Origin of the sequence: Pseudomonas brassicacearum subsp. neoaurantiaca (assembly GCF_013608025.1) — a bacterium.
In the GTDB taxonomy this organism is placed as follows: Bacteria; Pseudomonadota; Gammaproteobacteria; order Pseudomonadales; family Pseudomonadaceae; genus Aquipseudomonas.
This window is the reverse complement of the sequence record NZ_VDLV01000014.1, coordinates 1-47,357: the sequence shown is the minus strand read 5'-3', so window position 1 is coordinate 47,357 and position 47,357 is coordinate 1. Positions and strand designations below refer to the sequence as shown.

Annotated in this window: 39 protein-coding genes and 2 pseudogenes; 22 read left to right on the top strand and 19 right to left on the bottom strand. The window is 60.5% G+C overall.

The annotated features are described in order from the left end of the window. Positions 1 to 298: 298 nt before the first annotated feature. The 3 genes from FHK92_RS12355 to FHK92_RS12345 all read right to left on the bottom strand — a co-directional run bounded on the left by FHK92_RS12355 (position 299) and on the right by FHK92_RS12345 (position 2,107). A complete protein-coding gene (locus FHK92_RS12355) occupies positions 299 to 574 on the bottom strand; it encodes an HU family DNA-binding protein (protein ID WP_003213368.1) in 276 nt (91 codons plus the stop codon). Positions 575 to 765: 191 nt separating this feature from the next. Continuing rightward, positions 766 to 1,914: an NAD(P)/FAD-dependent oxidoreductase gene (locus FHK92_RS12350; RefSeq protein ID WP_181288314.1), complete on the bottom strand. Its 1,149-nt coding sequence runs from the start codon at positions 1,912 to 1,914 to the stop codon at positions 766 to 768. Between the two features lie 25 nt (positions 1,915 to 1,939). After that, entirely contained in the window at positions 1,940 to 2,107 is a 168-nt protein-coding gene (locus FHK92_RS12345) for a rubredoxin (protein ID WP_181288313.1), read from the bottom strand. Between the two features lie 176 nt (positions 2,108 to 2,283). On the opposite strand from FHK92_RS12345, the gene FHK92_RS12340 reads away from it, so the two are divergent. Beyond that, a complete protein-coding gene (locus FHK92_RS12340) occupies positions 2,284 to 2,847 on the top strand; it encodes a chorismate--pyruvate lyase family protein (protein WP_309109604.1) in 564 nt (187 codons plus the stop codon). Then, positions 2,847 to 3,737, top strand: a complete 891-nt coding sequence (ubiA, locus tag FHK92_RS12335; RefSeq protein ID WP_181288311.1) for a 4-hydroxybenzoate octaprenyltransferase — start codon at positions 2,847 to 2,849, stop codon at positions 3,735 to 3,737. The genes FHK92_RS12340 and ubiA overlap by 1 nt, the downstream gene beginning before the upstream one ends. Before the next feature lie 171 nt (positions 3,738 to 3,908). Here ubiA and FHK92_RS12330 read toward each other — a convergent pair whose 3' ends face one another. Beyond that, the gene (locus FHK92_RS12330; protein ID WP_181288310.1) at positions 3,909 to 4,292 is read right to left on the bottom strand and encodes a COG4315 family predicted lipoprotein; all 384 of its coding nucleotides are present in this window, start codon (positions 4,290 to 4,292) and stop codon (positions 3,909 to 3,911) included. 153 nt (positions 4,293 to 4,445) lie between these two features. Here FHK92_RS12330 and phoB point away from each other — a divergent pair, with 153 nt between their 5' ends. From phoB to FHK92_RS12315, 3 genes are all read left to right on the top strand, one after another. Continuing rightward, positions 4,446 to 5,135: a phosphate regulon transcriptional regulator PhoB gene (gene phoB / locus FHK92_RS12325; protein WP_003177195.1), complete on the top strand. Its 690-nt coding sequence runs from the start codon at positions 4,446 to 4,448 to the stop codon at positions 5,133 to 5,135. A 44-nt stretch (positions 5,136 to 5,179) separates the two neighbouring features. After that, positions 5,180 to 6,502: a phosphate regulon sensor histidine kinase PhoR gene (phoR, locus tag FHK92_RS12320; RefSeq protein WP_181288309.1), complete on the top strand. Its 1,323-nt coding sequence runs from the start codon at positions 5,180 to 5,182 to the stop codon at positions 6,500 to 6,502. Positions 6,503 to 6,624: 122 nt separating this feature from the next. Continuing rightward, positions 6,625 to 7,965 (top strand): hemolysin family protein, encoded by a 1,341-nt coding sequence (locus FHK92_RS12315; RefSeq protein WP_181288308.1) that lies wholly within the window; start codon positions 6,625 to 6,627, stop codon positions 7,963 to 7,965. Positions 7,966 to 8,117: 152 nt separating this feature from the next. On the opposite strand, the gene FHK92_RS12310 is transcribed toward FHK92_RS12315, so the two are convergent. The 8 genes from FHK92_RS12310 to FHK92_RS12275 all read right to left on the bottom strand — a co-directional run bounded on the left by FHK92_RS12310 (position 8,118) and on the right by FHK92_RS12275 (position 18,883). Beyond that, positions 8,118 to 9,014 (bottom strand): peptidoglycan DD-metalloendopeptidase family protein, encoded by an 897-nt coding sequence (locus FHK92_RS12310; RefSeq protein WP_181288307.1) that lies wholly within the window; start codon positions 9,012 to 9,014, stop codon positions 8,118 to 8,120. A 235-nt stretch (positions 9,015 to 9,249) separates the two neighbouring features. Next, positions 9,250 to 10,200: a response regulator gene (locus tag FHK92_RS12305; protein ID WP_181288306.1), complete on the bottom strand. Its 951-nt coding sequence runs from the start codon at positions 10,198 to 10,200 to the stop codon at positions 9,250 to 9,252. Positions 10,201 to 10,366: 166 nt separating this feature from the next. Beyond that, positions 10,367 to 11,128: a phosphate signaling complex protein PhoU gene (gene phoU, locus FHK92_RS12300; protein ID WP_030139132.1), complete on the bottom strand. Its 762-nt coding sequence runs from the start codon at positions 11,126 to 11,128 to the stop codon at positions 10,367 to 10,369. A gap of 74 nt (positions 11,129 to 11,202) precedes the next feature. Next, a complete protein-coding gene (gene pstB, locus FHK92_RS12295; protein ID WP_030139131.1) occupies positions 11,203 to 12,036 on the bottom strand; it encodes a phosphate ABC transporter ATP-binding protein PstB in 834 nt (277 codons plus the stop codon). Between the two features lie 142 nt (positions 12,037 to 12,178). After that, entirely contained in the window at positions 12,179 to 13,849 is a 1,671-nt protein-coding gene (pstA, locus tag FHK92_RS12290) for a phosphate ABC transporter permease PstA (RefSeq protein WP_181288305.1), read from the bottom strand. A 15-nt stretch (positions 13,850 to 13,864) separates the two neighbouring features. Then, positions 13,865 to 15,898 (bottom strand): ABC transporter permease subunit, encoded by a 2,034-nt coding sequence (locus FHK92_RS12285; RefSeq protein WP_181288350.1) that lies wholly within the window; start codon positions 15,896 to 15,898, stop codon positions 13,865 to 13,867. 406 nt (positions 15,899 to 16,304) lie between these two features. Continuing rightward, positions 16,305 to 17,303, bottom strand: a complete 999-nt coding sequence (locus FHK92_RS12280) for a phosphate ABC transporter substrate-binding protein PstS (protein WP_181288304.1) — start codon at positions 17,301 to 17,303, stop codon at positions 16,305 to 16,307. A gap of 281 nt (positions 17,304 to 17,584) precedes the next feature. After that, the gene (locus FHK92_RS12275) at positions 17,585 to 18,883 is read right to left on the bottom strand and encodes an MFS transporter (RefSeq protein WP_181288303.1); all 1,299 of its coding nucleotides are present in this window, start codon (positions 18,881 to 18,883) and stop codon (positions 17,585 to 17,587) included. Positions 18,884 to 19,256: 373 nt separating this feature from the next. Between FHK92_RS12275 and FHK92_RS12270 the strand changes: the two genes are divergently transcribed. Continuing rightward, positions 19,257 to 19,661, top strand: a complete 405-nt coding sequence (locus FHK92_RS12270) for an acyl-CoA thioesterase (RefSeq protein ID WP_030139126.1) — start codon at positions 19,257 to 19,259, stop codon at positions 19,659 to 19,661. Positions 19,662 to 19,718: 57 nt separating this feature from the next. Beyond that, positions 19,719 to 20,618 carry a D-hexose-6-phosphate mutarotase gene (locus FHK92_RS12265; RefSeq protein WP_181288302.1) on the top strand — a complete coding sequence of 300 codons (900 nt, stop codon included), beginning with the start codon at positions 19,719 to 19,721 and terminating at the stop codon, positions 20,616 to 20,618. Between the two features lie 134 nt (positions 20,619 to 20,752). Here the strand turns inward: FHK92_RS12265 and FHK92_RS12260 are convergent, their stop codons facing one another. From FHK92_RS12260 to FHK92_RS12240, 5 genes are all read right to left on the bottom strand, one after another. Further along, a complete protein-coding gene (locus tag FHK92_RS12260) occupies positions 20,753 to 21,289 on the bottom strand; it encodes a DUF3299 domain-containing protein (protein WP_058544177.1) in 537 nt (178 codons plus the stop codon). Between the two features lie 87 nt (positions 21,290 to 21,376). After that, entirely contained in the window at positions 21,377 to 21,622 is a 246-nt protein-coding gene (locus FHK92_RS12255) for a GlsB/YeaQ/YmgE family stress response membrane protein (protein ID WP_003187057.1), read from the bottom strand. A gap of 101 nt (positions 21,623 to 21,723) precedes the next feature. Then, positions 21,724 to 22,809: a 5-(carboxyamino)imidazole ribonucleotide synthase gene (locus FHK92_RS12250; RefSeq protein ID WP_181288301.1), complete on the bottom strand. Its 1,086-nt coding sequence runs from the start codon at positions 22,807 to 22,809 to the stop codon at positions 21,724 to 21,726. A gap of 12 nt (positions 22,810 to 22,821) precedes the next feature. Continuing rightward, positions 22,822 to 23,313 carry a 5-(carboxyamino)imidazole ribonucleotide mutase gene (purE, locus tag FHK92_RS12245; protein WP_003196369.1) on the bottom strand — a complete coding sequence of 164 codons (492 nt, stop codon included), beginning with the start codon at positions 23,311 to 23,313 and terminating at the stop codon, positions 22,822 to 22,824. Positions 23,314 to 23,645: 332 nt separating this feature from the next. Then, positions 23,646 to 24,563: a LysR substrate-binding domain-containing protein gene (locus tag FHK92_RS12240; RefSeq protein WP_181288300.1), complete on the bottom strand. Its 918-nt coding sequence runs from the start codon at positions 24,561 to 24,563 to the stop codon at positions 23,646 to 23,648. 182 nt (positions 24,564 to 24,745) lie between these two features. Here FHK92_RS12240 and aspA point away from each other — a divergent pair, with 182 nt between their 5' ends. From aspA to FHK92_RS12195, 9 genes and pseudogenes are all read left to right on the top strand, one after another. Further along, a complete protein-coding gene (aspA, locus tag FHK92_RS12235) occupies positions 24,746 to 26,170 on the top strand; it encodes an aspartate ammonia-lyase (protein WP_030139110.1) in 1,425 nt (474 codons plus the stop codon). Between the two features lie 485 nt (positions 26,171 to 26,655). Continuing rightward, positions 26,656 to 28,107 carry an alanine/glycine:cation symporter family protein gene (locus FHK92_RS12230; protein ID WP_181288299.1) on the top strand — a complete coding sequence of 484 codons (1,452 nt, stop codon included), beginning with the start codon at positions 26,656 to 26,658 and terminating at the stop codon, positions 28,105 to 28,107. A gap of 132 nt (positions 28,108 to 28,239) precedes the next feature. Beyond that, complete coding sequence (locus tag FHK92_RS12225; protein WP_181288298.1) at positions 28,240 to 29,244, top strand: asparaginase; 1,005 nt, start codon at positions 28,240 to 28,242, stop codon at positions 29,242 to 29,244. A gap of 185 nt (positions 29,245 to 29,429) precedes the next feature. Then, positions 29,430 to 30,422, top strand: a complete 993-nt coding sequence (locus FHK92_RS12220) for an AraC family transcriptional regulator (protein WP_181288297.1) — start codon at positions 29,430 to 29,432, stop codon at positions 30,420 to 30,422. A 518-nt stretch (positions 30,423 to 30,940) separates the two neighbouring features. Further along, positions 30,941 to 31,312: a DUF6124 family protein gene (locus tag FHK92_RS12215; protein WP_181288296.1), complete on the top strand. Its 372-nt coding sequence runs from the start codon at positions 30,941 to 30,943 to the stop codon at positions 31,310 to 31,312. Positions 31,313 to 31,617: 305 nt separating this feature from the next. Continuing rightward, positions 31,618 to 32,172 (top strand): hypothetical protein, encoded by a 555-nt coding sequence (locus FHK92_RS12210; RefSeq protein WP_181288295.1) that lies wholly within the window; start codon positions 31,618 to 31,620, stop codon positions 32,170 to 32,172. Positions 32,173 to 32,719: 547 nt separating this feature from the next. Then, positions 32,720 to 33,751: a histone deacetylase family protein gene (locus FHK92_RS12205; protein WP_181288294.1), complete on the top strand. Its 1,032-nt coding sequence runs from the start codon at positions 32,720 to 32,722 to the stop codon at positions 33,749 to 33,751. A gap of 11 nt (positions 33,752 to 33,762) precedes the next feature. Then, positions 33,763 to 34,862 (top strand): annotated as a pseudogene (locus tag FHK92_RS12200) (polyamine ABC transporter substrate-binding protein). Between the two features lie 147 nt (positions 34,863 to 35,009). After that, entirely contained in the window at positions 35,010 to 39,620 is a 4,611-nt protein-coding gene (locus FHK92_RS12195; protein WP_181288293.1) for a dermonecrotic toxin domain-containing protein, read from the top strand. 43 nt (positions 39,621 to 39,663) lie between these two features. On the opposite strand, the gene pdxR is transcribed toward FHK92_RS12195, so the two are convergent. After that, positions 39,664 to 41,211 (bottom strand): MocR-like pyridoxine biosynthesis transcription factor PdxR, encoded by a 1,548-nt coding sequence (gene pdxR, locus FHK92_RS12190; protein WP_181288292.1) that lies wholly within the window; start codon positions 41,209 to 41,211, stop codon positions 39,664 to 39,666. A gap of 101 nt (positions 41,212 to 41,312) precedes the next feature. Between pdxR and FHK92_RS12185 the strand changes: the two genes are divergently transcribed. The 3 genes from FHK92_RS12185 to FHK92_RS12175 are packed head-to-tail and all read left to right on the top strand — an operon-like array spanning position 41,313 to position 43,100. After that, a complete protein-coding gene (locus FHK92_RS12185) occupies positions 41,313 to 41,954 on the top strand; it encodes an FMN-binding negative transcriptional regulator (protein ID WP_181288291.1) in 642 nt (213 codons plus the stop codon). A 2-nt stretch (positions 41,955 to 41,956) separates the two neighbouring features. Beyond that, positions 41,957 to 42,403 (top strand): GNAT family N-acetyltransferase, encoded by a 447-nt coding sequence (locus FHK92_RS12180; protein WP_181288290.1) that lies wholly within the window; start codon positions 41,957 to 41,959, stop codon positions 42,401 to 42,403. A 10-nt stretch (positions 42,404 to 42,413) separates the two neighbouring features. Then, positions 42,414 to 43,100, top strand: a complete 687-nt coding sequence (locus FHK92_RS12175) for a GNAT family N-acetyltransferase (protein ID WP_181288289.1) — start codon at positions 42,414 to 42,416, stop codon at positions 43,098 to 43,100. A 75-nt stretch (positions 43,101 to 43,175) separates the two neighbouring features. Here the strand turns inward: FHK92_RS12175 and FHK92_RS12170 are convergent, their stop codons facing one another. Then, positions 43,176 to 44,072 (bottom strand): homocysteine S-methyltransferase family protein, encoded by an 897-nt coding sequence (locus FHK92_RS12170; RefSeq protein WP_181288288.1) that lies wholly within the window; start codon positions 44,070 to 44,072, stop codon positions 43,176 to 43,178. Positions 44,073 to 44,185: 113 nt separating this feature from the next. Between FHK92_RS12170 and FHK92_RS12165 the strand changes: the two genes are divergently transcribed. From FHK92_RS12165 to FHK92_RS12155, 3 genes and pseudogenes are all read left to right on the top strand, one after another. Continuing rightward, positions 44,186 to 45,007, top strand: a complete 822-nt coding sequence (locus tag FHK92_RS12165; RefSeq protein WP_181288287.1) for an ABC transporter substrate-binding protein — start codon at positions 44,186 to 44,188, stop codon at positions 45,005 to 45,007. Continuing rightward, entirely contained in the window at positions 45,004 to 45,837 is an 834-nt protein-coding gene (locus FHK92_RS12160; protein ID WP_181288286.1) for an amino acid ABC transporter permease, read from the top strand. The genes FHK92_RS12165 and FHK92_RS12160 overlap by 4 nt, the downstream gene beginning before the upstream one ends. A gap of 288 nt (positions 45,838 to 46,125) precedes the next feature. Next, positions 46,126 to 47,357: pseudogene (locus tag FHK92_RS12155) on the top strand (autotransporter outer membrane beta-barrel domain-containing protein); the annotation flags it as partial.

Sequence of the window (47,357 nt, the reverse complement as noted above, 5' to 3'; positions counted from 1 at the left end):
CTTGCTCCCGCTCGGTTGCGCAGCGACCGCAAGATTTTGGGGCCGCTTCGCAGCCCAGCGGGGATAAATCCCCTCGCCACAAAACGCGACCTTACATTGCCAAGTGAATCTGGAGCGAAAGCTCGCAGGCTTCGCCAGCTCCTACAGAGCCCAGCGGGAGCAAGTTCCCTCGCCACGGGGCTTGTGGTGGATTAACAGATGGTTGCTATCCAACGGCCACAAAAAAAGGCATGCCGATCACCCTCGGTATGCCTTTTTTGTTGCCGCTTCCTTCCCTCGATCGAGGTACTCGCCGCAATTATGGGTTGACGCTGTCCTTTAAGGACTTGCCCGGCTTGAATGCAACGGTGTTGCTGGCCTTGATCTTCACCGGCTCGCCGGTCTGTGGGTTCTTGCCGGTGCGGGCGCCGCGGTGGCGTTGCAGGAAGGTGCCGAAGCCGACCAGGGTGACGCTGTCCTTGCGGTGCAGGGCGCCGGTGATTTCTTCGAGGACGGCGTTGAGGACGCGGTTGGCTTGTTCTTTGGTGAGGTCCGCTTTTTCCGCGATGGCGGCGGCGAGTTCTGGTTTACGCATGAATGAAGCCCCTTTGACGGTTTTTTTGTTGTTATGTCCGTGCTGTTCTCTTCGGAACAACCCCTAAGGCGCCGCAGGCTCTACTCTGCGGCAGACGGGAGTGAGGATGGCACGGGGCCGCAACCGGCGCCAGTGGCCGGCGGGCGTTTGTGGCTTCAAAAGCAGGGTATATGCGACAGAACGACCGGCATTTACGCCAGTAGCGCCGGAAGCTGCTTGTTCAGCGCCAGTTTCTCCATCACCGCCGCGCCGGTCAGCGCGTAACCCAGCAGGTTGCCTTGGGCGTCGCGGCACAGGGCCTTGATGTCGGCGCCCTGCCCTTCGACGGTCCATACACCCTCGCTGCCTCGCGGAGGTGGCGAAACCACCAGCGGGCACACCGGGGTTTTCACGGTGATCGGCATAGCGCCATAACCGACGGCGGTCGGGTTGCCGGCCAGGGTTTGGGCCAAGGCGCGGGCGCAGCTCATCAGCGGCATGACGTAGAGCAGGTTCAAGCCATCGACCTCGGCGCAATCGCCCAGGGCGTAGATGTTGGCGTGGGAAGTCTTCAGGTGACGATCGACCACCACGCCGCGATTGACCAGCAGGCCGGCAGCTGCCGCCAGGTCGATGCGCGGGCGCAGGCCGATGGCCGAGACCACCAGGTCGCAGGCAATCACTTGGCCGTCCGACAGGTGCGCTTCCAATCCGTCGGCCACCCGTTGCAGGCGATTGAGCACCGGACCGAGGTGGAAACGTGCGCCGAGGCTTTCCAGCCCGGCCTGTACCGCCGCGGCGGCAGCCGGGTGCAGCAGCGTCGGCATGACTTGCTCGCACGGCGCCACCAGTTCTACTTCGTAGCCGCCGAGGATCAGGTCGTTGGCGAATTCGCAGCCGATCAGGCCGGCGCCAAGCAGCAACACCCGGCGCTTGCCTGCGGCAGCGGCCCGGAAGCGCGCGTAGTCTTCAAGGTCGTTGATGGGGAAGATCAGGTCTGCTGCATCGCCCTGCACCGGCACGCGCACGGTTTCAGCGCCCCAGGCGAGGATCAGGTCGCGATAGTTCACCGCCTCTTCGCCGATCCACAGGCGCTTGTGGCCCGGATCGATGCCGCTGATGCGCGTGTGGGTGCGCACTTCGGCGTTCAACTGCTCGGCCATGGCGCCCGGCTCGGCCATGCTCAGGCCATCGGCGTCCTTGTTTTTGCCAAAACCCGTGGAGAGCATGGGCTTGGAGTAGGAGCGGCCATCGTCCGCGGTAATCAGCAGCAACGGGGTTTCGCTGTCGAGCTTGCGAAATTCCCGGGCCAGGTTGTAACCGGCCAGGCCAGTACCGACGATAACGACAGGTGCGCTCATGTTGCTCTCCATGTAGGGGAAATAATCAGCCGATTGCGATCATTTCAAAATCCATTTTGCCGACGCCGCAGTCCGGGCACAGCCAGTCTTCCGGCACATCTTCCCAACGGGTGCCAGGTTCGATGCCATCGTCAGGCCAACCCATGGCTTCGTCATAGATCAGGCCACAGACGATACATTGCCACTTCTTCATTCCAATACTTCCTCAAGATGTCAGGCCTTGACCGGTATTTTCCGGCTCAGGGCGGTTTTGTACTGATCGATCGCGACAGATGCAAGCGGCATCGGCGTGACGGCGGGTTGGCTCGGCCAAAATCGCCGACCGGCATGGTAAGCTCGCGACCTCATTTGCTGCCATTCAAGACCCCTGTGCCGCCGACAAATTCGATATTTCCTACACTTCAATGGCTGCCCCAACACCTGCTGTCGCCGCGCCCGGATGCGTGCGTCATGGACTGGTTGTTTGACGAAGGTTCCCTGACCCGGCGTCTGACAGGCCTGTCGAACGATCACTTCAGCGTGACGCCGCTGTTCGAAGGCTGGCAGCCGTTGCGCGCCGACGAGTGTGCCGCGCTGGACCTGGCCGCGGGCAGCGAGGGATGGGTGCGCGAAGTGTACTTGCGCGGCCACGGCGAGCCTTGGGTATTCGCCCGCAGTGTGGCGGCGCGCAGCGCGTTGCAGGGCGACGGCTTGCACATGGACGAATTGGGCAGCCGCTCGTTGGGCGAGCTGCTGTTTTGTGACCAGGCGTTCCAACGCCGGGCAATCGAGGTCTGCCATTACCCGAGCGAATGGCTGCCGCCGCCGGTTCGCGCCAATGCGCTGTGGGGCCGACGTTCGCGTTTCGATCGCGGTGCGTTGAGCGTGCTGGTGGCGGAGGTCTTTTTGCCACGTCTGTGGACGGTCGCCCGCGCTTATTCGGAGAATTGCTGATGTACACGCAACTGCTCAAATCCTTGAACCGCCTCAATCCTCGGGCCTGGGACTACGTGCAATTGACGCGCATGGACAAGCCCATCGGCATTTACCTGCTGTTGTGGCCGACGCTGTGGGCGTTGTGGGTCGCAGGCGAAGGGTCGCCCTCGCTGGCCAACGTCGTGATTTTCATCCTTGGCGTGGTGCTGACCCGTGCCGGCGGTTGCGTGATCAACGACTGGGCCGACCGCAAGGTCGACGGGCACGTCAAACGCACCGAGCAGCGCCCGCTGGTGAGCGGCAAGATCAGCTCGAAAGAGGCGCTGGTGTTCTTCGCCGTGCTGATGAGTGTGAGCTTCCTGCTGGTGCTGTGCACCAACGCACCGACAATCCTGCTGTCCCTCGGCGGCCTGGCGCTGGCGCTCAGTTATCCGTTCATGAAGCGCTATACGTACTACCCGCAAGTGGTGCTGGGCGCGGCGTTTTCCTGGGGCATGCCGATGGCGTTCACCGCCGAGACCGGCCATCTGCCGGCGGCTGCGTGGCTGCTGTACATCGCCAACCTGCTGTGGACGGTGGGCTATGACACATACTACGCAATGACCGACCGGGACGATGACCTGAAGATTGGCGTGAAATCCACGGCGATCCTGTTTGGCGATGCCGACCGGGTGATCATCCTGACGCTGCAGGGCCTGGCCTTGGGCTGCCTGTTGCTGGCGGGCGCTCAGTTCAAACTGGGTGGCTGGTTCCACCTGGGGCTGGTGGCCGCTGCGGCGTGTTTCGCCTGGGAGTTCTGGTACACCCGCGGCAAGGACCGGATGCGTTGCTTCAAGGCGTTCCTGCACAACCATTGGGCCGGGTTGGCGATTTTTGTGGGGATCGTGCTGGATTACGGGTTGCGCTGAGGCCGCGTGCCCAGCACGGAACCTTGGCTCATGAAAGCCTTTGTGGCGAGGGAGCTTGCTCCCGCTCGGTTGCGCAGCGACCGCAAAATCCTGGGGCCGCTACGCCCGAAGCGTCGGACCGCCCCAGCGGGAACAAGCTCTCTCGCTACAAGCGCAATCTGAACACCGTTGTCATTTAGCCTTGGCAACTTTCCAGGCACCATCCATTTTGCCGTCGCCGGTCATGTCTCCAGCCTTCTTGTCCATCACGAAGGTGTACAGCGGCATGCCCTGATAGGCCCATTGCATCGACCCATCGTCGCGTTTGATCACGGTCCAGTCCCCCATGGATTTATCACCCGCCTCGGCCATCAGCGGTGGCCAATTAGCCGCACACTTGTCATTGCAGGCGGACTTGCCGGCAGAGTCCTTGGCGAAGGTGTACAGAGTCATGCCCTTATGGTCGGTGAACATGCCGTCCTTCTCCATCGCAGGGTCGGCGGCCATCGCAAATCCAGGCAGAGCCAGGGCAGCAGATATCAGCAGTGCTTTCAAGGAAACAGTCGTGCGCGTCATAGGAAACCTTCCTTTGTAGTTGTCAGGATTCGGACTGAAAAGCGTAGTCCAGGATCCCTTTTGCTGCCGCGCACAGAACTTTCTGTCACACGACTGCAATAATTCCGTTATCTAATGCGGCGCAAGACAGTTAAATGACAAGAGGATTACCCCATGGTTGGCAGGAGCATTCTGATCGTCGACGACGAGGCGCCCATCCGCGAGATGATCGCCGTTGCGTTGGAGATGGCCGGTTATGACTGCATGGAAGCAGAGAACTCCCAACAGGCCCACGCCATCATCGTCGACCGCAAGCCGGACCTGATCCTGCTGGACTGGATGTTGCCCGGCACGTCCGGCATCGAGCTGGCGCGGCGCCTCAAGCGCGATGAGCTGACCGGCGATATCCCGATCATCATGCTCACCGCCAAGGGCGAAGAGGACAACAAGATCCAAGGCCTGGAAGTCGGCGCCGACGACTACATCACCAAGCCGTTTTCCCCACGAGAACTGGTGGCGCGCCTCAAGGCCGTGCTGCGTCGCGCAGGGCCGACCGACGGTGAAGCGCCCATCGAGGTCGGTGGCCTGCTCCTCGACCCGATCAGCCACCGTGTGACCATCGACGGCAAGCCTGCCGAGATGGGCCCGACCGAGTACCGTCTGCTGCAATTCTTCATGACGCACCAGGAGCGCGCCTACACCCGCGGGCAGTTGCTGGACCAGGTCTGGGGCGGCAACGTCTACGTCGAGGAGCGCACCGTGGACGTACACATCCGCCGCCTGCGCAAAGCCCTCGGCGATGCCTACGAGAATCTGGTACAAACCGTGCGCGGCACCGGTTATCGTTTTTCGACAAAGGCCTGATCCGAGCCCTTACCGCCCGACAAGCTGACAAGGACGCGCGTCACGTGAATCAAAACTGGCATGGCACCCTGATTCGCCACATATTGTTGCTGGTTACCGGTTGCCTGTTGATCGGCCTGATCACCGGGTATTACGGCTGGAGCCTGGCCGCGGGCCTGGGGCTTTACCTGGCCTGGACCCTCAAGCAGTTGCTGCGCCTGCACGAGTGGCTGCGCCTGCATCAACCCGACGAAGCCCCGCCCGACGGCTATGGCCTGTGGGGCGAGGTGTTCGACAGCATCTATCACCTGCAACGGCGCGACCAGCGCGTTCGGGGCCGCCTGCAAGCGGTGATCGACCGCGTCCAGGAGTCCACCGCCGCGCTGAAAGACGCGGTGATCATGCTCGACAGCGAAGGCAACCTGGAATGGTGGAACCGCGCCGCCGAAACCCTGCTGGGCCTCAAGACGCCCCAGGACAGCGGTCAACCGGTGACCAACCTGGTGCGCCACCCGCGCTTCAAGGAATATTTCGAGCAGGACAATTACGCCGAGCCGCTGGAAATCCCCTCGCCGACCAACGATCGACTGCGCATCCAGCTCTACATCACCCGCTACGGCAACAACGAGCACCTGATGCTGGTGCGGGACGTGACGCGCATTCATCAACTGGAGCAGATGCGCAAGGATTTCATCGCCAACGTTTCCCATGAATTACGCACGCCGTTGACGGTGATCTGCGGCTATCTGGAAACCCTGCTCGACAATGTCGAGGAGGTGAACCCGCGTTGGAGCCGGGCCTTGCAGCAGATGCATCAGCAGAGCGGACGCATGCAGACCCTGCTCAACGACCTGCTGTTGCTGGCCAAGCTGGAAGCCACCGACTACCCATCGGACAACCAGCCAGTGCCCATCGAGGAACTGCTGCAGACCATCGCCGAAGATGCCCAAGAGCTGTCCGGCCCCAAGCAGCAGGCGATCACGCTTGAAGCCGACCCTGCCGTGCAACTCAAGGGTAGCGAGGCGGAGCTGCGCAGCGCGTTTTCCAACCTGGTGTTCAATGCGGTCAAGTACACGCCGGAGCAAGGGCGGATCCACGTTCGCTGGTGGGGCGATGAGCAAGGCGCTCACCTGAGCGTGCGCGATTCCGGCATCGGCATCGACAGCAAGCACTTGCCGCGCTTGACCGAACGGTTCTACCGGGTCGACTCCAGCCGCAACTCCAACACCGGCGGAACCGGATTGGGATTGGCCATCGTCAAACACGTTCTGCTACGCCATCGCGGGCGCATGGAGATCAGCAGCGTGCCCGGCCACGGCAGCACGTTTACCTGCCATTTCGCCCCGGCCCAGGTGGTTCACGGACGGCCCTCGAGCCGCGACGAGTGATGCCGACCGGCCGTCCCCTCTAGGCAATCGCCCGGTCAGCCGCTACATTGGCTGACTTGTGCCTGCCTTTTCAGGCGCTGATTTTCAATCCTACGAACATACGGAACCTGCAAAACCCCATCATGGACCCTTCCCCTGGCTTGTCCCTCGTTACGCTCTTCGCCGAATTCGGCATGATTCTCTTTGCTCTGATCCTGGTCCTGCTCAACGGTTTTTTCGTTGCGGCGGAATTCGCCATGGTCAAGCTACGCTCGACCCGGGTCGAGGCCATCGCCGAGCAGAACGGCTGGCGCGGGCATATCCTGCGCACCGTCCACAGCCAGCTCGACGCCTACCTGTCGGCGTGCCAATTGGGCATCACCCTGGCTTCCCTGGGCCTGGGCTGGGTCGGTGAGCCGGCGTTCGCCCACATCCTCGAACCGTTGCTCGGCGCGGTCGGCGTCCAGTCGCCGGAAGTGATCAAGGGCGTGTCGTTCTTTACCGCGTTCTTCATCATCTCGTACCTGCACATCGTAGTCGGTGAGCTGGCGCCCAAATCCTGGGCCATCCGCAAACCCGAGCTGCTGTCGCTGTGGACGGCCGTGCCGCTGTACCTGTTCTATTGGGCGATGTACCCAGCGATCTACCTGCTCAACGCCAGCGCCAACGCTATCTTGCGTATTGCCGGCCAAGGCGAGCCCGGCCCGCACCATGAACACCATTACAGCCGCGAAGAACTGAAGCTGATCCTGCACTCCAGCCGTGGCCAGGACCCGAGCGACCAAGGCATGCGCGTGCTGGCCTCCGCCGTGGAGATGGGCGAGCTGGAAGTGGTGGACTGGGCCAATTCCCGGGAAGACCTGGTGACGCTGGAGTTCAACGCGCCGCTCAAGGAAATCCTCGCGCTGTTCCGCCGCCACAAGTTCAGCCGTTACCCGGTGTACGACAGCGAGCGACAGGAGTTCGTCGGCCTGCTGCACATCAAGGACCTGCTGCTGGAACTGGCCGCCCTGGACCACATTCCCGAATCGTTCAACCTGGCTGAACTGACCCGGCCGCTGGAACGCGTGTCGCGGCACATGCCGCTGTCGCAGCTGCTGGAGCAGTTCCGCAAGGGCGGCTCGCACTTCGCCGTGGTCGAGGAAGCCGATGGCAACATCATTGGCTACCTGACCATGGAGGACGTGCTGGAAGTGTTGGTGGGCGATATCCAGGACGAACACCGCAAGGCCGAGCGCGGCATCCTCGCCTACCAGCCAGGCAAATTGCTGGTACGTGGCGACACGCCGCTGTTCAAGGTCGAGCGCCTGCTGGGGATCGACCTGGACCACATCGAGGCGGAAACCTTGGCGGGGTTGGTCTATGAAACCCTCAAGCGGGTGCCCGAAGAGGAAGAAGTGCTGGAAGTCGAAGGCCTGCGGATCATCATCAAGAAGATGAAAGGGCCGAAGATCATCCTGGCGAAGGTGTTGATGCTCGATTGAGTATCGACCCGCCCGCAAGTTGAAGGCATAACCCACTGTGGCGAGGGAGCTTGCTCCCGCTGGGTCGCGAAGCGACCCCAAAAGCGACGACTGCTTCGCAGCCGAGCGGGAGCAAGCTCCCTCGCCACGAAAAGCCTTTCGAATCTCCCGCGCTACTGCTTACCCAACGCAAAGTTGGGCAGCTCGCCCACCGGTTGGTTGAACTGGTAGGGAATCGACACCAGCCCTAACCCGGTGTTGCGCTGCACCACGAAGTGCAGGTGCGGGCCGGAGCTGTTGCCGGTGTTGCCCGACAGCGCCAACGGTGTACCCACCATCACCCGCTGCCCTTCCCTGACGCTCACCGAGCCCTTCTGCAGGTGCAGGTAGACGCCCATGGTGCCGTCATCGTGCAGCACGCGGACGAAGTTGCCCGAAGGATCGGTGCCGCGCCCGGTCTGTTCGTTCTCGGTCTTGACCACCACGCCGCCCCGCGCCGCGATGATCGGCGTACCCTCGGGCATGGCGATGTCCATGGCGTAGCGGTTCTTCGGACCGTAGTGACTGTATTGACCGTTGGCGCCCTGGCTCAGCCGAAACGGCCCGCCGCGCCAGGGCAGCGGATACTGATAGGCCTGCGCGGTGCCTGCCGGGTCGCCCAGGGAGTATTCGAACCTCGGGGTATACGCCAGCGGCCTTCCCGGCCGAGTGGCCGTCAGCTGCGCCAGGCGCAGATTGCTGCGCGCCGGCAGCACCCGACGAATAGGCCGGCTCGGCGCCCCGCTCACGTTACGCAGCCCGGCGAAACTCAGCTCGATTTCCACAGGCGCATACAGGTCGTTGCGCACGTACACCGCGTCCGCGCCCTTCTGTTTTTTGATGTCTAGAAACACCTGCCGCTCGAGGCGTTCGACCATGCGATCGCGGAACACGAACACCTGCGAGCCCTTGCTGGGGCGGTCGCTATAGGAAACCACGCCATTGGCATCGGTGGATTTGTAGATGGTCATGGCCATGGCCGGGGTGGCGGCCAGCACGAGACCACAGGCGAACAGCAACGGCACGAGCATGGGCAAGGATTCTGTCGAAATGAAGGCCTGCAAAGGAGCCTAGCAGCTGGGATGGACCAGCGTAGTCGGCAGATGTTTCAAAATTGGATCGCAGAGGGGTGTTGAATCGGATGGCCTCATCGCGAGCAAGCTCGCTCCCACAGGGGGATCTGCTGTGGACACAAATTTTGTGAACAACTGAGATCACTGTGGGAGCGAGCTTGCTCGCGATAGCGGACCGAGGGGCGCCGCCGGATCAGGCGCCCGGTACGAAGTGCTTCTGCGCCGTGCCGCGGGCGATCAGACGGGAGATGTAGTCGAGTTTCTGCGGGTCTTTGTCGACGAAGCGGAAGGTCAGTTGCAGCCATTCGCTGTCCGGCGTCTGCTCGTGGGCGACGATGGCGTGCAGGTAGCCATTCAGACGAGCGGTCTCGGCGTTGTCGCCCTGCTCCATGTCCAGCACCGAGCTTTCCAGCACTTGCGGCAGGGTGTCGGTGCGTTTTACCACCAGCAGCGCTTCCTTGAGGCTCAGGGCCTTGATCACGCATTGCTGGGTGCCGCTGGACAGGCGCAACTGGCCTTGTCCGCGATTGCTGGTCGGCGCGGACGCGGCGGGTGCCTTGACGGGCGGGCTGTTGAGCAGACCACGGGCTGGGGCGGCGGACGGTGCAGGCGCGGCGGCGGCAGCGGGCTTGGCAAACGGGTTCGCGGCGGGCGCTGCGGCAGCGGCCGGAGCGGCCTTGCCACCGGTCAGGGCACTGAGCGAATCGTTGCCAAACGCCGAATTCATCTTGGTCGGGGCGCTGTTCATCAAGGTGTCGAGCTTGCCGACCTTGTTCAGGGCCTGCTTGACCTTGGTCAGCAATTGTTCGTTGGTGAACGGTTTGCTGACGTAGCCGGAAACGCCGGCCTGGATCGCCTGGACGACGTTTTCCTTATCGCCACGGCTGGTGACCATGACGAACGGCATGCCCTTGAGGTTGTCCTGCTGACGGCACCAGGTCAACAGCTCCAGGCCTGACATCTCTGGCATTTCCCAGTCGCACAGCACCAGGTCGAACGCTTCACGGGCCAGCAGGGCCTGGGCTTTCTTGCCGTTCACCGCGTCTTCGATGCGGATGCCTGGGAAGTAGTTGCGCAGGCACTTCTTCACCAAGTCACGAATGAACGAAGCATCGTCCACGACCAACACACTGACCTTACTCATCCAGATACACCTCTAAAAAATCCCGGCAAGCATACCGCTTTGCTGATGGCATATTGCCAAAAACCTTCAGTCACGCCGGGACTTTTCGTTCACGGGGTGCTGCTTTCGATTAAAAAAACCGCAAAAAAAAGCCCGACCAGAAGGCCGGGCGCTTTTCTTGGCAATCTTACTTATCGTCAGTTTCACCGGGAACATTAGCGGTTTCGGACGGGGTGCCCTCCACTTCTTCCTTCATCCGCTTGAGGCCCATGTGCCGAACATCGGTGCCGCGCACCAGGTAGATCACCAGTTCCGAGATGTTGCGTGCATGATCGCCGATACGCTCCAAAGAACGCAGCACCCAGATGATGCTCAACACCCGCGAGATGGAGCGCGGATCTTCCATCATGTACGTCGCCAACTCACGCAACGCGGTCTTGTATTCGCGGTCGATGATCTTGTCGTATTGGGCCACCGACAACGCCAGGTCGGCGTCGAAACGGGCGAAGGCGTCCAACGCGTCACGGACCATGTTGCGCACCTGGTCACCAATGTGGCGAACCTCGACGTAACCGCGCGGCGCTTCGCCTTCTTCGCACAACTGGATGGCGCGACGGGCGATCTTGGTGGCTTCGTCGCCGATCCGCTCCAGGTCGATCACCGACTTGGAGATGCTGATGATCAGGCGCAGGTCGGAAGCGGCCGGCTGGCGACGGGCCAGGATGCGCAGGCACTCTTCGTCGATGTTGCGTTCCATCTGGTTGATCTGGTCGTCGATCTCGCGCACTTGCTGGGCCAGGCCGGAGTCGGCCTCGATCAGCGCGGTCACCGCGTCGTTGACCTGTTTTTCCACCAGCCCGCCCATGGCCAGCAAGTGACTGCGCACTTCCTCCAGCTCGGCGTTGAACTGTGCGGAAATGTGGTGGGTAAGGCCTTCTTTACTAATCATCTTTGGCGTCCTTGGAGCGTCCGGTAAGGTGCGGCGGACCGCAGCGTAGATTCACAATGAGCAACAACGGCTTCCTAGCCGTAACGACCGGTGATGTAGTCTTCGGTCTGCTTCATGGCCGGATTGGTGAACAGGGTATCGGTGTCGCCGAACTCCACCAGTTTGCCCATGTACATGAACGCGGTGTAGTCGGACACCCGCGCCGCCTGCTGCATGTTGTGGGTCACGATGACGATGGTGAACTTGGACTTGAGCTCGTAGATCAGTTCTTCGACCTTCAGCGTCGAGATCGGGTCGAGGGCCGAGCACGGTTCGTCGAGCAGCAGCACTTCCGGCTCCACGGCGATGGTGCGGGCGATGACCAGGCGTTGCTGCTGGCCGCCGGACAGGCCGAGAGCGGAGTCGTGCAGGCGGTCCTTGACCTCGTCCCACAGCGCCGCGCCCTTGAGGGCCCACTCCACGGCTTCATCGAGGATGCGCTTTTTGTTGATGCCCTGGATGCGCAGGCCATAGACGACGTTTTCGTAGATGGTCTTCGGGAACGGGTTGGGCTTCTGGAACACCATGCCGACGCGACGACGCAGCTCGGCGACGTCCTCGCCCTTGCGGTAGATGTTGTTGCCGTAGAGATTGATTTCACCTTCGACGCGGCAACCGTCCACCAGGTCGTTCATGCGGTTGAAGGTGCGCAGCAAGGTCGACTTGCCGCAACCCGACGGGCCGATGAACGCGGTGACGCGCTGTTTCGGGATGTTCAGGCTGACGTCGTACAGCGCCTGCTTCTGGCCGTAGAACAGGTTCAGGCCGGGCACTTCGATGGCGACGGTTTCCTGGGCCAGGTCCAGGCTCTGCTTGTCGCGGCCCAGGGCCGACATGTTGATGCCGTGTGTGTGTGCTTCGTGTTGCATGGGAGGCTCCCTGTGCTAACAAATTCGGTTCGGAACGCCTATGTGGCGGCCCCATAAAATTCCAATGTGGGAGCGAGCCTGCTCGCGAAGGGGCCCTTGAGGCCGCTAAAAGCTTCGCGAGCAGGCTCGCTCCCACAGATCCTTAACTATCCAGTGCTTTGTATTTCTCGCGCAGGTGGTTACGAATCCACACCGCCGACAGGTTCAAGGTCGCGATCACCAGCACCAGCAGCAGCGCCGTGGCGTAGACCAACGGCCGGGCTGCTTCGACGTTCGGGCTCTGGAAGCCGACGTCATAGATGTGGAAGCCCAGGTGCATGATCTTCTGGTCCAGGTGCAGGTACGGATAGTTGCCATCCAGCGGTAGCGACGGCGCCAGTTTCACCACGCCCACCAGCATCAACGGCGCCACTTCACCGGCGGCACGGGCCACGGCGAGGATCATGCCGGTCATCATCGCCGGGCTCGCCATCGGCAGGACAATTTTCCACAGGGTCTCGGCCTTGGTCGCGCCGAGAGCCAGGGAGCCTTCGCGCACGGTCCGCGGAATCCGCGCCAGGCCTTCCTCGGTGGCGACGATCACCACTGGCACCGCCAGCAGCGCCAGGGTCAAGGATGCCCAGAGCAGGCCCGGCGTGCCGAAGGTCGGCGCCGGCAACGCTTCGGGGAAGAACAGCCGGTCAACCGAGCCGCCCAGCACGTAGACGAAGAAGCCCAGGCCGAACACGCCGTAGACAATGGCTGGAACGCCCGCGAGGTTGTTCACCGCGATGCGGATCAGTCGGGTCATCGGGCCTTGGCGGGCGTATTCACGCAGGTAGACCGCCGCCAGCACGCCAAACGGCGTGACGATCATCGCCATGATCAGTGTCATCATCACGGTGCCGAAGATCGCCGGGAAAATCCCGCCTTCGGTGTTGGCTTCACGCGGGTCGTCGCTGAGGAATTCCCAGACCTTGCTGAAATAGAAACCAAGCTTGGTGAACGTGCCCATGCCGTTTGGCTGGTAGGCGTGCACCACTTTGCCGATGCCGATTTCCACTTCCTTGCCGTTGGCATCGCGGGCCGTCAGGCTGTCGCGGTTGAACTGGGCGTGCAAGTCGGTAAGGCGTGCTTCGATGTCCTTGTAGCGGGCGTTGAGTTCAGCGCGTTCACTTTCCAGGTCGGCCTGGGCGGCGGCGTCGAGCTTGCCGTCCAGTTCCAGCTTGCGGCCGTGCAGGCGGATGCGTTCGAGGCCGGAGTTGATCGCGCCGATGTCGACCTTCTCCAGGGTCTTGAGCTCGTCGGCGAGCTTGTTGACGCGCTCGATACGCGCCTGCAATTGCGGCCAGGCTGCCTCGCCTTCGGCTACGACCTTGCCTTCTTCCTTGACGTTGACCAGGTAGCCGTAGAAATTGCCCCACTCACGACGCTCGATCGCCATCAGCTCCGGCGGCGTGGTCTGGTTTTTCAGCCAGTCACCGACGATCCAGGTGAAGTCGGTGCCGTTGAGGTCACGGTTGCCGACCTTGACCAGTTCGCGCGTCATGAATTCCGGACCTTCATCCGGCACCGGCAGGCCAGCGCTTTTCAGGCGCTCACGAGGCACTTCTTCTTTCTGTACGACTTCGCCGACCACCAGTTGCGCAGGCATGCCCGGCACGGTGTAGCTGGCGTGGATCAGGTCCGCCGGCCAGAAGTGGCCCAGGCCGCGCACGGCAATCACCGCCAGCAGGCCAATGGTCATGATGACCGCGATGGACACCGCGCCGCCGCTGATCCAGACGCCGGGGGCGCCGCTCTTGAACCATCCTTTCAGGGAGTTCTGTTTCACAGACTTCTACCTTTCTTAAAGCGACGAATATTTCTTGCGCAGACGCTGACGGATCAGCTCGGCGAGGGTGTTCATGACGAAGGTGAACAACAGCAGCACCAGGGCCGACAAGAACAGCACGCGGTAATGGCTGCCGCCGACTTCCGACTCGGGCATTTCCACCGCGACGTTGGCCGCCAGGGTGCGCAGGCCTTCGAACAGGTTCATTTCCATGACCGGCGTGTTACCCGTAGCCATCAGCACGATCATCGTCTCGCCGACCGCACGACCCATGCCGATCATCAACGCCGAGAAGATGCCCGGGCTGGCGGTGAGGATCACCACGCGGGTCATCGTCTGCCATGGCGTGGCACCGAGGGCCAACGAACCCAGGGTCAAGCCGCGCGGCACGCTGAACACGGCGTCTTCGGCAATGGAATAGATGTTCGGGATCACCGCGAAGCCCATCGCCAGGCCAACCACCAGGGCATTGCGTTGGTCGTAGGTGATGCCCAGGTCATGGGAGATCCACATGCGCATGTCGCCGCCGAAGAACCAGGCTTCCATGTACGGGCTCATGTACAGCGAGAGCCAGCCCACGAACAGGATCACTGGGATCAGCAAGGCGCTTTCCCAGCCGTCCGGCACTTTCAGGCGAATGGATTCCGGCAGGCGGCTGAAGGCGAAACCGGCGACCAGGATGCCAATCGGCAGCAGCATCAGCAGGCTGAAGATCCCCGGCAGGTGCCCTTCGACGTACGGCGCCAGGAACAGGCCGGCGAAAAAGCCGAGGATGACCGTCGGCATGGCTTCCATCAGTTCGATGACCGGCTTGACCTTGCGGCGCATGCCCGGCGCCATGAAGTAGGCGGTGTAGATCGCAGCGGCAACCGCCAGCGGCGCCGCCAGCAGCATCGCGTAGAACGCGGCTTTCAGGGTGCCGAAGGTCAGCGGCGACAGGCTCAGCTTGGGTTCGAAGTCAGTGTTGGCGGCGGTCGATTGCCAGACGTATTTAGGCTCGTCGTAGTTTTCGTACCAGACCTTGCTCCACAACGCGCTCCACGAGACTTCCGGATGCGGGTTTTCCAGCGTCAGCGGTTGCAGCTTGCCGCCCTGCTCCACAATCAGGCGATTGGCCCGTGGCGACATGCCGAACAGGCCTTGGCCGTCGACCACCTGGTCCACCAGCAAGGTGCGGTGGGCGGTGCTGTGGAACACGCCGAGCTTGCCGGCGGCGTCGAGGGCGACGAAGCCTTTGCGACGCTCCTCGGCAGTGATTTCAACGATGGGCGTATTGCCCATCTGGAAGGTACGGATCTGTTTGAAGCGCAGCTCGCCGTCCGGGTCGCGGGCCATGAACCACTGGGCCAGGCCGCCCTTGGAATCGCCGATGATCAGCGAGATACCGCCCACCAACTGAGTGGCGGCGGTGACTTGGGCATCAGCGTTCTCCAACAGCTTGTAGCGACCGTTGAGGCTCTTGTCCCGCAGGCTGAACACATCGGCCTGGGCACGCCCGTTGACCACGTACAGCCACTGCTGGCGCGGGTCGACGAAGATGTTTTTCACCGGCTCGGTCATTTGCGGCAGATCGATACGCGTCTGCTCGCTGGTGACTTCGCCGGTCATCATGTTTTCTTCGCTGGTCAGCGACAGCACTTGCAGTTGAGCACCGCTGGAACCGGCCAGCAGCAAGGTCGAATCAGTGGCGTTGAGACTGACGTGTTCCAGGGCAGCACCCTGCTCGTTCAAAGCGATCGACGTCTCGCCATAAGGGTATTCGACGGCAGGCGAGATGGTTTTCTTGCCGTCCGGGTAGGACACCTTATAGGTGTGACGGAACACCAAGGCCTGGCCGTTGGACAGACCGATCGCCACGAGCGGGCTGCCGGGCTGGTCTTCGCCAATGGACGTCACGCTGGCGCCGGCCGGAATCGGCAGGTCGACCCGGCGCAGTTCGGCGCCAGTGCTGATGTCGAAAAACAGCGCCTGGCCCTTGTCGGAAACCCGCATGGCCACCTGGTTCTGCTCTTCGATGGAGATCATTAGCGGTTTGCCGGCGTCTTGCATCCAGGCAGGCGTGATCGAATCCTTGGCGGTCAGGTCCGCACCCTTGAACAGGGGCAGCACCACGTAGGCCAGGAAGAAGAAAATCAGGGTAATGGCCGCGAGAACGGCGAGGCCGCCGACCAACACGTACCAGCGGGTCAGGCGATCCTTGAGGGCGCGGATGCGGCGCTTGCGTTGCAGCTCAGGCGTATTGAAGTCAATGCGCTTGGGAGGGGAAGTCGTAGTCATTGTGGAGTTGGCCAGATCATTCATGCGCACACCCTAGCGATCCTGTATGACAGAAAGATGACAATGCAGTGACGCAACAAATCCGCCGCCAGCGGTGAGCGGCAGCGGACAGGAATTTGGGCTGTGGGAGCAAGCATCACTCCCACAGAAAACCCGGGTGTTGGCCCGGGTTCAGGTGTTACTTCTTGGCGACGTTGCTGCCTTCTTGCAGACCCAGGTCAGCCAGTGCCTTGGCGGCGACTTTGGCTGGAACCGGGATGTAGCCGTCCTTGACCACGACTTCCTGGCCTTGCTTGGACAGGATCAGCTTGACGAACTCAGCTTCCAGCGGAGCCAGAGGCTTGTTCGGCGCCTTGTTGACGTACACGTAGAGGAAGCGCGACAGCGGGTACTTGCCGTTCAGGGCGTTTTCTTCGGTGTCTTCGATGAAGTCAGTGCTGCCTTTCTTGGCCAGGGCCACGGTCTTCACACTGGCGGTCTTGTAGCCGATGCCCGAGTAACCGATGCCGTTGAGCGAAGAGCTGATCGACTGCACGACCGAAGCCGAGCCTGGTTGTTCGTTGACGTTTGGCTTGTAGTCACCTTTGCACAGGGCTTCTTCCTTGAAGTAGCCGTAGGTGCCGGATACCGAGTTGCGACCGAACAATTGCACTGGCTTGTTGGCCAGGTCGCCAGTCACACCCAGGTCGCCCCAGGTCTTCACGTCGGCCTTGGCGCCGCACAGACGAGTGGACGAGAAGATCGCGTCAACCTGTTCCATGGTCAGGTGCTGGATCGGGTTGTCCTTGTGCACGAACACGGCCAGGGCGTCCACTGCAACCGGGATAGCGGTTGGCTTGTAGCCGTACTTCTGTTCGAAGGCCTGCAGCTCGTTGTCCTTCATCTTGCGGCTCATCGGGCCCAGGTTGGCGGTGCCTTCGGTGAGTGCGGGTGGCGCGGTGGAGGAACCGGCGGCCTGAATCTGGATGTTTACGTTCGGGTATTCTTTCTTGTAGTTCTCGGCCCACAAGGTCATCAGGTTGGCCAGGGTATCGGAGCCGACGCTGGAGAGGTTGCCCGATACACCAGTGGTCTTGGTGTAGCTCGGGATCGCAGGGTCAACAGCGGCAACCGCGTTGGCAGTCGCTACGCCAGCAGCGACAAAAGTCATTGCCGCCATCAAACGCTTCAGTTTCATGCCTTACTCCTAGCAGATAGGGTGTGTTAAGTCGGCCAAGTATCGGTAAGCCGTGTGAACACTCTATGGCTGAAATATGACAATTGGATGAAAGGCCAGCATTGAGTTTTGCAGGATGTTTTTTGTGGCGAGGGGGCATTCGCAGAGAGGATTAATCCGTGGCGAGGGAGCTTGCTCCCGCTTGAGTGCGCAGCATTCACCAAAAAATGGGTCGCTGCGCAACCCAGCGGGAGCAAGCTCCCTCGCCACAATGAACACACCCGCCTTAAGGGCAGCGCCGTCTATCGGCCCTGCTTCCAGAGATACCCACCAATCACCACCCCGATCCCGCAGATGATCGCCACGTAATACGCCGGCCCCATCGGGCTCTCTTTCAGCAGCAGGGTTACGACCATTGGCGTCAAACCGCCGAAGATCGCGTAGGCCAGGTTGTAGGAGAACGACAGTCCACTGAAGCGCACCACCGCCGGGAAGGCATTGACCATGACGTACGGCACCGCGCCGATGGTGCCCACCAGCAAGCCACTCAAGGCGTAGAGCGGGAAAAGCCACTCGGGGTGAGCGAACAGGCTGTGATAGAAGGTCCAGAAAGTGATCAACAGCAGACCGCTGCCGAAGACGAACACCCGGCCAGCGCCAAAGCGGTCGGCCAAGACACCGGCACCAATGCAACCAAGGCTCAGGAACACGATCGCCAGGCTATTGGCCTGCAATGCCGTGGTCGGGCTGAAGTGGTAGACGGTTTGCAACACGGTCGGTGTCATCAGGATCACTACGATGACGCCGGCCGACAGCAGCCAGGTCAGCAGCATCGAAATGGCGATGGCGCCGCGATGGTCGCGCAGCACGGCGCGCAACGGCACTTCTTCGGCGAGGGCCTTGCGTTGTTGCAGCTCGGCGAACACCGGGGTTTCGTGCAGCCAGCGGCGCAGATACACCGAAAACAGGCCGAACACACCGCCCAGCAGGAAGGGAATCCGCCAGGCGTAATCCGCCACTTCCATTGGCGTATAGAGGCTATTGATGGCCGTGGCGACCAGCGAACCCAACAGGATCCCCGCCGTCAGGCCGCAGGTCAGGGTGCCGCAGGCGTAGCCGATGTGCCGCGCCGGAACGTGTTCGGAAACGAATACCCAGGCCCCGGGTACTTCGCCACCGATCGCAGCGCCTTGGATCACGCGCATCAGCAACAGGAGAATTGGCGCCCACATGCCGATCTGCGCATAGGTCGGCAGCAAGCCCATGATCAAGGTCGGCACGGCCATCATGAAAATGCTCAGGGTGAACATTTTCTTGCGCCCCAACAGGTCGCCGAAGTGGGCCATGACGATTCCGCCCAACGGGCGAGCCAGGTAACCGGCGGCAAAAATGCCAAACGTTTGCATCAGGCGCAGCCATTCGGGCATTTCGGCGGGGAAAAACAGCTTGCCGACCACGGTGGCAAAGAACACGAAAATGATGAAATCGTAGAACTCCAGCGCGCCGCCGAGGGCAGAAAGCGACAAGGTCTTGTAATCGTTACGGGTCAGCGGACGGGCGGGTTGTGCGGGCGTCGCCGTGCTCGAAGGCGCAGTGGTCATGGCAAGGGCTTCTCTTATAGTCAGTTCTCGGCCCGACCACACTGAATGGGAGCCCGGGCAGGTTCGGCACGATAGCAAATTGTTCGAAAAAGCACATAGAGGCGCGTAATTGACAGTCAAAATCAGAACCCGATGGTCGTATCGACGTCTATCGCCCGATATACTCGCAACCTTGCGACACTCTGTAAGGGGTTGCTGTGCGAAAACGTCGTTGGTGATGTAGGACGAATCAGCCGGTTTCGCAGAGTTTCCCTTTGGCACGCCTTTATGAAAAACGTGACGAACGAGGCTTGTTCGGGCTGAATCGTTTTTTTCAAAGACGGCTATTCACCTGAAGTACACGACAGAGTTACGGGTCAGAGGCACCCCCGGCATGATAGAGCTCGAACAAGAAGATCCAATCCCGCAAGGCGACCTGGCCCTGCAAATCACCGCACTTCCCCGCGACACTAACGGCTTCGGCGACATTTTCGGCGGCTGGCTGGTGTCCCAGATGGACCTCGCCGGCACCGCGATGGCCAGCAAGGTGGCCGGTGGGCGCGTGGCGACCGTAGCGATCGATCGCATGGCGTTCCTGGTGCCGGTGGCCGTGGGCGCGCAGTTGTCCTTTTATACCCAGGCGCTGGAAATCGGCCGCAGCTCGATCCAGATGATGGTTGAGGTCTGGAGCGACGACCCGCTGTCCAGCGAATGGCGCAAGGTCACCGAAGCGGTGTTCGTGTTCGTCGCCATCGATGGCAGCGGTCGTACCCGTTCGGTTCCACCACGGGCGCGTTAAACACGGCGGCCGTTTTGCGGTCCATTGCAGTTCATGTTCCTGAACGAGATTTGCAACATGCCTACGCCCAACGTCGAAGCCGTCAAGCTGGATGAACTGAACGGTTGGCGCATCCGCCACGGTCAGGCCGAGTTGCTGGTGGCCCAGCAAGGCGCGCACATTCTCAGTTATCAGGTGGACGGCCAGCCGCCGCTGATCTGGCTCAATGACCAGGCCACCTTCAAGACCGGCAAGAGCATCCGTGCCGGCGTGCCGGTGTGCTGGCCTTGGTTCGGTAACCTGACCCGCAACCCCGACAGCGTCCAGGCGATGCGTGTCAGCAACGAACCGGCCACGGCTCACGGCCTGGTGCGGGCGATGGATTGGGAATTGAAGGGCATCGAGGCCGAAGGCGAAAGCCTGAAGATCGAGTTCGTGCTGCCCTACCCGGAAAACGGCCTGGCGGGTTGGCCCCATCAGGTAGACCTGACGTTGACCATCGTCATGGACGAGCAATTGCACATCCACCTCACCAGCCATAACCGTGGCAGCGAAACCGTCAGCCTCAGCCAGGCACTGCATAGTTACTTTGCCGTGAGCGATGTGCGCAACGTTCAGGTCGAAGGGGTGGATGGCTTGAGCTACATCGAGACCCTGGACGATTGGAATACCCACGCCCAGGCCGGCGATCTGCAATTCGTCGGAGAAACCGACCGCATCTACCTCAATACCCCGCCGACACTGAGCATCGTGGACCCGCACTGGCAGCGCCGGATCCAACTGACCAGCACCGGCTCACGCTCGGCGGTGATCTGGAACCCTTGGACCGAACGCGCCAAGGCCTTCAGCGACATGGCCGACGATGGCTGGCAGCGCATGCTGTGCATCGAGACGGCAAACGTGATGGATGACGTGGTGACGCTGTCACCGGACGCCAGCCATACCCTGGGCGTGAGCATTTGCAGCAAGCCGCTCTGACACCGCAAGTCCACTGTGGGAGCGAGCTTGCTCGCGATAGCGGGTTGACAGTCAACATCAGCGTAGACTGACACACCGCCATCGCGAGCAAGCTCGCTCCCACAGTTGGATCTGTGTTTCGGCCAACCAGCCAGTTACAAATCCGCCTCCTGCACCACCCTCACCTTCTCCGCATCCAGCGCATACGCCGCGCTCGCCAGGTCGTTGTCAACCTTCTCGATCTTCAACGTGCCCGTCACCCACAGCGGCGTATAGATGTCATCCAGCTTCAAGCCCTTGGGATAGCGCACCAGCACCAATTGATTAGGCGGCGGTGGCGGGACGTGGATACAGGCGCCGGGGTAAGGCACCAGGAAAAACAGCGTGCTGCGACCCTTGGCGTCGGTTTCCAGAGGAACCGGATAGCCACCGATGCGGATGTGCTTGTCGTTCATCGACGCCACGGTCTTGGTCGAATACATCACCGCCGGCAAGCCTTTGCTTTGCTTCAAGCCACCTTTTTCGGTGAAGGTGCCGTTGGCTTCGGGGGAGTTGTGATCGATCTCGGGCATGGCCTCGAGGGCTTTCTGGTCCGACTTGGGCATCAGTTCGAGCCAGTCGGTTTCCGGCAGCTCGGCGGCGTGGGCCAGGCCACTGCCCAGCAAAAGAAGAGTCAACACTAGACGGCGCATGAAAGGGCTCGGCAATGAGTGGATGTGAAACGCCGGGCAGTTTAGCCCTCTCTGTGCGCCGCGCAGAGAGGGCTTCATCAAGTTTAATCAGTTTCTTTTGATCAGGCCGTAGATCACCAGCAGCACGATCGCACCCACCAGGGCACCGATGAAACCCGCGCCTTGACCGGCCTGGTAGATGCCCAGGGCCTGACCGCCGTAAGTGGCTGCCAACGAACCGCCAATACCGAGCAGGATGGTCATGATCCAGCCCATGCTGTCATCGCCGGGCTTCAGGAAGCGCGCGAGCAGGCCAACGATCAAGCCGATAAAAATGGTTCCGATGATTCCCATGGCATTTCCCTCTGATTAGACGCCAAGCCAAAACCAGGTCAGGTTTTGGCACTTAGCCATGAGAGAGGTTAGCCGATGAATGGTTCCACCGGCGTTGCAGACTATTGCTCGGCGATCAATGTCTCGACCTTGATGATCTGCTGGGCCAGCGTGTCCCGATCGGCGCAACGCAGGTTGGCGTGACCAACCTTGCGCCCGGCTTTGAAAGCCTTGCCGTAGTGATGCAGGTGGCAGTCGGCAATCGCCAGGACTTTCTCGGTGTGCGGCACTTTGCCGATGAAATTCAGCATCGCGCTTTCACCGACCTTGGCGGTCGAACCCAGCGGCAGCCCGGCCACCGCCCGCAGGTGGTTTTCGAACTGGCTGCACTCGGCGCCTTCGGTGGTCCAGTGCCCGGAGTTATGCACACGCGGGGCGATTTCGTTGGCCTTGAGGCCGCCGTCCACTTCGAAGAACTCGAACGCCATCACGCCGACGTAATCGAGCTGCTTGAGCACCCGGCTGGAGTAGTCCTCGGCCAAGGCTTGCAGCGGATGGTCGGTGCTGGCGACGGACAGCTTGAGGATGCCGTCCTTGTGGGTGTTGTGCACCAGCGGGTAGAAGCGGATTTCACCGTCGCGTGCGCGCACGGCGATCAGCGAGACTTCACCGGTGAACGGTACGAAACCTTCCAGCAGGCAACCGACGCTGCCCAGCTCGGCAAAGGTGCCGGCGACGTCTTCAGGGTTGCGCAGGACCTTCTGGCCCTTGCCGTCGTAACCCAGGGTGCGGGTCTTCAGCACAGCTGGCAGGCCGATGGCGGCGACAGCGGCTTCAAGGTCAGCTTGGGACTGGATGTCGGCGAAGGCCGGCGTCGGGATGCCCAAGTCCTTGAACATGTTCTTTTCGAACCAGCGGTCGCGGGCGATGCGCAGGGCTTCGGCGCTCGGGTAGACCGGGACGAACTGGGACAGGAAGGCAACGGTTTCGGCCGGGACACTTTCGAACTCGAAGGTCACCAGGTCGACTTCATCGGCCAACTGGCGCAGGTGATCCTGGTCGCCATAGTCGGCCCGAAGGTGTTCACCCAAGGCGGCGGCACAGGCGTCCGGCGCCGGGTCCAGGAAAGCGAAGTTCATCCCCAGCGGGGTGCCCGCCAAGGCCAACATGCGACCCAACTGGCCGCCACCGATTACACCGATCTTCATTCGTCAACAACCTCAGGCAATGCGTGGGTCTGGATTGTCCAGGACGCTGTCTGTCTGCTCAGCGCGGAATTTTTTCAGCACGGTATGAAACTGTGGGTGCTTGGCGCCCAGGATACTCGCCGACAACAGCGCGGCGTTGATCGCACCGGCCTTGCCGATGGCCAGGGTCGCGACCGGGATGCCGGCTGGCATCTGCACGATCGACAGCAACGAATCGACACCCGAGAGCATCGACGACTGCACCGGCACGCCCAGCACCGGCAAGTGGGTCTTGGCCGCGCACATGCCTGGCAGGTGGGCCGCGCCACCAGCGCCGGCGATGATCACTTCGATGCCGCGCGCCTCGGCTTCTTCGGCGTACTGGAACAGCAGGTCCGGGGTACGGTGGGCGGACACCACTTTCACCTCGTAAGGGATGCCGAGCTTTTCCAGCATATCGGCGGTGTGGCTAAGGGTGGACCAATCGGACTTGGAGCCCATGATCACGCCAACCAGTGCACTCATCGTCGTGCCTCTTCTCTCTGGGCGCCCTCGGGCGCGTCAAAAAACAACAAGCCACGCAGGAAACCGGCGTGGCTTGTTGTACGAATTATGGCCGGGTGAACCGACCGAAGGCCGGGCAGTATACCGAAAATGACGAATTAAACGCACTTTCGCCGACCATCTGTCATTTGCTCTGAAGCGGCGGTTTTATTGACTCGCAGGTCAGCAGAATAACAACACAGATCCCTGTGGGAGCGAGCTTGCTCGCGATGGCGTTAGGTCAGGCAATACAACTGTGAATGTCCGGCCGAAATCGCGAGCAAGCTCGCTCTCATAAGGGGGCTGCGTGAGTTTCAAGAATCGGCCACGCCCTGCACCACGCCACCCTCAAGCTTGCGCCACAACAATCGCACGTTGGCCTTGCGCACCAGGGCGCAGCGGTACAGGCGGATCTCCAGCGGGACATGCCATTGCGCACCACCGCAGATGACCAACTCGCCCCGGGCCAGTTCGTTGCGCACACTCAGGTGAGGGACCCAGGCGATACCCAGCCCTTCCAGCGCCATGCTTTTCAGGCTGTCGGCCATGGCCGTCTCGTAGACAGTGGTGAAGCGCAGCGCGCGCTGGCGCAACAACTGGTTCACCGAACGCCCGAGGAAGGCCCCGGCGCTGTAGGCCAACAGCGGCACACTGGCCTCGCCTTCGAGGTCGAACAACGGCCGGCCCTGTGCGTCGGCGGCGCAGACCGGGAGCATCTCGGTCTGGCCCAAATGCAAGGACGGGAAAATCTCCGGATCCATCTGCATCGCCGAATCCGGGTCATAGAAAGCCAGCATCAGGTCGCAGCCGCCTTCACGCAAGGCATGTACGGCATCGCCCACGTTGGTCGCCACCAGCCGCGTGGCGATGTTCATGCCGTCGTTGCGCAACTGGGCAATCCAGCGCGGGAAGAAGCCGAGCGCCAGGGAGTGCGCGGCTGCCACCTGGATCACTTCGCCCTGCCCGCCCTCCAGATGATGCAGATGCCGCAGCACCTCGCCCAACTGCTCGACCACCGTGCGCGCCGTCACCAGGAACAGTTGCCCCGCCGCGGTCAGCTCGATCGGCGTGCGCGAGCGGTTGACCAGCGTCAGCCCCAGCGCCGCTTCAAGGCTTCGGATCCGCCGACTGAAAGCGGGCTGCGTCACAAAGCGTCGTTCGGCCGCCTGGGAAAAACTGCGAGTCGCGGCCAGGGCACTGAAGTCCTCGAGCCATTTGCTTTCTAGATTCATCACCGCCCTCCCGAAGGACGCACCAAAACAGGTCACACGTTCGCCGCGTCGTCGGCGTCACACCGGCATTATGCCGAATATGCATAGGCCAGTGTTTAACAGCATTGGCCCATTTTTTTCTGAAAGCCTAGGATTCACAGCGTTCCGGCTCAGACCGGGTCCTTATTGAGATGATTTCCATCATGTCCTCCGCTGCATCATTCCGCACAGAAAAAGACCTGCTTGGCGTACTCGAAGTACCGGCGCAAGCGTATTACGGCATCCAGACCCTGCGAGCGATCAATAACTTTCGTCTCTCCGGTGTCCCGATCTCGCATTACCCCAAGCTGGTGGTCGGTCTGGCAATGGTCAAGCAAGCCGCCGCTGATGCCAACCGCGAGCTGGGCCAGCTCAGCGAAGCCAAGCACGCCGCCATCAGCGAAGCCTGTGCACGGTTGATCCGTGGCGATTTCCACGAGGAATTCGTGGTGGACATGATCCAGGGCGGCGCCGGTACGTCGACCAACATGAATGCCAACGAAGTCATCGCCAACATCGCGCTGGAGGCCATGGGTCACCAGAAGGGCGAGTACCAGTACCTGCACCCCAACAACGATGTAAACATGGCGCAGTCCACCAACGACGCCTACCCGACCGCGATCCGCCTGGGTCTGCTGCTGGGTCACGACGCGTTGCTGGCCAGCCTCGACAGCCTGATCCAGGCGTTCGCCGCCAAGGGCGAAGAATTCAGCCACGTCCTGAAAATGGGCCGCACCCAACTGCAAGACGCCGTGCCGATGACCCTCGGCCAGGAATTCCGCGCCTTCGCCACTACCCTGAGCGAAGACCTGGCACGCCTGAAAACCCTGGCGCCTGAGCTGCTGACCGAAGTAAACCTGGGCGGCACCGCCATCGGCACCGGCATCAACGCCGACCCGCGCTACCAGGCCCTGGCCGTACAACGCCTGGCAACCATCAGCGGCCAGCCGCTGGTGCCAGCCGCCGACCTGATCGAAGCCACCTCCGACATGGGCGCCTTCGTACTGTTCTCCGGCATGCTCAAGCGCACCGCGGTCAAGCTGTCGAAGATCTGCAACGACCTGCGCCTGCTGTCCAGCGGCCCACGCACCGGCATCAACGAAATCAACCTGCCGGCCCGCCAGCCAGGCAGCTCGATCATGCCAGGCAAGGTCAACCCGGTGATCCCGGAAGCGGTCAACCAAGTGGCGTTCCAGATCATCGGCAACGACCTGGCCCTGACCATGGCGGCCGAAGGCGGCCAACTGCAACTGAACGTGATGGAGCCGCTAATCGCCTTCAAGATCTTCGACTCGATCCGCCTGCTGCAACGCGCCATGGACATGCTGCGCGAGCACTGCATCGTCGGCATCACCGCCAACGAAGCGCGCTGCCGTGAGCTGGTCGAGCACTCGATCGGCCTGGTCACCGCCCTGAACCCGTACATCGGCTATGAAAACGCCACCCGCATCGCCCGCGTCGCCCTGGAAAGCGGCCGTGGCGTGCTGGAACTGGTGCGCGAAGAAGGCTTGCTCGACGACGCCATGCTCGACGACATCCTGCGCCCGGAAAACATGATTGCCCCGCGTCTGGTCCCACTGAAGGCTTGATCGACGCGACCACCGCTCACCAGGTCGAGGGACTAGACACCTCTCACCTTTTGAGGGCTTGGGGACTCGTTCCCCAAGCCCTTTTTTTTAACAAACGGCTGCAAGCAAGACAGAACTGTAGGAACGAGCTGACTCTCGATAAACAGCGACGCGCTGCCGTTGTACCCCGCGTCGCCCGCCATCGCGAGCCGGCTCTCTCCCGCAAGAACCTGACCGAAAGGCCAGGAGATACAAGGGTTCGTTTCGTCGCATGCACCACAACTGTGCAGACGGGCGTCGCACTGATAGGTATAGTGCCGCCCCTCTTCGCATGAGTGGTCGTCGTCAACGAGGCCTCAACAACATGCGAAAACCGAACTAATAACAAACCCGCGAAGTGGACCGGGACGAAGCATCCCCAATCTGTCGAGCCGCGCGCCGACCGATGTAACACGATGTTTCCAAATGGCCATCATTGCTTAAACAAAAAACAGCGAGGAATACTCATGCTCGAAGTCATCAACGACTTCCTCTCAGGGAAAGTGCTGATCGCGCTCATTGTCGGGCTCGGTGGCTACTTCACGATCCGCTCGCGTTTCGTCCAGTTCCGTCACTTCTTCCATATGTTCGCGGTGTTCCGTGACAGCCTGAAAAGCAGCACTGACCAGCTCAGTTCGTTCCAGGCCCTGATGCTCAGCCTGGCCGGTCGCGTCGGCGCGGGCAACATTGCCGGTGTCGGCATCGCCGTGACCCTCGGCGGTCCTGGTGCGGTGTTCTGGATGTGGGTGACCGCGCTGGTCGGCATGTCCAGCAGCTTCTTCGAATGTTCCCTCGGCCAGCTCTACAAGCGCTGCGACTCCGAAGGCCAGTTCCGTGGCGGCCCGTCCTATTACATCCAGCACGGCCTGCAGAAACGCTGGTTGGGCATGATCATGGCATTCCTGCTGCTGATCACCTTCGGCTTCGCCTTCAATGGCCTGCAAGCCCACGCTGTGACTCACTCGTTGAACAACGCCTTCGGTCTCGACACCACCTACACCGGCCTGGGCCTGGCGGTGTTGCTGGGCCTGGTGTTCATCGGCGGGATCAAGCGTATCGCCAAGGTTGCCGACCTGCTGGTACCGGTCAAGACCCTGGTGTACATCGCCGTGACCATCTACGTGATCGTCCTGCAGTTCGAACACGTGCCGGGCATGCTGGCGACCATCGTCAAGAGCGCCTTCGGTCTGGACCAAGCCTTTGGCGGCCTGATCGGCAGCGCCATCGTCATGGGCGTCAAGCGTGGCGTATTCGCCAACGAAGCCGGCCTGGGCAGTGCGCCTAACGTCGCCGCCGTCGCGTCGGTCGAGCACCCGGTGGCACAAGGTGTGGTCCAAGCGTTCAGCGTGTTCCTGGACACCTTCGTGATCTGCACCTGCACCGCGCTGCTGATCCTGCTGTCGGGTTTCTACACCCCGGGCTTCGAAGGCGACGGCATTGCCCTGACCCAGAACTCCCTGGCGGCCGTAGTCGGCGATTGGGGTCGGATGTTCATTTCCGTGGCCCTGGCGCTGTTCGTGTTCACCTCGATCCTCTACAACTACTACCTCGGCGAGAACAACCTGCGCTTCATGCTCGGTGAAAACCGCAAGGCGCTGATGGCTTACCGCGCCCTGGTGCTGGTCCTGATCTTCTGGGGTGCCATCGAGAACCTGAGCACGGTGTTCGCGTTTGCCGACATCACCATGACCCTGCTGGCGTTCGTGAACCTGATCGCGCTGTTCCTGCTGTTCAAGGTCGGCATGCGCATCCTGCGTGACTACGACGACCAGCGTTCGGCCGGCATCAAGGTTCCTGTCTTTGATTCCAGCAAGTTCCCGGACCTGGACCTGGACCGCAACGCCTGGCCGGCGAGCCCGTCGACACCGGTTGCCAAGCCTGAGAACGCCCAGGCGGGCGTGGCCGCAGCGCAACGCTGATCGGCAGGCTGATCGTAAAAAACCGGGCGCATCCCCTGCGCCCGGCGTGACACAACACGAGGTCGGCGTCATGCTCGACCTCATGTTGTGGCGGCTAACCCAAGCGGCCGTTTTCATCCTCGGAGAACACCCATGAATTCCTCGACCTACCCTGCCGCCCAGCACGTCATGGTGCTCTACACCGGCGGCACCATCGGCATGCAAGCCAGCGCCAACGGCCTGGCCCCGGCCTCCGGCTTCGAAGCGCGGATGCGCGACTACCTGCATAGCCAGCCCGAACTGGTGGTGCCGCAGTGGCGCTTCCGGGAAATGTCACCGTTGATCGACAGCGCCAACATGACCCCGGCCTACTGGCAGCAACTGCGCGAAGCGGTGGTCGACGCCGTGGACGTGCAGGGCTGCGACAGCGTGTTGATCCTGCATGGCACCGACACGCTGGCCTACAGCGCCGCCGCCATGAGCTTCCAGTTGTTGGGCCTGCACGCGCGGGTCTGCTTCACCGGTTCGATGCTGCCCGCCGGCGTGACCGACAGCGATGCCTGGGAAAACCTCAGCGGCGCGCTGGTCGCCCTTGGCCAGGGCCTGGCGCCGGGCGTGCACCTTTATTTCCACGGTGAACTGCTGGCGCCGACCCGTTGCGCGAAAGTGCGCAGCTTCGGGCGTCATCCGTTCAAGCGCCTGGAACGCCAAGGTGGCGGGATCAAGGCCGCATCGCTGCCAACGCAGCTGAATTACAACCAGCCGAAACACTTGGCGAACGTCGCGGCGCTGCCGCTGTTCCCTGGCATCGGTGCCGAAATCATCGACGGCTTGCTGGGCAGCGGCATCCGGGGCCTGGTGCTGGAGTGCTACGGCAGCGGCACCGGGCCGAGCGACAACCCGGCGTTCCTCGCCAGCCTGGAGCGGGCGCGGGACAGCGGTGTGGTGGTGGTCGCGGTCACACAATGCCATGAAGGCGGCGTCGAGCTGGACGTGTACGAAGCCGGCAGCCGCTTGCGTGGCGTTGGCGTGCTGTCCGGCGGCGGCATGACCCGCGAGGCGGCATTCGGCAAGTTGCAGGCGTTGATTGGCGCGGGGTTGCCGGTGGATGAAGTTCGGCGGTTGGTTGAGCTGGATCTTTGCGGTGAGCTGATCTAACCCCCTGCTAAACCCTGTGGGAGCGAGCTTGCTCGCGATAGCGGCAGCACAGTCGACATTTGCTTTGACTGACACAACGCAATCGCGAGCAAGCTCGCTCCCACAAGGGTCCAGCGATTGCTTTGCGATACTGGACCGGCATACAACTTGCTCCGTCTCCCGTCTCCCAAGGCTGGAAACGGACCATGCTGCATTCCCACCTCACCACGCTCAACGCCGTCTCCCTGGTGCTCGATGCCTTCAAGCACGACGGCCTGCCCCGTGATGCATTGCTGGCCGGCAGCGGCATCAGCACGGCGGATCTGAGCCGGGCCGACACGCGCATCACCACCAATCAGGAGATGCAGGTCTGTGCCAACGCCGTCGCCCTCAAGCGGGACATCGGCCTGGAGCTTGGGCGCAACATGCACGTTTCGTCCTACGGCATGCTCGGATATGCCCTGCTCACCAGTGCCACCTTAGGTGACGCTTTGCGCCTGGCGCTGCGCTACCCGGCGCTGTTGGGAACACTCTTCGAGCTGGCACTGGAAGACGACGGCGAGCACATCTGGCTGAGCGCCAGCGACTATCGGGAAAACCCGGCCCTGGCGGTGTTCAACGCCGAGTTCTGCATGGTCTCGCTGAAGGTGATCTGCAACGACCTCCTCGGCCACCCGCTGCCCTTGCGCGCAGCGCGGTTCGAACATTCGGCGCCGGATTACCAGGCGGGCTACGCCGAGCTGTTCAACTGCCCGATGCGCTTCGACAGCATCGACAACGCCTTCGCCTTCGATCGCCATTGGCTGGAGCAACGCCTGCCGCTGGCTGATCCCATCACCCATCACGCCATGGCCGAACGCTGCCGTCGGCAGAACACCGAGTTCACCGGCCGCCAGGCCTGGCTGGGACGCATCCGCCAACTGCTCGTCGCGCAACTGGACGCTGCGCCGGGCCTGGAACGCTTGGCCGAGCAAATGAACTGCTCGGCGCGCACCCTGCGCCGGCATCTCAAGGACCTGGGTTGCAGCTATCAGGAACTGCTCGATGAACTGCGCTTCGAGCGGGCCAAGCAAATGCTCTGCGAAGACCAATTGCCGATCTACCGGATCGCCGAGCTGCTCGGCTTCAGTGAAACAGCAAGCTTTCGCCATGCCTTCGTACGCTGGAGCGGCGTAGCGCCGAGTCGGTTCAGGGCGTGAGCCGCCTCTCGCTTGGGCAACACCGCCCCTGTGGCGAGGGGATTTATCCCCGCTGGGCTGCGCAGCAGCCCCTTAAAGTAGCCACTCTATCGGCCCGACACACCGGGTTGTCCTGATTTAGGGCCGCTTCGCGCCCCAGCGGGGATAAATCCCCTCGCCACAGTTGTAAGGCGCGTCTGACGGATTGTTCAGCCCTTGCTCCAAGCCACGCATCCTTGCGCCTTTGCCTACAACTACGCCAGAATCCGCCGGCTTGTGCGCCTTGCACCTGGGCTCTATCGTTCCCTGTCGCTGACACCAGCGAACAGGCTTGGCGGCCTGGTTTCGAAAGGCGCAACAATACCCCTCAGCGTTATTGCGATGCTTCTGGCATTGGCATTCGTTATGACGGGTTGCGCAAGGATCCCCTCGGGGGATACCGGGTTCCTTTCGTTTCGGGCCGCCAACCTTGTGTAATCCGTCACCCCAACTGCTTGGCGGCAGCCGGTGACGGTTCCTCATACGAAAGGAGCTCCACTGTGTTCAAGATCACACCAAACCCTCCAAAAGCAGATCCCAACTCTCCTTATCTGGACGGCCTCAACGCAAAGCAACTCGAAGATGCCGCCACGCGCGCATTGGACTTTTATCTAAAGCCCAAACCAGCAAAACCGACAAAACCCAAAGAAACCACCAAGCCCGGCCAGCTATTTACCGTCGTAAAAGACCTCGACAACGAATGCCTGCTGGCCAACCTCAGCGAAACCCTGGCCTCGGCCGACGCGATGGTCAGCGAACTGGCCTTCGATATGGAAGGCTCCAACCGCCACGTCCTCCTCGGTATCCAGCAACTGATCGAGCTGAGCTCGCTGCTGGCGAACCGAGTGTTGGATAACGTCGATCCTCGATAGCCGCTACACCGCAATCCGCTATGGCTTGGAAGCTCGCTTCCTCGCCATAGGCTGCCAGGCACCTTCAGGAGTTTGCCCGGCGCCTGTCCACCATCCTTCCAGCAAGCCACGCATCCTTGCGCCTTTGCCTACAACTACACCGGAACCCGCCGACTTGTGGGCCGTACTCTCAACCCCTATCGTCTTCTCGTCGCTGACATCAGCGAACGGCTTGGCGGCCAATCCCGTAAGTAATTGCTGAAACACTTTGAGCATCACATTCTTCTAGAGGGGGTGCGAAAAAAGTTGATATCAAGGATTTAGAAGTGAGGAAAGTTATACGGCGCAAATATGAGGAATGGCGGGCTTATGCCTGTGCGGCCCGCACAGCTTCCAACGAGCTATTGACGTTGCTAGCACAAGCACCAGCAGATCCAGAACGAGCGTCTGATGTTGATTTTTCACTGGTGCGCTTCGGCAACATCGATGCTGATGCGCTCGAACAATTTAATCTCTGGGAGTCAGACCAGGGTTTCCCCTGGCATGACTCTCCAGAAGTCATCAAAAGCGATGCCCGACATCTTGACCTTGCGCTGTGGTACGGGAATTTACTGTGCGGTCTATGCTTCGCCACACCCAGCGGCAAACGCACCGTTGTACGGATCAAACTACTGGAAGGCCATCCCAAGCAGAAGAGTGGTTCACACCCGCTGAAGAGAAGAGTAATCCAGCTTTGCGTACTTGCCGTTACTCAGTACTGCAAGATCATCGGTGCGGAACTCATTGAAATAGATAGCCCGTTACCCGGTGCAGTCCCCATATACGTCGAAAATGAATTTCAGATGGTAAACGGTGCCCTTGTGCTGACTCTTGATGAGTAATAGCATTATTTCAGAGGTGATCGAAAAATGAGCAAATTGAAAGCAACCCAACGCGGAAAGGCCGGCAAACATAAAGGGCAGGATAACTTTGACTGCTTGTACGTACGCGGCTTGCGCAAAGCTCGTGTCACAAGCTCAATGGATTTGCGGATACTCGACCGCATCCGTCGTGGGTCCTCTGATGAGCCAGATGGTGCACTCGCAGGCTCGCGCTTGGTCAAGCTATCTGCCAGCGCGTAAAACCACAAAAAGTAAGCATTAGGCGGCCCATCGGCCGCTTTTTTATTTAGCGGCTGACAACAAAAAAACGAAGCTGGCTTTCAAGCTGGAAGGCTCGCTTCAGCACTTCTTCGCTACCCCGTCGTTTATGCCCTCAGATAGCCCTGGTCCACAACGCCCCGAACCAGCGCATACCCGCGCCAACAAGGGGCGATTTACGGTCAGAGCTTTTGGCCATTTCGATCCCCTTTTGGCCTTTCCTGCCGTTCTCCAAAACCCCGCGTGCCGCAAGACTGTGTCCAGCGAATCAGCCCTGCGGAGAACAAGAATGCTGACGATCTACTCAGACGATCACCACCTGCACCACGGACGCTGCGAATTGATGGACGGGCAGTTGATGCCCTGTTTCGAGATGCCGTCCCGGGCCGATCACGTGCTGGAGCGGGTCAAGGCGCGGGCGCTGGGGCCGGTGGAGGCACCGCAGGATTTTGGCCTGGCGCCGATCCAGCGTATCCACAGCCCGGCGTACCTGGAATTTTTCAAAGGCGCCTGGGCGCGCTGGACTGAGTTCAACCGCGACGGCGACCTGCTGCCCTATACCTGGCCGGCACGCACGTTGCGCGCGGTGATTCCGACCAGTCTGCATGGCCAACTCGGCTATTACAGCTTCGACGGCGGTGCGCCGATTACCGCCGGCACCTGGCAAGCGGCGTACAGCGCAGCCCAGGTCGCCCTCACCGCCCAGGCCGACATCCGGCGCGGCGCCCGCAGTGCGTTTGCGTTGTGCCGTCCGCCGGGGCATCACGCCGCTAGCGACTTGATGGGCGGTTATTGCTACCTCAACAACGCCGCGATCGCCGCCCAGGCCTTTCTCGACCAGGGCCATGAAAAGGTCGCGATCCTCGATGTGGATTACCACCACGGCAACGGCACCCAATCGATTTTCTACGAGCGCAGCGACGTGCTGTTCGCCTCGATCCACGGCCACCCGGAGGCAGAGTTTCCGTTCTTCCTGGGCTACGAAGATGAGCGCGGCGAAGGTGAAGGCGCGGGTTTCAACTTCAACTACCCTTTGCCCGCCGGCTCAGGTTGGGACGTCTGGAGCAGCGCCCTGGAGCAAGCCTGCGGCGAAGTCCAACGCTACGACGCCGACGTCATCGTCGTGTCCCTGGGCGTGGACACGTTCAAGGACGATCCGATCTCGCAATTCAAGCTCGACAGCCCGGACTACCTGGCGATGGGCAAGCGTATCGCCGCCCTCGGCAAGCCGACCTTGTTTGTGATGGAAGGCGGCTACGCGGTGGCAGAAATCGGCATCAACGCCGTGAACGTCCTTGAAGGTTTCCAAAGCGCCCAATGAGGAACAACAGCATGAACAGACTCAAGCGTTTGATGGCCCCGGCCCTGTGCGCCGCGCTGCTGTGTGGCGCCGCCCAGGCCGAGGAGCGCACGTTGCGCGTCTACAACTGGTTCGACTACATCACGCCCAAGGCGTTGGAGATTTCAAGGCGCAGAACAGCCAGGTCAAGTTGATCTACGACATCTTCGACACCAACGAGGCGCTGGAGGCCAAGCTGTTGACGGGCAACGCCGGCTACGACGTGGTGGTGCCGTCCAATGTGTTCCTGGCCAAGCAGATCGAAGCCGGGGTGTTCCAGCCCTTGGATCGCAGCAAGCTGCCGAACTGGAACCACCTCGATCCCAAGCTGATGAAGCTGCTCGAAGCCAACGACCCCGGCAACAAATTCGCCGTGCCCTATATGTACGGCACCATCCTGATCGGCTTCAACCCGGACAAGGTCAAGGCTGCCCTGGGCGACAAGGCGCCGGTGGACAGTTGGGACCTGATCTTCAAGGAAGAAAACATCAGCAAGCTCAAGCAGTGCGGCGTGGCATTGCTTGATTCGCCTTCGGAAATCCTGCCCCTGGCCTTGCAGCACCTGGGCCTGGACCCCAACAGCAAAAAGCCGGCGGACTACGCCAAGGCTGAAGCGCTGCTGCTGAAAATCCGGCCTTACATTACGTACTTCCACTCGTCCAAATACATGGCCGACATCGCCAACGGTGACATCTGCGTGGCCGTCGGTTATTCCGGCAGTTTTTCCCAAGCAGCCAACCGCGCCAAGGAAGCCAAGAATGGCGTGACCGTGGACATGCGCCTGCCCAAGGAAGGCGCGCCGATCTGGTTCGACATGCTCGCGATTCCCAAGGGAGCGAAGAACCCGGACGACGCCTACGCATTCATCAACTACTTGCTCCAACCGCAGGTGATCGCGCCAGTCAGTGATTTCGTCGGCTATCCAAACCCGAACAAGGACGCCACCGAAATGGTCGATCCGGCGATCCGCGGCAACCCCAACCTGTACCCGACCGAGGCTGCCATGGCTACGCTTTATACCTTGCAGCCCTTGCCGAGGGACGCTGAACGCGCACGCACACGCGCCTGGACCCGGATCAAATCGGGTCAGTAAAAGTCAGCCGTTAGCGTTTACGGGTTTAGCCAGTTTCTTGGCCAGCTATATATAGTTACCACCTTTCCTGTCTTTGATCTCCCTAGCATGAAAAACCCCAAGCACTCCGCTTGGGGTTTTCCATTCTCCAGAGACAGGAAGCTCAACATGACGCAAGCGCACAACATAGAGCCCATACCCGGTGCCAACCTCAGGGATGCGGTGCAAAACCAGCTTCTGGCTGGCCCCTCCTACTCGGAAGTTGCCACCCTCCTCCTGCAAGACGCCCTCAAGAAACTGTATCCAGCCCTCGACCTGAATCCGTACGCCACCGTGGTCGCCCAGCCGGGCTGGGCCCTGGTGGACGGAATAATCGTGGAGCTGCCCACGCGCTATGAGTCACTGACCAATATGCTGGCATCGCAGATGGAGGAGGTAGAACCGGTCGTACTGATCGAAGGCCAGCACTTCCTGACCCGACTCCCCATCACTGCACCGGAATTACATCTGCCGGTGCGCATCGACCAGATCGGTAACCTGATCAACGAATTGATACCCGTCATGCTGCCGGCTTTCCAGGAACAGCAACTGAAGTATTGGAACGCCTCATCAGGCAGCGCCGGTCCGCGCTGGCGGGAGCTCTCCCAAACGCTGCAGAAACTCTGGGACGTTACGCAGATTGACGGCTGGAGCGCGGCTGAGTGCGGTATGGCCAGGCAACTGTTTCTCTATCCCGACCTGCAAAGCCGCAAAGAAAAAGGCCTCTCCGACAGCCATGCCTATCTGATCGATGTTGACGAAGTGGATGGCGACGTCGTGCAACGCCTGAACGAAAACTCAACAGTGGTACTGATCGGCCAAATTGACAGCAAAGAGGTCATCCTTGCCTATTCAATGCGTAACGGCTATGAGCGGTTCGATTCACGGGACGCGTTGGGGCAGGCAATTCCCACCCTTGTCACCAACACGGCGCGCCGAAACCTGCAGTGGCAACTGTATGAGCCCTCCGGCAACATCTTCGATCAGAAAGCCTGTGGGCTGATCAATATGCAGATCAAGATAATCAGCTCCACTGACTTCCTGGAAAACTCCCCGTCCGACGAGGGCGAACAACCTGACGCCAACGGCCAGCCCTCCGATAAGAATCCTGGCGAGGTTTGGTTTCAAAGTCATGCGCCTGGCTGGTTAAAGGCCGCGTCCATGTCCGATCAAGCGATGTTCGCCCAACACATGAAAAGTCTGGCAACGTTGAGCATCGCTCATGCAGGCAAGACATACGCGGACGATATTCCCTCTATCAAGCACTGCGCGTTAACCGCCTTGAAAGCGCAGATGCAAGCGGAACATGCCGACGCATCGACACTTGATCTGGAAAAAATCGAGATCGTAATACGCAGCCCCGTCCTCTGGGGAACATTCGCTGTGCCGTGGAAAATCGAAACCAGCCGGTTCAGTCTCGTTGAGCTCGCCCTGCAAAACTTGATCGCACTGCCTATTGGCGACAAGACCGTCCGGTCAATCGATGAAAAAAACCTGCCTCACTGGATGACGGTTTCGTATGTCGAGAAACTCATCGCACAGGTCGATATCGGGCGCGTTTATCCCGAGCTGATCAAGCAGAAACTGCTAGCGGATCCGGTCGAGTCCGCCCGCCGCGAAAGCTTGTACACGTCTCAGCTGCGCATTCAGTTACCGATGCTGGCGTTGGAGAACAAGATTGTTGGAGTGGGCAACATCGACGAAAAAGGCTACCGCTACATTTGCGCGTTGATGGAACCCGAGGAAACCGATCGCAAGGTCGACGGCCAACCCGTGGTGTTGCGTAAACTCGCATTCGTGTCCAACCAACTGACGGGCGCAACGCAGGACGTCGTTGCCAATATGTTTGTGATCGGCCCCAAAGACCCGGACACCGGCCCCTGTTTGCTGTATCGCCCTCTGCTGGAACCCCAGCTGTGCCAATACCCCTCCGAGAACAACCTGCTTTATGCAATCAAACAGACGCCAGCCTTACGCCAATCGGTGCTGGCTTGGCTGCCCGACAGCGTGCGCAACCAATATAGCCGGTACGTTTTTCCTGGCCCATTACCCTCTCCCTGGGTAATCGTGGATTTCCTGACGACGCCCTATAACTCACTGCTCGACAGCGCGCCCGTCAGTTTGAGTAACAAAACCGAGGGGGCAGATTTCCTGAAGGTGCTGTTCAAAGCCAACGCCGACGCCTTGGTCGAGCTTGCCGATCGCCAATCTGTTTCCAATAGCGAAGGTCGCTGGGAGACTTTCAAGCAAGCTGGCTGGCTCATTTTCAATCTCGTCTTGCCCTACTTGGGAACTGCCGCTGGAACCGCTGTCTGGCTCTGGCAGATCCTGGATGACATAGAGACGTTAGCCACTGGCGACGAAACATCCGGTAGCCAGGCCAAGTGGCAAGCGTTCGTCGACCTGTTGATGAACCTGGCCATGGCTATCGGCGCTCACGCTATCGAGCAGGTCAGGAAAAACAAAAGCAGTCGCCTGACAGAAGCACCGGATCTGGTGCTTGAACTGGAGGAATTGAAAATACCCCAACCCACCATTAAAAAGCTGGAGCCTTTAACGAATACCGACCTGCCCGTCGAACATTACGACGTCATCCATTCCAGTGGTGCCTTGCTAGGCCAATCGGCAGAAAGTGCGAAGCGCCTTGAAACCTTCAGCATCGTCAAACCTCAAGCGCTGGGGTCCGCGAAGACCGAAGGGGCCTTCAAGGGCCTCTATGAGGCAATTGGGAACTGGTACGCAAACGTGGCAGGCCAGTGGTTCAAAGTGAAAATAGAAGGCGAGCAGGTGCTGATCGTTGACGCAAAAGTCAGCACACGCATGGGCCCACCCTTGACCAGGGACGTACAAGGTCGATGGACAATCGACACACGTCTGCGTTTACGCAGCATCGGCGCAAAGGGTGCCAGGCAAAAGGTCATCGCAGACGCCAGGCAATTCTGCATCCAACAGCTTGCCGCGCTGAATCTATTCGAAGAGGAAAAAACCGAGAATCAACTACTGCTGACCATGGAGGCCAAAGCACTCAATGAAGCATCGGGTCCCCTCAAGGAGACGAGGCGCGACGCTTATGTCGCTACGTTGAAAACACAACGGGAGCGCTATGAAGAAGCACTCGAAATCCTGCTCAACTGGCCTGTCTACCAGGCAAGGCCGGATGCGCCACGCCGGCGCATGAGCTATTTGGGCGCGCAAATAACGTTCACTTTCGAGGAAATGGACATGCTGGCGGAGCGAATAACCCCAATCCTTCGCAAAGCCTTGGACATGAGTACCTCAGGGGTCGAGGCAGTGGAGGAACACCATATTGATACGGCCCATCGCATGGTCGATGCCAGTGAGAACATGATCGAGCGCCTGGCCTATATGGAAACCCGTTTTTCCAAGCTAAAACAGCTAGGGCGCGAAGGCTACGAACTCATTCGAGAGCACCGCAGGAAGATGCCGGTCTACGCCGGTGACGATCTGCGACTTATCCAACTGGATATGTACCGCCATCTCTGTTTGACATTGGACAGCGTGAACACGATGCCCGAAGGCTGGACGGAAGTTAACCAATTGATCAACAACGTGGTCGTTTCTTTTCAAAGCCTGCGCGATGCGATGGCTGAACGAAGCGTGATCCGACTGGATGAGCAAATTGATATATACGGCAGCCTGACGGAACAATTCGGGGCGATCGAACACCACGTCGAATACATCACCAACGAATACAAAGACAGCCTCCGACCGGCTGCACTTGTCAGATTGGGCAAACAAATCAGCGCCATGAAAAAAAGAGCAGTGCATAAACTGGCGCGGGCCCTCGATGAGCGAAGTAATCGACGACTCGCAGCCAGCCCTTACGAGGAGCGCCCAGCGGCAAGGAAAAAATTCATCAGGGCACGTTTTTGGGGTCTGGTCAGCGGCGAACCACGTTTGTCGAAAATGATGGAGGAAACCGATTGGCTGGATGTGAAGAACCCATTCACCGGTAAAATCATCGCGACATTCCATCGCAAGGAAACTGGCGAGTGGGTGCCGCACATCAATGCCGGCGATCCGCTGGATCAGGCGTCAGAGATCGTTCCACCATTAGCCACCAGTGTTACAAAAGGCAAGGTTCTGATCGATGGACTGGCGGTCTTCAACACGCAGATCCAAGAACGCATAACGAAACGGAACGCAACGCCCGCCGGCATTGGCATGATCCTGGACGCACATGCAAACCGGCTGAAAAAAATAGGAATATCGATCAACAAAGCGCTGACGCGCACCTCGAACGAAACAGTCGGAATTTCGATAGAAGAGCGAAACGCTGCCGAATCCTTGCGCCTTGAGCTGATAAAAGCATCGGAGGCTTTGTATGGGCAGAGCTTCAATACAGTCTTGAGTGTGATCAAACGAAGCCCACCAACCATGACCGACGTTATCTGGTTGAAAGACCGAAACCTGATCTCGATAAAAAAACAAATAAGCCGGCAGCGAAAAAAAGGCCCGCTACACGGCTATCTCGACAGGTATGAAATCAAGGACCTGACGGATCGTAAGACGCTCTGGTACGCAGATTTCCACTATTCGACAGACTGGGTGCCTGCCCATGCCTATCTTTCGGCGCGCTTGATGACACCGAAGCAAATCAATCTCGAGCCCGTCGCGCACGCTGCGAGGGGCCTCAGTCAACGTCAGCTGATCAACCAATACCGCAGCGAAATCGCAGTGGATCAGGCCAAACAAGTGTTTTTCTCAAGTCAGTCCTGATCGAGACCGGGCGCCAGGGCAATTGCCGCCCTGGCGCCCGGCCTCAAGGCTTCCAGGCTTTTTCCAGGCTCGCCAAGGCGGCGCCAATCGCCGCTGGCGGCGTGGCCGCGAATCCCAGCACCAGCCCGGCACGTAAGTGAGCCTGCTCCGTGTCGGGTAACCAGTAGCCGCTCAGCGCATTGATCTCGATACCAACGGCGGCCGCTTTTGCTACCAACTCACGTTCACGTTCAACTGTGTCCACCGGTACCGAGACATGCAGCCCCGCCACGACAGCTTGCAGCGCGCCAACGCCCGCGACATTCTTCGGCCAGCCCGCCAGCAGGGCATCCCGCCTAGCCAGTGCGGCCCTCCGCATGCGCCTGATATGCCGTTGAAAATGCCCGGCGGCCATGAATTCGGCCATCACCGCCTGGGTGCTGACTTCGGAATGGCGCATATCCACCGCACGGCGTCGGGCGAAGGCGTCGACCAGCCCAGGCGGCAATACCAGATAGCCCAGACGCAGGGCCGGAAAGGCGACTTTGCCGAACGTCCCGATGTACAAGACTCGTCCCTGGCGATCCAATGCGGCCAACGGCGCCAGCGGCGCACCGCTGTAACGGTATTCGCCGTCATAGTCGTCCTCGACGATCCAACCATTATTGCGCTCGGCCCAGGCTAGCAGTTCCAGACGGCGAGCGAGGCTCATGACGACTCCGGTCGGATACTGATGGGACGGTGTGACGTAAGCCAGCCGACAATTGCTCAACGTATCGAGTTTCGTGCAATCGAGACCGTCACTGTCCACCGGCACTCCTTTCACATCGCCCCCTGCGACGGAAAACGCATGCCCGGCGGCGCGATAGCCTGGATTTTCCACGGCCACGATGTCGCCAGGGTCCACCAGCAGCTGTGCACAAAGGCTGATGCCCTGCTGGGCGCCGCTGGTGATCACAATTTGTTCAGCTGTGCAATGCAGGCCTCGGGAGCTGCGCAAATAAGCGGCAATCAAATTGCGCAAGCGCGCATCACCTTGGGCATCGCCATAACACAGCTGCTCCAAGTCGGGCTTGCGCCAGAAAGCCGCGTTCAGCTTGGCCCACACGTCAAACGGGAACAGATCAAACGCCGGGACGCCGACCCGAAACGCCCTGGGTGGTCCAGCCGGCGGCTGGGGCAGATGGTGTTTTTCGACGCGGGCCAACGCACCGCTGTGGATAACTCTACTGGATGGACCCACAGGCAAATCAAGCCAGTCTGTGGATAAAGCTGTGGGTAAGCTTGTTGAAAACCCTGTGGACATTTTTGTGGATAAGTTCTGGAGCGCAAGCGCCGATGAAGACAACTTCGCCACGTACGTACCGTCACCGACCCGTCCTTCAATGAAACCCTCGGCGTAGAGCTGATCGTAGGCACGTACCACGCTGTTGCGTGAAATGGACAAGGCCGTTGCCAGGTCACGGCTGGCCGGCAAACGCGTGCCGCTGGCAAGCCGCCCGTCCAGCACCCGCGAACGCAACGCCTGATAAAGCTGACGACTCAGGCCCTGGCGACGATCGAGCTCAATTCCGGCAGGGTTGAAGGACAGTGGCGGGACGGCGTCGTTCATTGACTGTACTCCTGAATGGTTCTACTGAATTGCCTGAAAGTGGCTCTTACAACAGACCAATATCCTGCCTAGGATGCAGGTATTCGCCAAGGAAAATCTCCATGTACAACCCAAAGAACTTTGCCGTGGAAGACCTGCCCCAACTGCACCAGATGATGGGCGATTGCCGCCTGGCCGTATTGATCACCCACGGTGAACACGGCTTGCAAGCCAGCCATTTGCCGCTGTTGCTGGACACAGAGCAGGGGCCCAATGGAAGCCTCCATGGACACATGGCCCGAGCCAATCCGCAATGGCGCGACTTGGAGGCAGGCGCCGAAGCGTTGGTGATATTCGCCGGGGCCGACGCTTACGTGAGCCCGGCTTTCTACCCCGGCAAGGCGGAGCACGGCAAAGTCGTACCGACCTGGAACTACTTGGCAGTACATGCCTACTGCACCGCAGAGGTGTTCAGCGATCCCCATCGACTGCGCAGCCTGGTCGGCGCCCTGACCGACCACCACGAAACCGGCCGCGCCCAACCCTGGAAGATCGATGATGCACCGGCGGAGTACATCGACAGCATGCTCAAGGCCATCGTCGGTTTTGTCCTGCCCATCCAGCGCCTGGAAGGCAAACGCAAGCTCAGCCAGAACCGTAGCCCCGCCGATGCCACGGGCGTACGCAACGGGCTCGCCGCCAGCCCCGACCCGCGTGACCAAGCCCTGGCGCACCTGATGCCAGACCTATCGCCAAAGGAATGAACATGACCCAGACCGAAATCCGCCTCGTCACCTCCAGCGATCACGCCGCCTGGCTGCCGTTGTGGCAAGCCTACCTGCGCTTCTACAACACCGAACTGCCGGACGCAGTCAGCCAAAGCACCTGGCAACGCGTGCTTGATGAGCATGAACCGACCCATGCGGCCCTGGCCTGGCACGGCGATCAGGCGGTGGGCTTGGTGCACTTTATTTACCACCGCTCGAACTGGAGCATCGAAAACTCCTGCTACCTGCAAGATCTGCTGGTGACAGAGCAGAGCCGCGGCACCGGTGTGGGTCGTCAGCTCATTGAGTTCGTCTACGCTACTGCCAAGGCTGACGGTTGCTGCAAGGTGCACTGGTTGACCCACGAAACCAACGCCACGGCGATCCAGCTCTATGAACGCATTGCCGAACGCCCGGGCTTCATTCAATTTCGCAAAGCCCTTTAAGGAGCGCAGCATGTCGACTTCACTCGCCGATTGGAAAGGTGTTCCGGCGCCGTTTACGCAGTTGATCGAAGGGCGTTTTATCCGCCTGGAAAAACTCGATCCGGCTCGTCACGCGAACGGCCTCTGGCAGGCGCTTGAAGGGCCTGGCGCAGATCCGAAGCTTTGGGATTATTTGCCTTATGGGCCGTTCAAGGATCGCAACGCTTTCGACGCCTGGCTGGACAACCATGCCGCCAACACCGACCCGTATTTCTTCAGCGTGGTCGACCGCGTCAGTGGCGAGGTACAGGGCATCCTCAGCCTGATGTCCATCGTGCCGAGCCAGGGCCGCATCGAGATAGGCCACGTGACCTTCGGCGCGCCCATGCAGCGCTCCCCCAAGAGCACCGAAGCGGTTTACCTGCTGGCGAAAGAGGCCTTCGCGTTGGGCTACCGGCGGCTCGAATGGAAGTGCAACAACGACAACGCCCGCTCCAGGTATGCCGCCGAACGATTGGGCTTCACCTTCGAGGGCGTGTTCCGCCAGCACATGGTGGTCAAGGGACAGAACCGCGACACGGCGTGGTACTCGATGCTTGATTCGGAATGGCCGGTGATCGGCGCAGGGTTCGAACGGTGGTTGAGCGAGGAGAACCAGACCGCGGATGGGCAGGTGCGTGGCCTTGTGCAGTGTCGGTCATCGAATGCGGTTGACTGATCGCCACTGACCGCGAGCAGACACGCCCCCACTGCGTAATGTGGAGATGTGTCTGCTTGCAATGGCGGTTACGACTCAGCGCAGCTGTTGCGCCAACACCGCGATGTGCTCCGGCCCGATCCCGCAGCAACCGCCCAGATGGCTAGCTCCGCGTTTCTGCCAGTCAGCCGCCCACTGCAAATAGCCCGGAGGGTCGAGGTCTTCGCGCAGGGGATCGAGCCCGTCGTTGGCCGTCGCCTCCTTCGGTTGCGGCGGGAACGCATTGGCATAGGCGCCGATATGGATCTTCACCCCCAACCGCTCGAAGGTTGCCCGCGCCGCATCGATCGCCGCGCCGATCACCTCCGGCTGGCTGCAATTGAACAACAGCGTTTCGACCCCCAGTTCAGCCGCGACCGCCGCAGCGTCCGTCACCGGTTCGCCGGAACGCAGGCGTGGGACTTCGTCGGTGTCTTCGTCTTTCAAGGTAAACGACAGCCAGAACGGCTTGCCATCCTTGGGCAGCCCGGCGTGAATCGCTCGCGCCTCGATCGTTGAGCTTTGAGTTTCGGCCAGCCACAGGTCGACGTGGGGCGCCAGGCCGTTCACCAGGGGCGCCAGCAATTCACTGGCGCGGGACGCATCGAACAGATCGGGACGATAGGAGCCGAACAGCGGCGGCAGCGAACCGGCCACTTGCACTGGCTTGCCTGAAGCCTGCACTGCCCGCCTCGCCAACTCACCGGCCAATGCGGCGAGCGCCTGACCTTCGGCCGCAAAGCGCGCTTCACCGATATGAAACGGCACCACGGCGTAGCTGTTGCTGGTGATCACGTTGGCGCCGCTGGCGATGTAGGCCGCATGCACGGCTTCTACCGCCTGCGGCGCTTCGCTCAAGGCCAGGGCCGACCACTCGGGCTGTCGGAACGGCGCGCCCCGGCGTTGCAGTTCGCGGCCCATGCCGCCATCAAGAATGACTGTTGCTGCGCCCATATGCGATTCACTCATAAGCTTATGAAAAATACTCACTACCGGAGTTGTTCTTATAACTATTTAATGCGCACTCTTGCGTCAATCACAACCTCTTTTTCTGCCTGGGATCACTCATGAAATTTCAACCGTTGCTGGCCCTGGGCCTGGGTCTGCTGGCTGCGTCTTCGCAGGTGTTTGCCGGCGCAACCCTGGATCGTATCGAGCAGAAAAAAGAGCTGGTCGGCGTGCTGATGGAAAGCTACCCGCCGTTCTCGTTCCTCAATGACCAGAACCAACTCGACGGTTTCGACGTGGACGTCGCCAAGGCCGTAGCACAGAAACTCGGCGTCAAACTGCGCCTGGAAACGCCGTCCTGGGACGTGATCGCGGCCGGTCATTGGAGCGGGCGCTATGACATCTGCATCTGCTCCATGACGCCGAGCAAGGCCCGCGCCGAAGTGTTCGATTTCCCGGTGCAGTACTACGCCTCGCCAGCGGTGATCGTGGTCAACGCCAAGGACGACAGCATTCATGGCGCCAAGGACTTGAGCGGCAAGAAAGTCGGCCTGACCAGCGCCTCCAGCTACGAGAGCTACCTGAACAAGAACCTGGTGATCGAAGGCGCCGAAGATACCCAACTGAGCTATCCGTTCGACGACGTGCAGATCGCCCCGTACGACACCGACAACGTGGCGTTCCAAGACCTGGGCCTGGGCGCCGGGGTGCGCCTGGACGCGGTGCTGACCAACCTGGTGACCGCGCAGCCGCGCCTGACCGAAGACAAGCGCTTCAAGCTGGCCGGCGCGGCGCTCTACTCCGAGCCGAACTCGGTGGCCATCGAGAAGGGTGATGCGCAGTGGGACAGCAAGGTGCGTGAAGTCTTTGCCCAGTTGAAACAGGACGGCACCTTGAGCAAACTCTCGCAGAAATGGATCGGCGCCGACATCACCCAATGACTTCTTTTCCACCCCCTCAGCCACCGCCTTCGGTGGCTGAATCACGCCTGCAAAAAATCTTCGGTTTTCGTACCCGGCTGTACCTGACCTGGGCGGCGATGCTGGTGCTGTTCGCCAGTTTCTTCCTGAGCTTCGACCTGAAGTTCTCCATCATCCTCGACAAACTGCCGAACCTGCTGGGCGTGCACCTGGCGCCCAATGGCTTTTTGCAGGGTGCGGTGCTGACGTTGTTCCTGTGCCTGTGTTCGATCGTCGCTTCGTCCTTGCTGGGCTTCATCACCGCCCTGGCGCGGCTGTCCAGCAGCGCGGTGGCGTTCGGCATCGCCAGTTTCTACGCGTCGTTCTTTCGCGGTACGCCGTTATTGATACAAATCCTGCTGATCTACCTGGGCCTGCCGCAACTGGGCGTTGTCCCCGGCGCCATCGCCGCCGGTATCATCGCGCTGTCGCTGAACTATGGCGCCTACCTGAGCGAAATCTTCCGCGCCGGCATCCTCGGCGTCCCCAACGGCCAACGCGAAGCCTCCCTTGCCCTGGGCCTGAGCGAAACCGTGATCTTCTGGCGCGTCACCTTGCCCCAGGCCATGCGCACCATCATCCCGCCGACCACCAACCAATTCATTTCCATGCTCAAGGATTCTTCCCTGATCTCGGTGATGGGGGTCTGGGAGGTGATGTTTTTGGCGCAGTCTTACGGTCGTTCCAGCTATCGCTATATCGAGATGCTGACCACGGCGGCGATCATCTATTGGTTGATGTCGATTGCGCTGGAGCTGATTCAGGCGCGGATGGAGCGGCATTATGGGAAGGCTTATTTGCATAATCGCTGAGCTGTTTTGATCTTTCGTTCCGAGGCATTTTTTGGGGGATGTATATCGATTCCTGCGGTAACGGCGGCAGTGATTACCCCATCAAGCGCCAGTCAAAATAGAAAGGTGCTAGCGAGGCGTAGGGCAAAGCTTCGAACCATGAAAGCCACCGAGACAACACGCTGATCGCAGCATAAGCATCCTACAAATTGCATCCACCGAATCGTCCCAACGGCGAGCGAGTGGCTGACATCGCCGCCCAAGGTTAAATTTTTAAAGTGCGACCTCCTTCATAAGAGATCGCATTCGATGCCTACCCAACACTTATATCTGCCCCAACATCTCGCCCTGGCAATAGCCTTGGCACTCGGCTGTGTCGAGGTTTCGATGGCTCAGCCCGCTGCCGGGGAAATCAAAGCCTTCGAAACTACCGCCCAGATGCAAGCCCGCCTCGATGCGTTCATGACTGCCACAGGCACGGAGCGCTACGACATCACCAAGCCCCAAGACAGTCCCGACGGTGTACCTCTGTTGAGAGGCGATCATGACGATCTGGTGGTTGTGAGCGGGCGAGGCAAGCTCATGGAGCTCGTCGACGGCGGCGGCGGCGCCAACGTCTTGCAACTGGATACGGCCAAGGGGGACAAACTGGGCGTGATAAAAAACATCCAGGACCTACAGATCAAGCGAAGCGAATGGTCCAACAGCGAGAGTTTTGGCGGGAGAAGCCTGATTGAGGCGAAGGCCAAATTGATCAACACAGGTCATATCGGCAGTGAAGTACATGTTCTCGGCAAGTTTGATAACCAGGGCACCGTGGCCGGACCTATCTTCGTTGGGGAAAAAGCCATGTTCAGCGGCTCTGGAACAGTCGAATCGCTAAGCGTGGCGGGTCAATTGGAGGTCGATCCGAAGAGGGGAGCCCCTTCGATTACAAAGAATCTGGAGCTGTCGAAAAGCGCCAAACTGATCTACGGCGTGAACTCAGAAGGAGACAGCGCCACCATAAAGGTCCGTGGCACCGCAACGCTGGGCAATGCAACCCTGAAAATTTCAGCCGCACCCGGCGAGTACATCGACACGAGGAAACATGTCGTGATCGAGGCAAATAAGGTCGAGGGGACGTTTGCAAAGATAGACAGTGGGCTGAAATTCATGAAAGCCACAGTGGACTACTCGAACGAGAAACAGGTCGGCCTGACTTATGCCCGCAACAATGTCCCACTCAAGGAAGCAGCGACTTCCAAAAACGGGCAAAATTTTGCGGCCAGTGTCGAAGAGCCGCAACCGCTCAAACCACCAGCGTCTGTACTCAGCGCCGCGCCCACCGTCGTACAGGCGCCTGCCGTCAAACCAAAGATAGAAGCCCCCGCAAACACACCCAGCAAACAGCCAAAAATCACCAGCGCCTCACCAAAAACCACCGCCCAGTCACAAGCCGCCAAGTCAGTCGAAAAAAACCATACAGCCACCCCCACCCCACCCGGCACCGACATGAGGGCGGCGACCGACGCCAGCCAATCTAAGATCGTCCCCCCCAC

Excerpts from the sequence above, each read along its gene's own strand:
- FHK92_RS12185 (WP_181288291.1), top strand. The coding sequence starts at position 41,313 with ATGTACAACCCAAAGAACTTTGCCGTGGAAGACCTGCCCCAACTGCAC.
- ubiA (WP_181288311.1), top strand. The coding sequence starts at position 2,847 with ATGTACACGCAACTGCTCAAATCCTTGAACCGCCTCAATCCTCGGGCC.
- FHK92_RS12285 (WP_181288350.1), bottom strand. The coding sequence starts at position 15,898 with ATGCAAGACGCCGGCAAACCGCTAATGATCTCCATCGAAGAGCAGAAC.
- phoU (WP_030139132.1), bottom strand. The coding sequence starts at position 11,128 with ATGATTAGTAAAGAAGGCCTTACCCACCACATTTCCGCACAGTTCAAC.
- FHK92_RS12275 (WP_181288303.1), bottom strand. The coding sequence starts at position 18,883 with ATGACCACTGCGCCTTCGAGCACGGCGACGCCCGCACAACCCGCCCGT.
- FHK92_RS12305 (WP_181288306.1), bottom strand. The coding sequence starts at position 10,200 with ATGAGTAAGGTCAGTGTGTTGGTCGTGGACGATGCTTCGTTCATTCGT.
- FHK92_RS12255 (WP_003187057.1), bottom strand. The coding sequence starts at position 21,622 with ATGGGAATCATCGGAACCATTTTTATCGGCTTGATCGTTGGCCTGCTC.
- FHK92_RS12220 (WP_181288297.1), top strand. The coding sequence starts at position 29,430 with ATGCTGCATTCCCACCTCACCACGCTCAACGCCGTCTCCCTGGTGCTC.
- FHK92_RS12315 (WP_181288308.1), top strand. The coding sequence starts at position 6,625 with ATGGACCCTTCCCCTGGCTTGTCCCTCGTTACGCTCTTCGCCGAATTC.
- FHK92_RS12250 (WP_181288301.1), bottom strand. The coding sequence starts at position 22,809 with ATGAAGATCGGTGTAATCGGTGGCGGCCAGTTGGGTCGCATGTTGGCC.
- aspA (WP_030139110.1), top strand. The coding sequence starts at position 24,746 with ATGTCCTCCGCTGCATCATTCCGCACAGAAAAAGACCTGCTTGGCGTA.
- FHK92_RS12355 (WP_003213368.1), bottom strand. The coding sequence starts at position 574 with ATGCGTAAACCAGAACTCGCCGCCGCCATCGCGGAAAAAGCGGACCTC.
- FHK92_RS12175 (WP_181288289.1), top strand. The coding sequence starts at position 42,414 with ATGTCGACTTCACTCGCCGATTGGAAAGGTGTTCCGGCGCCGTTTACG.
- pdxR (WP_181288292.1), bottom strand. The coding sequence starts at position 41,211 with ATGAACGACGCCGTCCCGCCACTGTCCTTCAACCCTGCCGGAATTGAG.
- FHK92_RS12265 (WP_181288302.1), top strand. The coding sequence starts at position 19,719 with ATGCCTACGCCCAACGTCGAAGCCGTCAAGCTGGATGAACTGAACGGT.
- purE (WP_003196369.1), bottom strand. The coding sequence starts at position 23,313 with ATGAGTGCACTGGTTGGCGTGATCATGGGCTCCAAGTCCGATTGGTCC.
- FHK92_RS12225 (WP_181288298.1), top strand. The coding sequence starts at position 28,240 with ATGAATTCCTCGACCTACCCTGCCGCCCAGCACGTCATGGTGCTCTAC.
- FHK92_RS12330 (WP_181288310.1), bottom strand. The coding sequence starts at position 4,292 with ATGACGCGCACGACTGTTTCCTTGAAAGCACTGCTGATATCTGCTGCC.
- FHK92_RS12205 (WP_181288294.1), top strand. The coding sequence starts at position 32,720 with ATGCTGACGATCTACTCAGACGATCACCACCTGCACCACGGACGCTGC.
- FHK92_RS12280 (WP_181288304.1), bottom strand. The coding sequence starts at position 17,303 with ATGAAACTGAAGCGTTTGATGGCGGCAATGACTTTTGTCGCTGCTGGC.
- phoB (WP_003177195.1), top strand. The coding sequence starts at position 4,446 with ATGGTTGGCAGGAGCATTCTGATCGTCGACGACGAGGCGCCCATCCGC.
- FHK92_RS12230 (WP_181288299.1), top strand. The coding sequence starts at position 26,656 with ATGCTCGAAGTCATCAACGACTTCCTCTCAGGGAAAGTGCTGATCGCG.
- FHK92_RS12240 (WP_181288300.1), bottom strand. The coding sequence starts at position 24,563 with ATGAATCTAGAAAGCAAATGGCTCGAGGACTTCAGTGCCCTGGCCGCG.
- FHK92_RS12310 (WP_181288307.1), bottom strand. The coding sequence starts at position 9,014 with ATGCTCGTGCCGTTGCTGTTCGCCTGTGGTCTCGTGCTGGCCGCCACC.
- pstB (WP_030139131.1), bottom strand. The coding sequence starts at position 12,036 with ATGCAACACGAAGCACACACACACGGCATCAACATGTCGGCCCTGGGC.
- FHK92_RS12345 (WP_181288313.1), bottom strand. The coding sequence starts at position 2,107 with ATGAAGAAGTGGCAATGTATCGTCTGTGGCCTGATCTATGACGAAGCC.
- FHK92_RS12260 (WP_058544177.1), bottom strand. The coding sequence starts at position 21,289 with ATGCGCCGTCTAGTGTTGACTCTTCTTTTGCTGGGCAGTGGCCTGGCC.
- FHK92_RS12270 (WP_030139126.1), top strand. The coding sequence starts at position 19,257 with ATGATAGAGCTCGAACAAGAAGATCCAATCCCGCAAGGCGACCTGGCC.
- FHK92_RS12195 (WP_181288293.1), top strand. The coding sequence starts at position 35,010 with ATGACGCAAGCGCACAACATAGAGCCCATACCCGGTGCCAACCTCAGG.
- FHK92_RS12350 (WP_181288314.1), bottom strand. The coding sequence starts at position 1,914 with ATGAGCGCACCTGTCGTTATCGTCGGTACTGGCCTGGCCGGTTACAAC.
- FHK92_RS12165 (WP_181288287.1), top strand. The coding sequence starts at position 44,186 with ATGAAATTTCAACCGTTGCTGGCCCTGGGCCTGGGTCTGCTGGCTGCG.
- FHK92_RS12180 (WP_181288290.1), top strand. The coding sequence starts at position 41,957 with ATGACCCAGACCGAAATCCGCCTCGTCACCTCCAGCGATCACGCCGCC.
- FHK92_RS12170 (WP_181288288.1), bottom strand. The coding sequence starts at position 44,072 with ATGGGCGCAGCAACAGTCATTCTTGATGGCGGCATGGGCCGCGAACTG.
- FHK92_RS12160 (WP_181288286.1), top strand. The coding sequence starts at position 45,004 with ATGACTTCTTTTCCACCCCCTCAGCCACCGCCTTCGGTGGCTGAATCA.